Annotated in this window: 50 protein-coding genes and 1 tRNA gene (2 of these 51 running past the window's edge); 32 read left to right on the top strand and 19 right to left on the bottom strand. The window is 62.8% G+C overall.

The window, feature by feature from the left end:
• Positions 1 to 36, bottom strand: partial view of a PA2779 family protein gene (locus LLJ08_RS08790; RefSeq protein ID WP_003298355.1) — the start only. It extends 366 nt beyond the left edge of the window; only the first 36 of its 402 coding nucleotides appear in the window; the start codon lies at positions 34 to 36; the stop codon falls past the left edge of the window.
• A gap of 184 nt (positions 37 to 220) precedes the next feature.
• On the opposite strand from LLJ08_RS08790, the gene LLJ08_RS08785 reads away from it, so the two are divergent.
• Complete coding sequence (locus LLJ08_RS08785; RefSeq protein ID WP_228208708.1) at positions 221 to 538, top strand: I78 family peptidase inhibitor; 318 nt, start codon at positions 221 to 223, stop codon at positions 536 to 538.
• Between the two features lie 74 nt (positions 539 to 612).
• Here the strand turns inward: LLJ08_RS08785 and LLJ08_RS08780 are convergent, their stop codons facing one another.
• Positions 613 to 1,644, bottom strand: a complete 1,032-nt coding sequence (locus LLJ08_RS08780; RefSeq protein ID WP_228208707.1) for an acyltransferase family protein — start codon at positions 1,642 to 1,644, stop codon at positions 613 to 615.
• Between the two features lie 231 nt (positions 1,645 to 1,875).
• Between LLJ08_RS08780 and mobA the strand changes: the two genes are divergently transcribed.
• The 3 genes from mobA (at position 1,876) to LLJ08_RS08765 (ending at position 2,979) form a co-directional block, all read left to right on the top strand.
• The gene (gene mobA, locus LLJ08_RS08775) at positions 1,876 to 2,481 is read left to right on the top strand and encodes a molybdenum cofactor guanylyltransferase MobA (protein WP_228208706.1); all 606 of its coding nucleotides are present in this window, start codon (positions 1,876 to 1,878) and stop codon (positions 2,479 to 2,481) included.
• A 45-nt stretch (positions 2,482 to 2,526) separates the two neighbouring features.
• A complete protein-coding gene (locus tag LLJ08_RS08770) occupies positions 2,527 to 2,748 on the top strand; it encodes a YgdI/YgdR family lipoprotein (protein WP_003298350.1) in 222 nt (73 codons plus the stop codon).
• Positions 2,749 to 2,902: 154 nt separating this feature from the next.
• Positions 2,903 to 2,979: transfer RNA gene (locus LLJ08_RS08765), tRNA-Pro, on the top strand.
• A gap of 83 nt (positions 2,980 to 3,062) precedes the next feature.
• Here LLJ08_RS08765 and LLJ08_RS08760 read toward each other — a convergent pair.
• Positions 3,063 to 3,308, bottom strand: a complete 246-nt coding sequence (locus LLJ08_RS08760; RefSeq protein ID WP_104097365.1) for a glutaredoxin family protein — start codon at positions 3,306 to 3,308, stop codon at positions 3,063 to 3,065.
• A 422-nt stretch (positions 3,309 to 3,730) separates the two neighbouring features.
• On the opposite strand from LLJ08_RS08760, the gene LLJ08_RS08755 reads away from it, so the two are divergent.
• From LLJ08_RS08755 to LLJ08_RS08730, 6 genes are all read left to right on the top strand, one after another.
• Positions 3,731 to 5,005 (top strand): OprD family porin, encoded by a 1,275-nt coding sequence (locus LLJ08_RS08755; protein ID WP_090523278.1) that lies wholly within the window; start codon positions 3,731 to 3,733, stop codon positions 5,003 to 5,005.
• Positions 5,006 to 5,210: 205 nt separating this feature from the next.
• A complete protein-coding gene (locus tag LLJ08_RS08750; protein ID WP_228208705.1) occupies positions 5,211 to 5,612 on the top strand; it encodes an ElaB/YgaM/YqjD family protein in 402 nt (133 codons plus the stop codon).
• 14 nt (positions 5,613 to 5,626) lie between these two features.
• On the top strand, positions 5,627 to 6,007 hold the full coding sequence (locus LLJ08_RS08745; protein ID WP_228208704.1) for a phage holin family protein: 381 nt from the start codon (positions 5,627 to 5,629) through the stop codon (positions 6,005 to 6,007).
• Positions 6,004 to 6,324: a hypothetical protein gene (locus tag LLJ08_RS08740; protein ID WP_228208703.1), complete on the top strand. Its 321-nt coding sequence runs from the start codon at positions 6,004 to 6,006 to the stop codon at positions 6,322 to 6,324. The genes LLJ08_RS08745 and LLJ08_RS08740 overlap by 4 nt, the downstream gene beginning before the upstream one ends.
• Before the next feature lie 165 nt (positions 6,325 to 6,489).
• Positions 6,490 to 7,821, top strand: coding sequence for a deoxyguanosinetriphosphate triphosphohydrolase (locus LLJ08_RS08735; protein WP_228208702.1), 1,332 nt, complete (start codon positions 6,490 to 6,492; stop codon positions 7,819 to 7,821).
• A 5-nt stretch (positions 7,822 to 7,826) separates the two neighbouring features.
• The gene (locus tag LLJ08_RS08730; RefSeq protein WP_228208701.1) at positions 7,827 to 8,921 is read left to right on the top strand and encodes an FUSC family protein; all 1,095 of its coding nucleotides are present in this window, start codon (positions 7,827 to 7,829) and stop codon (positions 8,919 to 8,921) included.
• Here the strand turns inward: LLJ08_RS08730 and LLJ08_RS08725 are convergent.
• On the bottom strand, positions 8,905 to 9,249 hold the full coding sequence (locus LLJ08_RS08725) for a YggL family protein (protein ID WP_014820690.1): 345 nt from the start codon (positions 9,247 to 9,249) through the stop codon (positions 8,905 to 8,907). The genes LLJ08_RS08730 and LLJ08_RS08725 overlap by 17 nt on opposite strands.
• A gap of 276 nt (positions 9,250 to 9,525) precedes the next feature.
• On the opposite strand from LLJ08_RS08725, the gene dacB reads away from it, so the two are divergent.
• Positions 9,526 to 10,983 (top strand): D-alanyl-D-alanine carboxypeptidase/D-alanyl-D-alanine endopeptidase, encoded by a 1,458-nt coding sequence (gene dacB / locus LLJ08_RS08720; protein WP_228208700.1) that lies wholly within the window; start codon positions 9,526 to 9,528, stop codon positions 10,981 to 10,983.
• A 45-nt stretch (positions 10,984 to 11,028) separates the two neighbouring features.
• Here the strand turns inward: dacB and rlmKL are convergent, their stop codons facing one another.
• Positions 11,029 to 13,209 carry a bifunctional 23S rRNA (guanine(2069)-N(7))-methyltransferase RlmK/23S rRNA (guanine(2445)-N(2))-methyltransferase RlmL gene (gene rlmKL / locus LLJ08_RS08715; protein WP_228208699.1) on the bottom strand — a complete coding sequence of 727 codons (2,181 nt, stop codon included), beginning with the start codon at positions 13,207 to 13,209 and terminating at the stop codon, positions 11,029 to 11,031.
• Between the two features lie 359 nt (positions 13,210 to 13,568).
• On the opposite strand from rlmKL, the gene rmf reads away from it, so the two are divergent.
• Positions 13,569 to 13,784, top strand: coding sequence for a ribosome modulation factor (gene rmf / locus LLJ08_RS08710; protein WP_003280740.1), 216 nt, complete (start codon positions 13,569 to 13,571; stop codon positions 13,782 to 13,784).
• 94 nt (positions 13,785 to 13,878) lie between these two features.
• Here rmf and LLJ08_RS08705 read toward each other — a convergent pair whose 3' ends face one another.
• A complete protein-coding gene (locus LLJ08_RS08705; protein ID WP_023445182.1) occupies positions 13,879 to 14,910 on the bottom strand; it encodes a quinone-dependent dihydroorotate dehydrogenase in 1,032 nt (343 codons plus the stop codon).
• 111 nt (positions 14,911 to 15,021) lie between these two features.
• The gene (locus LLJ08_RS08700) at positions 15,022 to 15,243 is read right to left on the bottom strand and encodes a DUF2835 domain-containing protein (RefSeq protein ID WP_003298332.1); all 222 of its coding nucleotides are present in this window, start codon (positions 15,241 to 15,243) and stop codon (positions 15,022 to 15,024) included.
• Positions 15,244 to 15,401: 158 nt separating this feature from the next.
• On the opposite strand from LLJ08_RS08700, the gene LLJ08_RS08695 reads away from it, so the two are divergent.
• Complete coding sequence (locus LLJ08_RS08695; RefSeq protein WP_041754446.1) at positions 15,402 to 16,316, top strand: DUF6685 family protein; 915 nt, start codon at positions 15,402 to 15,404, stop codon at positions 16,314 to 16,316.
• A gap of 151 nt (positions 16,317 to 16,467) precedes the next feature.
• Here the strand turns inward: LLJ08_RS08695 and LLJ08_RS08690 are convergent, their stop codons facing one another.
• Positions 16,468 to 21,318, bottom strand: a complete 4,851-nt coding sequence (locus tag LLJ08_RS08690; protein ID WP_228208697.1) for an NAD-glutamate dehydrogenase — start codon at positions 21,316 to 21,318, stop codon at positions 16,468 to 16,470.
• A gap of 210 nt (positions 21,319 to 21,528) precedes the next feature.
• On the opposite strand from LLJ08_RS08690, the gene LLJ08_RS08685 reads away from it, so the two are divergent.
• From LLJ08_RS08685 to LLJ08_RS08635, 11 genes are all read left to right on the top strand, one after another.
• On the top strand, positions 21,529 to 22,488 hold the full coding sequence (locus LLJ08_RS08685) for an AAA family ATPase (RefSeq protein ID WP_003298329.1): 960 nt from the start codon (positions 21,529 to 21,531) through the stop codon (positions 22,486 to 22,488).
• The gene (locus LLJ08_RS08680) at positions 22,488 to 23,450 is read left to right on the top strand and encodes a DUF58 domain-containing protein (RefSeq protein ID WP_042925063.1); all 963 of its coding nucleotides are present in this window, start codon (positions 22,488 to 22,490) and stop codon (positions 23,448 to 23,450) included. The genes LLJ08_RS08685 and LLJ08_RS08680 overlap by 1 nt, the downstream gene beginning before the upstream one ends.
• Entirely contained in the window at positions 23,447 to 23,941 is a 495-nt protein-coding gene (locus LLJ08_RS08675) for a DUF4381 domain-containing protein (protein ID WP_041014325.1), read from the top strand. Before LLJ08_RS08680 ends, LLJ08_RS08675 begins: the two co-directional genes overlap by 4 nt.
• Complete coding sequence (locus LLJ08_RS08670) at positions 23,934 to 24,953, top strand: vWA domain-containing protein (protein WP_041014326.1); 1,020 nt, start codon at positions 23,934 to 23,936, stop codon at positions 24,951 to 24,953. Before LLJ08_RS08675 ends, LLJ08_RS08670 begins: the two co-directional genes overlap by 8 nt.
• Positions 24,950 to 26,674, top strand: coding sequence for a VWA domain-containing protein (locus LLJ08_RS08665; RefSeq protein ID WP_046619606.1), 1,725 nt, complete (start codon positions 24,950 to 24,952; stop codon positions 26,672 to 26,674). Before LLJ08_RS08670 ends, LLJ08_RS08665 begins: the two co-directional genes overlap by 4 nt.
• Positions 26,671 to 28,299, top strand: coding sequence for a BatD family protein (locus LLJ08_RS08660; protein ID WP_228208696.1), 1,629 nt, complete (start codon positions 26,671 to 26,673; stop codon positions 28,297 to 28,299). Before LLJ08_RS08665 ends, LLJ08_RS08660 begins: the two co-directional genes overlap by 4 nt.
• Before the next feature lie 177 nt (positions 28,300 to 28,476).
• Positions 28,477 to 29,697, top strand: coding sequence for a CmpA/NrtA family ABC transporter substrate-binding protein (locus LLJ08_RS08655; RefSeq protein ID WP_228208695.1), 1,221 nt, complete (start codon positions 28,477 to 28,479; stop codon positions 29,695 to 29,697).
• 14 nt (positions 29,698 to 29,711) lie between these two features.
• A complete protein-coding gene (locus LLJ08_RS08650) occupies positions 29,712 to 30,290 on the top strand; it encodes an ANTAR domain-containing response regulator (RefSeq protein ID WP_023445173.1) in 579 nt (192 codons plus the stop codon).
• A gap of 300 nt (positions 30,291 to 30,590) precedes the next feature.
• Positions 30,591 to 30,869 carry a hypothetical protein gene (locus LLJ08_RS08645; RefSeq protein WP_228208694.1) on the top strand — a complete coding sequence of 93 codons (279 nt, stop codon included), beginning with the start codon at positions 30,591 to 30,593 and terminating at the stop codon, positions 30,867 to 30,869.
• A gap of 98 nt (positions 30,870 to 30,967) precedes the next feature.
• On the top strand, positions 30,968 to 31,318 hold the full coding sequence (locus tag LLJ08_RS08640) for a hypothetical protein (protein WP_228208693.1): 351 nt from the start codon (positions 30,968 to 30,970) through the stop codon (positions 31,316 to 31,318).
• Positions 31,319 to 31,544: 226 nt separating this feature from the next.
• Positions 31,545 to 31,988 carry a thioesterase family protein gene (locus LLJ08_RS08635; RefSeq protein ID WP_014820704.1) on the top strand — a complete coding sequence of 148 codons (444 nt, stop codon included), beginning with the start codon at positions 31,545 to 31,547 and terminating at the stop codon, positions 31,986 to 31,988.
• On the opposite strand, the gene LLJ08_RS08630 is transcribed toward LLJ08_RS08635, so the two are convergent.
• The gene (locus LLJ08_RS08630; protein ID WP_228208692.1) at positions 31,972 to 32,922 is read right to left on the bottom strand and encodes a 1-phosphofructokinase family hexose kinase; all 951 of its coding nucleotides are present in this window, start codon (positions 32,920 to 32,922) and stop codon (positions 31,972 to 31,974) included. The two genes, LLJ08_RS08635 and LLJ08_RS08630, sit on opposite strands and share 17 nt — an antisense overlap.
• Before the next feature lie 358 nt (positions 32,923 to 33,280).
• On the opposite strand from LLJ08_RS08630, the gene LLJ08_RS08625 reads away from it, so the two are divergent.
• Together LLJ08_RS08625 and LLJ08_RS08620 are read left to right on the top strand one after the other, a co-directional pair.
• Positions 33,281 to 34,492: a nitrate/nitrite transporter gene (locus LLJ08_RS08625; protein ID WP_125896457.1), complete on the top strand. Its 1,212-nt coding sequence runs from the start codon at positions 33,281 to 33,283 to the stop codon at positions 34,490 to 34,492.
• Positions 34,493 to 34,559: 67 nt separating this feature from the next.
• Complete coding sequence (locus LLJ08_RS08620; protein WP_228208691.1) at positions 34,560 to 36,233, top strand: bifunctional protein-serine/threonine kinase/phosphatase; 1,674 nt, start codon at positions 34,560 to 34,562, stop codon at positions 36,231 to 36,233.
• A 3-nt stretch (positions 36,234 to 36,236) separates the two neighbouring features.
• Here the strand turns inward: LLJ08_RS08620 and LLJ08_RS08615 are convergent, their stop codons facing one another.
• A complete protein-coding gene (locus LLJ08_RS08615) occupies positions 36,237 to 36,545 on the bottom strand; it encodes a hypothetical protein (protein WP_042925043.1) in 309 nt (102 codons plus the stop codon).
• A gap of 491 nt (positions 36,546 to 37,036) precedes the next feature.
• Here LLJ08_RS08615 and nirB point away from each other — a divergent pair, with 491 nt between their 5' ends.
• The 4 genes from nirB to cobA are packed head-to-tail and all read left to right on the top strand — an operon-like array spanning position 37,037 to position 43,353.
• Entirely contained in the window at positions 37,037 to 39,487 is a 2,451-nt protein-coding gene (gene nirB / locus LLJ08_RS08610) for a nitrite reductase large subunit NirB (protein ID WP_228208690.1), read from the top strand.
• Between the two features lie 24 nt (positions 39,488 to 39,511).
• Positions 39,512 to 39,841 carry a nitrite reductase small subunit NirD gene (gene nirD / locus LLJ08_RS08605; RefSeq protein WP_125024521.1) on the top strand — a complete coding sequence of 110 codons (330 nt, stop codon included), beginning with the start codon at positions 39,512 to 39,514 and terminating at the stop codon, positions 39,839 to 39,841.
• 43 nt (positions 39,842 to 39,884) lie between these two features.
• On the top strand, positions 39,885 to 42,590 hold the full coding sequence (locus tag LLJ08_RS08600) for a nitrate reductase (protein ID WP_228208689.1): 2,706 nt from the start codon (positions 39,885 to 39,887) through the stop codon (positions 42,588 to 42,590).
• Between the two features lie 25 nt (positions 42,591 to 42,615).
• A complete protein-coding gene (cobA, locus tag LLJ08_RS08595; protein ID WP_228208688.1) occupies positions 42,616 to 43,353 on the top strand; it encodes a uroporphyrinogen-III C-methyltransferase in 738 nt (245 codons plus the stop codon).
• A gap of 81 nt (positions 43,354 to 43,434) precedes the next feature.
• Here the strand turns inward: cobA and LLJ08_RS08590 are convergent, their stop codons facing one another.
• The 8 genes from LLJ08_RS08590 to LLJ08_RS08555 form a co-directional block, all read right to left on the bottom strand.
• A complete protein-coding gene (locus LLJ08_RS08590; protein ID WP_101274970.1) occupies positions 43,435 to 45,789 on the bottom strand; it encodes an efflux RND transporter permease subunit in 2,355 nt (784 codons plus the stop codon).
• 16 nt (positions 45,790 to 45,805) lie between these two features.
• Positions 45,806 to 46,804: a WD40/YVTN/BNR-like repeat-containing protein gene (locus tag LLJ08_RS08585; RefSeq protein ID WP_228208687.1), complete on the bottom strand. Its 999-nt coding sequence runs from the start codon at positions 46,802 to 46,804 to the stop codon at positions 45,806 to 45,808.
• 411 nt (positions 46,805 to 47,215) lie between these two features.
• A complete protein-coding gene (gene pepN, locus LLJ08_RS08580; RefSeq protein WP_228208686.1) occupies positions 47,216 to 49,876 on the bottom strand; it encodes an aminopeptidase N in 2,661 nt (886 codons plus the stop codon).
• A gap of 220 nt (positions 49,877 to 50,096) precedes the next feature.
• Positions 50,097 to 50,930, bottom strand: a complete 834-nt coding sequence (locus tag LLJ08_RS08575; protein WP_228208685.1) for a DUF2797 domain-containing protein — start codon at positions 50,928 to 50,930, stop codon at positions 50,097 to 50,099.
• Positions 50,930 to 51,208 (bottom strand): YeaC family protein, encoded by a 279-nt coding sequence (locus LLJ08_RS08570; RefSeq protein WP_228208684.1) that lies wholly within the window; start codon positions 51,206 to 51,208, stop codon positions 50,930 to 50,932. Before LLJ08_RS08570 ends, LLJ08_RS08575 begins: the two co-directional genes overlap by 1 nt.
• A 61-nt stretch (positions 51,209 to 51,269) precedes the next feature.
• Positions 51,270 to 52,139, bottom strand: coding sequence for a rhomboid family intramembrane serine protease (locus LLJ08_RS08565; RefSeq protein WP_228208683.1), 870 nt, complete (start codon positions 52,137 to 52,139; stop codon positions 51,270 to 51,272).
• On the bottom strand, positions 52,136 to 53,107 hold the full coding sequence (locus LLJ08_RS08560; RefSeq protein WP_228208682.1) for a metallophosphoesterase: 972 nt from the start codon (positions 53,105 to 53,107) through the stop codon (positions 52,136 to 52,138). The genes LLJ08_RS08565 and LLJ08_RS08560 overlap by 4 nt, the downstream gene beginning before the upstream one ends.
• Complete coding sequence (locus LLJ08_RS08555) at positions 53,107 to 53,994, bottom strand: NAD(+) kinase (protein ID WP_003280695.1); 888 nt, start codon at positions 53,992 to 53,994, stop codon at positions 53,107 to 53,109. Before LLJ08_RS08555 ends, LLJ08_RS08560 begins: the two co-directional genes overlap by 1 nt.
• 212 nt (positions 53,995 to 54,206) lie before the next feature.
• Here LLJ08_RS08555 and LLJ08_RS08550 point away from each other — a divergent pair, with 212 nt between their 5' ends.
• Together LLJ08_RS08550 and chrA are read left to right on the top strand one after the other, a co-directional pair.
• Positions 54,207 to 55,172 (top strand): DUF1853 family protein, encoded by a 966-nt coding sequence (locus LLJ08_RS08550; RefSeq protein ID WP_228208681.1) that lies wholly within the window; start codon positions 54,207 to 54,209, stop codon positions 55,170 to 55,172.
• A gap of 63 nt (positions 55,173 to 55,235) precedes the next feature.
• Positions 55,236 to 56,456, top strand: coding sequence for a chromate efflux transporter (gene chrA, locus LLJ08_RS08545; RefSeq protein ID WP_228208680.1), 1,221 nt, complete (start codon positions 55,236 to 55,238; stop codon positions 56,454 to 56,456).
• A gap of 22 nt (positions 56,457 to 56,478) precedes the next feature.
• Here the strand turns inward: chrA and LLJ08_RS08540 are convergent, their stop codons facing one another.
• A protein-coding gene (locus LLJ08_RS08540) for a sulfite exporter TauE/SafE family protein (RefSeq protein ID WP_041014345.1) crosses the window boundary here: on the bottom strand, positions 56,479 to 56,844 show its end. 387 nt of this gene lie beyond the right edge of the window; 366 of the gene's 753 nt are visible here — the last part of the coding sequence; its start codon lies beyond the right edge, outside the window; the stop codon is at positions 56,479 to 56,481.

The following is a 56,844-nucleotide window of genomic DNA, read 5'->3' as shown; positions in this document are numbered from 1 at the left end:
CGTAGCGACACGCTTGAGTAGGGGGGAATTGAACATAGCGGAACTCCTTATTTTTCTTACAGCCAGGGGATTGCAAAGCGCCATCAGCCATTAAGACGAGTCAACGCCGCTTCGGTTCCCATCCACAGCTGTTTTTTCCAACTGGCATGGAGGCCTATCGGCATGCCCATATCTTTGATAGTAGTTGCGCTCCGACAAACCAGACGAAAAAGGAGACGCTGTGCAGCGCATCAAACGAGCTCTACCAATTGCCATAGCCTCGGCCGCATTTGTACTGACAGGCTGTCAAACGACTTCTACAGCACCGTCAAACAGCAGCCCGACTGAGTTAGTCGGACAGTGCAACGCCGATGCCGTGGCAAGCTTGACCGGCCAAACCGTCACGCCAGAAATACTTGAACGAGCAAGGGAGCAATCCGGGGCAATCACCGCGCGGGTCCTGCGGCCAGACGATATCGTCACGCTGGAATACAACTCGCAGAGACTGAATATCTATACCGACAAGGATATGACCATAGAGCGCATCGGCTGCGGCTAATACCGCATGCGCGATGCCGCTCAGCAAGCATGGCCTGCTGAGCGGCATCTGCGTCGGTGCATGACAAGGCAGCGCTAGTGGGCAACAGCCTTGCGCATATGGAACTGAGATGCCGAAATCTGCTTGGGCGGGGTGAGCAAGAAGTACAGTTTGTAGCGATTGATCACGACCTGCGCCAACAACGGAGCCGCCGTACCGATCAGCGTTCCGATAATCAGATGCGCTGTGATTGAATCAATACCGAGGAATTTGCTGAGTACTACCCGCACCCCGCTACCGGCCAGAATATGCATCAGGTAGATCGTCATCGACGAAGCGCCGATGAACAGAAACCAATCCACGCGAAACTGACCTAGCCACATAGACAACGCGATCATGAAAAAGATGGATATGGTTGCAAGCGCGAGTACCGCCATGCCGCCATCGGCATAGTTCAGACCGTAGGTCACATGAAACAGGTACTGCCCCAGGATGAACAGCGCACCGAAAAATAATGTCAGCTGTGTATAACGCGCAAGGAAGAACGCCTTGACCTCGTTGAACCAGACGCCCAGTGTGAAGAAGACGGTGTTGCCCAGGATAAAGCGGGTCATGTTGTTTACCGTCAGATCCTGCTGGAAGACATACAGCAAGCCAAACAGGACCACGAATGGCAAGAAATAGCGCCGATCTGCCCGCGCATAAAGAAACGCACAAACCACGAACACCAGAAACAGAGCGTACAGGAACCAGAACTGCGCTCGCGGCATCCAGAGCAACGAGAGCACCTCAACCAAGGTGACCTGACCGTTCGTGTAATTCGACAGGACGACTTCGAACAGACCTTGTAGTAAAGACCAGACAATAAAGGGATAGACGATTGTGTCGACCTTGTTGATGATCAACCCGCCCCGGCCCCGCTTCTGCAACGAATCGAAGAAGAATAAACCCGACAGGAAGAAGAACAGCGGCATGTGAAAGCTGTAAATGATGCTGTCGACCAGCACGAATCGCGCCTCATCCATCGGCAACCCGGCATTGAACACGCCTCGCGCGACATGCCCGTAGACAACAAGAATGATCCCGATCGCCTTGGCATAATCAACCCAAACGTTTCTCTCCTGCATTTGATTGTTCTCCTTGTATTCAGCCAATGAGCAGGCGGCACCCTCTTCCAGAGAAAGTGGATGGAGGAGATAGACAACAGGATTTTTCGTTGGTTTAGCTAAAGCACTCCTGGGTCGCCGAAGCGCGACACAGATTCCAATAACCCGAGCGCCTGGCCTCCACACCTCCCGTACGCACGCTGCCCGACCGCCAGCCCGAGCGCTATATGCAATCTTTTCTGGAGCGATGATATGCCCGACCCGCTACTGCCTTCCTGCTCCATCCTGCTTCTGGCGGGTGGCCGTGGGCAACGTATGGGAGGACAGGACAAAGGACTGGTCGAATGGCAGGGACGCCCATTGATTGCATGGTTGCATGAGACCGTTCAGCCATTGACAGACGACCTCCTGCTGTCCTGCAACCGCAATCGAGCCCGCTACTCGGCCTATGCCGATCAATTGATTAGCGATGAAGAGCAGGGATTCCCCGGGCCCCTTGCAGGAATACGCAGCGGTCTTGCAGCTGCTCGCAACGCCTGGATGCTCGTACTGCCGTGCGACACCCCGTTGATTGATCGCCCCTTGCTGCAGTCGCTCTACCAGACCGCGCTCGAAGAGCCAGACAGGCCAGTCATGCTGAGCTGCGAAGGCCAGTGGGAGCCCCTGTTCAGCATAATTCCCACCGGCCGAAGGTCCGAAGTTGACGCTTGCTGGCAATCTGGAGAACGCAGCCCTTTGCGTGCACTTCTTCATCTTGGCGCCCGTGCGCTTGAGGTACACCGGGGCGACCCCCGTCTCGCCAACCTGAATACACCGGAGCTGCTCAAGATCACTGGCTCGAGGGGAACTTCGTCCTAGTGGGTTTCGTCCCATGGGTATCGAACCCGCAGAAGGAACAGCGTCATGCAACCACGCATCATCCCCGCCCTGCTACTCGCGCTGGGCTTTACCGTCCTTGCCGGCTGCGCGAACCCCAGCGTGATCACGCTCAACGATGGTCGTGAAATTCAAACTCTGGACCATCCCGATTTCGATGACGAGTCGGGCTTCTACGAATATGAGCAAATCGATGGCAAGCCAGGCAAAGTGAACAAGGATCAGGTTCGCACCGTACGAGAACTCTGAGCCAGGTCGACCTTCGCACAAGATAGATCCTAGGTTATCTGCCGCGAAGGTCGATTGTTCCGCTAGCAGCTCGCAAAAGGCTGGTCGCCCCCCAAAAAAACCCCTCCTAACACCTTGTGCAGCAAAACTTTTTCTGTAGAATGCGCGCCATCTTCGGAGCGTAGCGCAGCTTGGTAGCGCGTCTCGTTCGGGACGAGAAGGTCGCTGGTTCGAATCCAGTCGCTCCGACCATATCCCGCTGTTCAGCTAGCTGCTTAGCTGAACAAAAAACCGGCAAACATGCCGGTTTTTTTATGCCTGTAATTTGTTCAACATCACGTCGAACCCTGAAGAAAACTCACCACCTGCTCTGCCTCGAACGGCCAGTTCAATTCGGAACCGGTATCGACGCGACGAAGCACCGGGATTCGCAAACCGTAATCTTCGACCCAATCAGGGCGCTCAGCGATATCGATCAACTCGACCAGCAGCCCATATTCGACCAAAGGCATGAGCACTTCCTCGGCCTGCTCGCATAGATGGCAGCCCAAGGTCCCGAACAGTTGGCATTCCGGTAACATCTGACGTTCTCGCAATGTTATGTGCTCGAATTCTAGCAAGCGTTATTCGGCGCGCCATTGATAAATGACTTCGGTCGGCAGACGCACCAGCAACAAAAATGTGAATTCAGCCTCACTCATCAGGCGATTATGCGATGGCCATTCGACTCAGCCCGAGCAAAACGCTAGGATGCTGCCACCCGCGGCGACGCAGATTGCCCGGCACACCCTTTAGTCTTTAACCGCCAGGCCGTTGTCTTGTGCAACTTTACGGGTCGTACGCGAATATCGCGCACTTGCACGATATGCCTGCGACCGTCTAGCACGTTGACTTGCGGGACTTGGCGACTAAAGTCTAAAGGTTGAAAAACCTCTGTAATGTTTTATTGCATGGCGCCGTAAAGAGCGACTTCAGAGCATCATCCAACGAGGAGAAATAAGAAATGCTCAAGACCCCCATCGCCCGGGGCGTGGCCCTCGCCACTCTGGGAGCAACACTGGCTATCCCAACAATGGCCCAAGCCGCCTTCATCGAAGACACCAAGGCTGGTCTGGAACTGCGTAACTTCTATTTCAACCGTGATTTCCGCGAGAATCTCAATACTGAGAACAGCAAAGCGGAAGCATGGGCTCAGGGCTTTCTGCTTCGTGTCGAATCCGGCTATACCGAAGGTACCGTAGGCTTCGGTGTTGACGCCCTCGGCCTAGTGGGAGTCAAGCTCGACTCTGGCGGCGGACGTACTGGCACTGGCCTGCTGCCGTTAGACTCCGGTAAGCCAGCAGATGACTATTCTTCGCTCGGCTTGGCCGCTAAGGCCAAAGTATCCGAGACCGTCCTGAAGGTCGGTACCTTGCAGCCGAAGAACATGGCAATCTCGTCGAGCGACTCTCGTCTGTTGCCGCAAACATTCCAAGGCGCACAGATCGTTTCCAAAGAGATCCAGGGCCTGACGCTGGATGGCGGCTATCTGAACCGCGCCAACCATCGCGACTCTTCCAACAACGAAGCACTGGCTTACGGCGGCAAGGCTGCGGCTGTAGGCGAAACCGGTATCGACGCCAGCGATGTGGATGATTTCATCTTCGCAGGTGGTAGCTACAAGCTGACCGACGATCTCACCGCTTCTTACTATTACAGTAATCTGGAAGAGGTCTACAAGCAGCACTCGACCAACCTGGTGCATGTACTTCCGCTGGGCGACAAGCAATCTCTCAAGACCGATTTGCGCTATGCTCGCTCTTCTGAAGACGGCTCCTCGAACGTCGATAACCGCGCATTGGGCGCGATGCTCACCTACTCACTTAGCGGCCACAGCTTTGGCCTTGGCTATCAGAAGATGAGCGGCGACACTGGCTTTGCATATGTCGGCGAATTTACAGATCCGTATCTCGTCAACTATGTCCAGATCAATGATTTCGCTATCGCTGACATGAAATCTTGGCAGGCACGTTACGATTTCAACTTCGCGTCTGTAGGCATTCCTGGCCTTACCTTCATGACTCGCTATGTAACCGGCGACAACGTCGAGCGTGGCGCAGGTCAGTCCGAAGGCAAGATCTGGGAACGCGACATGGACATCGGCTACACCTTCCAGGAAGGTGCGCTGAAGAACCTGAACGTGAAATGGCGTAACGCAACTGCCCGGGGCAATATTGCTCGCGGCAACAACGTTGACGAAAACCGCCTGATCGTTAGCTACACCATCCCGCTGATGTAAATAGCGGCTACTGCACTCGTTGCTGTAGACAGGAAAACCCGCTTCGGCGGGTTTTCTTTTTTTGGTTCCTTGCCGTAATTGCCAGAACCAAGCGATTGAAAGCTGTCTACACGGTTTAACGAAGCGGGGAACCTTTAACGAGGCGCAATGCTCGAAACTTGAGGCAACGGGGCCTTTTTCCCCGAAGAATCAAGAGGAGCTGCGCATGTCTACCGAGTCCACTTTCGGCACCAGCGATAACACCCCGATTCCTGAAGGTCCCGCTGGGAGCACCCGCCCCCTGATCGATACATCCGCCCATCGCCGCAACCTGCAAGCTGCGCAGAACGCACTGATTGGAGAGTTTCATACTCTGATCGGCGACACTGAGCGTCTGCTCAAGCACACTCAGGAAACCGCAGGCGGCCAAACCGAAGAGCTGCGCAGCAAGATCAACGCAAACATTGCCAAGGCTCGTGAAATGCTCAAGGAGCGGGAAGGCTCGATGCGCGAGCAGAGTCAGGCTGCTATCCAGTGCACCGAGGAATATATACACACCCATCCCTGGCAATCGATCGGCATCGCTGCCGGGGTCGGCTTTCTGCTCGGTCTGATTTCACGCCGCTGATGGGAGAGCCAGCAATGGAAGCGAAGCCCGGCACCGAAGCCCCCAAACCATCGCTTAAGAAGCTGGGCGGCGCATTCGTCGGCCTGCTCCAGGGGCACTTGGAACTTGTAGGCATAGAGGTCCAGGAAGAGAAAGCCCGAACCTTTCGGCTATTCCTCCTGGCCGGTGTCAGCCTGATTCTCGGCTTACTGATTCTGGTAGGGCTTTCCGCAGCGATCGTTATCGCCTTTTGGGAGACTCACCCCATCGCGGCGATTCTCACGCTATGCGCAATCTATGCGGTGGTGATGATCATCTGCGTAACCCGCGCCGCTTCGCTCGCCAAACAATGTGCCGCACCGTTCCAGGCCACGCTTGAAGAACTGGAGCGCAACCGGGAGCGATTACTGCCATGAGCCAACCGTTGAGCACATCGAATGATCTGAGCATGCGCAAGGATCTGGTGCGACTGCGCATGGAAATGCACCGTCAACAGATGCTCTACCACGCGCAGCCCCTTTCACATCCACTGCAGCAGATGAAGAGCTTCGTAAGTTCGCGTCGAACATCCAGCGAACACAGTTCAGGCAAGGGACCGATGATGATCGCCGCGACAGTCGTACTCGCGCTGTTCGGACGCAGGATGGGAAAAGTGGGAAAGCTGGCTCGCGTGGCGCTGACGCTGTATCCGCTAATCAAGGGTCAGCAAAAGCTGCGGGAAAAGCTGCACTAGCCCAGCTGCCTACCCTGTCTGAACAACACTGTACCCTCGGCCAACCGCGGGTAGGTCGCCACGCCTTCTGAACTGGTTATCCTTCTAATACGCCAGCACCGATCAGCGATTCGGCAGTTGTGGTAGCTTTGCACCAGCCCGCTAATGGCAATACGGAGATGGTCCTTGGACTGGCACACACTGCTTACCCGCGAACGACTCGGAAAATCCGCCCACAGTAGCGACGAGTTGGGCCGCAGCCCTTTTCACAAGGATCATGATCGGATCATTTTTTCGGGCGCCTTTCGCCGGCTCGGGCGCAAGACTCAGGTTCATCCAGTTTCCAGCAACGATCACATCCATACCCGCCTCACCCACTCGCTGGAGGTGAGCTGCGTAGGCCGCTCACTCGGTATGCGTGTCGGTGAAGTGTTGCGCGATGACCTACCCGAATGGTGCAGCCCGGCCGACCTTGGCATGATCGTCCAGTCAGCCTGCTTGGCCCACGACATTGGCAATCCGCCCTTTGGCCACTCCGGCGAGGATGCTATCCGCTGCTGGTTCCAGCAGGCCGCAGGGCGCGGATGGCTCGACGATATGAGCGACGCGCAACGCGCGGACTTTCTCAACTTCGAAGGCAACGCACAGGGATTTCGGGTGCTTACGCAACTCGAATACCACCAGTTCGACGGTGGAACGCGACTGACCTACGCCACCCTCGGCACGTATCTCAAGTACCCCTGGACTTCACGCCATGCAGAGGCGCTGGGGTACAAGAAGCACAAGTTCGGGTGCTATCAGAATGAGCAGCCGCTGCTCGAGCAGATCGCACAGAAGCTGAACCTACCCAACGTCGCTGAGCAACGCTGGGCTCGTCATCCTCTGGTTTATCTCATGGAGGCAGCAGACGATATCTGTTACGGCCTGATCGACCTGGAAGACGGCCTCGAGATGGAGCTGCTGGAATATTCGGAAGTCGAAGCGCTGTTACTGGCTCTGGTGGGCGATGACATTCCCGAAACCTATCGTCAGCTGGGCCCGAGGGATTCAAGGCGGCGCAAACTGGCCATTTTGCGCGGCAAGGCGATCGAGCACCTGACCAATGCCGCCGCTGATGCCTTTGTCGAGCAGCAGAGCAACCTGCTTCGTGGTGAGTTGCACGGAGACCTGGTCGAGCATATGCATGGTCCGGCCAAAGAGTGCGTATTGCAGGCAAAGGCGATGGCGCGGGAGAAGATTTTTCAGGACAAGCGCAAAACCCTGCACGAGATTGGCGCCTACACCACGCTGGAAATACTGCTCAATGCATTTTGCGGCGCAGCATTGGAACAACATCGCGGCGGCACCCCCTCGTTCAAGAATCAGCGGATCCTCGACCTGCTCGGACGCAGCGCGCCCTCGCCCGAGCTACCGCTCTATCAGTCGTTCCTGCGCATGATCGACTTCATCGCAGGCATGACCGATAGCTACGCCACGGAGATGGCCGGCGAGATGACCGGCCGCTCCAGCCCGGTTTGACCCACATGAAGCGCCTGCTGCGGCAAAGCATCCACTGGCAACCCGTGCGCCCCGCCTGGGGCGCTGCCATGGTGGCCGGCTTTGGTTGCGCCTTGCCGTTGCTGCTGGGGCTTTTCAGCGGCCATCCCGGCTTCCTCTGGGCAACGGTCGGCGCCTTTCAGGCGGCCAAGGCCAACCCACTTCATCGCTTCGGCATGCTGCGCATGCTGTTACTCATCGCGCTGGGCGCCGGGAGTGCCGGACTGGGCTTCTGGTCGGCGACTCATCCACTGATCAGTCTCGGCCTGTTCGCCTTCTACGGCCTGCTGCTGGCCTGGCTGCAGCGCTACGGCAGCGAAGCAGGAAAGCTCGGTATCGGTTTGGCGATCTGCCTCTGCCTCGGCCAAGGGCAGCACGGCATTGGCGATTTCAACAACCCGTACGCCATAGCCTTTCTTTTCGCGCTCGGCGGGCTCTGGGTGACCTTGCTCGCCTTCGGCCTGCGGGGGATGCATGGGCTGCGCATGTGGCCATATATGCCGCGGCTGATGAGCATCCTTCGGGTGCTGCGCAGGCACGCTCGCCGAACGCCGATCCGGCAATGGCGTGTGCACGCCCTGACCTACATCCTGGCCGGAGCATTGGGTGGGGTAATTGTGAATATGGCTGAGCTGCCAAGAGGCTACTGGTTGACGCTGGCGGTATTCACCACGCTGCAGATGGATCTGGAGCGGAGTCTGGTGCGGGCGCTACAGGCCAGCCTGGGAATATTGGCGGCTGCGGCCATACTAATTTACATTGGCCACGGCCTGGCCGACCCGCCACTGATGGTGATGATCCTGCTGCCGCTTATCGTGCTGGGCAGAGCGTTTCAGGCGAATCACTATGGGCTATTCGTCCTGCAGACCACGCTGCTGTTCCTGCTGCTGGCAGAGACGCTGGCCCAGGACTGGAACCTGCCGCAGATACGGCTCATCAACGCTGCCATTGGCGTAGGTGTGGCGCTATTCATCGCAACACTGATGCACGTGTTGCAGATGCTGCTGGCCAAGCGTTCGCGCAGGAAGGCCCAGCGGGCAGCATCGCAACGATCAGACGAAGAGACTACTTCTCAGCCCTGATCGGGTTTTCCGGATACCACACGTCCATCAGCGGGCTGACACTGTACTCAGCCAGCTCGCTGCGGCCTTTCAACCAGGCGTCGACCTTTGCACGCTGCTCTTCGCTGACCGAGCCACGGCGGCCAAGGCAGACAAAACCGTAGTCTTCACCACCGATATAGCCGAGTTCGTTGGCTTCCATCGCTTCGCTGATAAACGCTTCGAGGAAGTCGTCCACAGCCTTGCTTTCGATACCTTCGCGGTAGGTGAGATTGACCTCGAAGCCGAGCTCCTGGAACTCATCGACACAGAGTTTCTTACGCAGGCGACGCGAACGATTGGTAGCCATTTGGGGGCGATCCTTTTTCTACTTGATGACGGCGCGCACTCTAACAGCAACCCCGCGCCAAGGCGATGACCGACAGCAGCGGTTGAGCTCATCGCAGCCTGGTGCGCATCTGTCTTTGCAGTAACCTGTGTACCGCAGCTACGCTTATCGGATAGAGGCACGACGCCTCTACAGCACGGGCATAATGGCCCGCACTCGTTCCCTAAGAGCAGTGGGAAACACATGCCAAATCAAACCGCCAGCAGCCCCCTGTGTTTGCCCAGAGGCGCTCGTACGATGAGCTCCATCCTCCGCGGCATAACCTTAGCCTTCTTCGCCCTGCCCTTGACCCTGCCAGCCCAGGCCGCCGGGGTGAACCAGACACTGCCACCGCGCGTCGAACAGGCACTGAAAGCCAACAAGATCAGCAGCGACGCACTGTCCGTAGTCATGCTGCCACTGACCGGTGACGCCGCGCCGACGTTCGTCAACGCCGACGTATCGGTCAACCCCGCCTCGACCATGAAGCTGGTTACCACCTACGCCGCCCTCGAACTGCTCGGCCCCAACCACCAGTGGAAGACCGAGTTCTATGCCGACGGCCCGCTGGTGGACGGCACCCTCAACGGCAATCTCTACCTCAAGGGCGGCGGCGACCCGAAACTGAACATGGAGAAGCTCTGGCTGCTGCTGCGAGATTTGCGTGCCAACGGAGTCACCAAGGTCACTGGCGACCTGGTGCTCGATCGCAGCCATTTCGTCCAGCCCGACCTGCCCGTCTTCGATGACGACGGCAATGACAAGAACAAGCCCTTTCTGGTTGGTCCCGACTCACTACTGGTCAACCTCAAGGCGCTGCGCTTCATCGTCCGCAACGATGGCGGAAAGGTGAATATCGCAGTCGAGCCGCCGATCGCCAGCATTCGAATAGACAACCGGGTCAAAGCGCTGCCCGCAGGCAAATGCCCGGGCTGGCCGGACGTGCTCTACAACCCAGTTGCGGATGGGGATGGCGTGACCGTCGTGGTCACCGGCAAACTCGCCGACGGCTGCAGCGCACAGAGCTACCTTTCACTGCTCGATCACCAGCGCTATGCCGCCGGCGCGGTGCGTGCTATCTGGGCCGAGCTCGGCGGCAGCATTCTCGGCATCGACCGTGTGGCCCAGGTGCCTGACAAAGCAAGACTGTTGGCGAGGGCCTATTCGCCGGATCTCACCGAGATCATTCGAGACATCAACAAGTACAGCAACAACACCATGGCCAAGCAGCTGTTTCTGAGCCTCGGCGCCGAATTCCGTAACGAAGCGGATGCCGATGACGCCAAAGCGGCACAGCGGGTCATCCGCCAGTGGCTGGCCAAGAAGGGGCTCATCTCGCCGCATCTGGTGATCGAGAACGGCTCCGGGCTTTCCCGCGCCGAACGCGTCAGCGCACGCGAGCTGGGGAGCTTGCTGCAGGCCGCCTGGCGCAGCCCTTACTCGGCCGAGTTCATTTCGTCGATGCCATTGGCCGCCGTGGACGGCACCATGCGCAAGCGCCTGCGCAATACACCTGTCGCCGGCAAGGCGCACCTCAAGACGGGAACCCTGAACACCGTGCGCGCCATCGCAGGTTACAGCCGTGACGGCGACGGCAATGTCTGGGCAGTCGTGGCGATCCTGAACCATCCCCGCCCATGGGGCGCAGCCTCGATTCTCGATCAGGTGCTGGTCAGCCTCTACGGTCAGCGCAACCAGAACACCGCACAACGCTGATGGTGACTCAGGCAGGCCGAACGGCCCGCCTATATCACCGGATGATCACCGCGCCTGAAATTTCCAGGCGCGGTGGATCCGGGGGTTACGACGGAAATCCTCGTCCAGCGTTGCGCTGCTGATTTCCTCTACGGCATAGCGGTCGCTCAGGCTGGCATCCAGCACGAATTTGCGGAAGTTGTTGGAGAAATACAGCGCTCCGCCCGTCGCCAATCGAGCCATCGCCAGATCGAGCAGCGCCTGGTGGTCCCGCTGTACGTCGAACACGCCTTCCATGCGCTTGGAATTGGAGAACGTCGGTGGGTCGATGAAGATCAGGTCGTACTCACCACGGTCCTCTTCCAGCCAGGCCATCACGTCGCCCTGTTCCAGGCGCTGGCGATCCGAAAGGCCATTCAACGAGAGATTGCGACGCGCCCAGTCCAGATAGGTTTTCGACAGGTCGACGCTGGTGGTGCTGCGCGCACCGCCCTTGGCTGCATGAACCGTGGCGGTTGCGGTATAGCAGAACAGGTTGAGGAAACGCTTGCCGGCCGCTTCACGCTGAATGCGCAGGCGCAATGGGCGATGATCGAGGAACAGGCCGGTATCCAGATAATCGGTGAGATTCACCAGCAGCTTGACGCCGCCCTCGGTCACTTCGAGAAACTCGCCCTGACTGGCCTGACGCTCATACTGGCGCGTTCCCGTCTGGCGCTCGCGGCGCTTTACCACCACCTTCTCGCGTGGAATGCCCAGTGCTTGCGGTATGGCAGCCAATGCATCGAGCAGGCGCACCTGGGCCTTCTCCGGATCGATGGAGCGCGGCGGCGCATACTCCTGCACGTGCACCCAGTCACCGTACAGATCGATCGCCAGGGCGTACTCAGGCATGTCCGCGTCGTATAGCCGGTAGCATTCGATACCCTCACGACGCGCCCATTTGCCGAGCTGACGCAGATTCTTCTGTAGGCGATTGGCGAACATCTGCCCGCCTTCGCTGAGGCGTGCCTGCTCGACCGGCGCCTGCTGCTGTGAATGTTCCTCATGGCCGGCGCCGCGCTGACCTGTCACGAACTGATCCAGCTCGACCTTGATCAGCAGCAGCTTGCACGGCAGCGCACCGTTCCAGAACGCGTACTGCTTGTGACTGCGGATGCCCATGCGCTTGCCGAGATCCGGCGCGGCGGTGAATACCGCGGCTTCCCAGCCCAGGCAGGCCTGGCGCAGGCGTTCGCCGAGGTTCTGGTAGAGATAGAGAAGGCTCGCCTCGTCGCCGAGGCGCTCACCATAGGGCGGATTGCAGATCACCAAGCCCTTCTGATTCTGGTCCGGGCGCGGCTCGAAGTCGCCGACATCACCCTGGTAGACCTTGATCCAGCCGGCCAGCCCAGCGCGTTCGATGTTGTTGCGTCCCGGCTGGATCAGCCGCGGATCGGCCTCATAGCCGCGAATCCATAAGGGCGGCTTGGCCAAGCCAACCTCTGCCCGTGCCTGAGCTTCGGCATGCAGTCGCGACCACAGCGCGGGTATGTGCCCCAGCCAGGCACTGAAACCCCAACGCTCGCGCTTGAGGTTCGGCGCGATGTCCGCCGCCATCATCGCCCCTTCGACAAGAAAGGTGCCGACGCCGCACATGGGATCTGTCAACGCGCCACCAGCAGCGGCGATACGTGGCCAGCCGGCACGCATCAGGATCGCGGCAGCAAGGTTTTCCTTGAGCGGCGCTGCACCCTGCTGCAGTCGATAGCCACGCTGGTGCAGGCTGTGCCCGGAGAGGTCGAGCGAAAGCACCGCTTGCCCCTTGTCGAGGCGCAGATGCACGCGCAGATCAGGATCGAGCTTGTCGATGCTGGGTCTCTCGCCAGATGCGGTTCGCAGCCGATCCACAATGGCGTCCTTGACCTTGAGCGCACCGAAATGGGTGTTGTCGATGCCCGAGCCACGACCACTGAACTCCACTGCCAGGCTGCCGGCAGGCTGCAGATGGTCAGCCCAGTCGACGGCGTGAACCCCTTGGTAAAGCGTCTCGGCGTCTACAGTGGGAAAACGGCTGATCACCAGCAGCACGCGATTGGCCAGGCGCGACCATAGGCAGAGCCGGTAGGCCACCTCCAGCGTACCGAAGCCGCGAATCGCGGATGTCTGCTCGCGACCCTCCTCCAGTCCAAGCGCGGTGGCTTCCTCGAGCAGCAGGCCTTCGAGTCCCTTGGGACAGGTCAGGATCAGTTCATGGCGGTCGGTCATGGAGTTTCCACAAAAGGTGCTTCGGACCGTCGCGACCCTTTCGTCGGAACAGGCCCAGCAAAGAAAATTAGAAAGAGGTTACAAACATCATGGTTGCAATCATGCAGAAGTGGCCAAGCAGTGCACTTCGCATCCCTTGCCCTTTCAGGCTTATGGGTAGAACCATAGATTCGTTACCTACTTATGACAAAACGATCATTCCAGCGTCTTCAGCATTGCGTTAGAACTCACCTCAGGCCGACATCGCAATGGTGCCGGCGAAGCGCGCCACGCCGGCAGCGCGCTTCATTGGCAGTCAATCTGCCCGGTCTCGCCATGAGGCCACAGGAACACCAGTCAACCACTGAGGGCAATACCCAATGAGAAGACTCAAGCGTGATCCGATGGAACGAGCATTTCTACGCGGTTATCAGCACGGCATACATGGCAAATCTCGCGACCTCTGTCCTTTTTCCCATCCCAATGTTCGCCAAGCCTGGATTAACGGCTGGCGGGAGGGTCGCGGCGACAACTGGGATGGTCTGACCGGCACGGCCGGTCTGCATAGACTCAACGAACTTCACGCGGTCGGCTAATTCACCGATCCACCCGACTTGATATAGCGCGCCCCACCCGGGCGGCGGGCGAGAAGCCCAGGGGCTCCCAACAGGAGCCCCTTCCGGGCAATCATCAATGCGCTTTTGAACGCAGCGCCGCGATGGCATCCACCGCCTCGCGGATCAATGCCGGTCCCTTGTAGATGAAACCTGAATACAACTGAACCAGGCTGGCACCCGCCTCGATCTTCTCTGCCGCGTGCCTGCCCTCGGTGATGCCGCCCACGGCAATGATCGGCAGCCGTCCGCCTAGCGTCTGTGCCAGCACCCTGACCGTGTGCGTGCTCTTCTCCCGAACGGGCGCACCAGACAGGCCACCAGCTTCGTCAGCATGAGCCAAGCCGGCAACGCCTTCTCGGCCAAGGGTAGTGTTGGTGGCGATGATCGCGTCCATCCCGGCCTGGAATACCGCCTCGCCCACCAGAGCGGTTTCTTCGTCGGTCATGTCCGGAGCGATCTTGATCGCAAGCGGCACGCGCTTGCCATGCATGATCTCCAGATCCTCACGGCGCAGTCGCAACGCATCGAGCAAATGCTTGAGCGAGTCGCCGAACTGCAGGCTGCGCAAGCCAGGCGTGTTCGGCGAACTGACATTGACGGTGACGTAGCTTGCATGGTGATAGACCTTGTCCAGGCAGAGCAGGTAGTCCTCCTCGGCGCGCTCGACAGGGGTATCGAAATTCTTGCCGATGTTGATACCGAGGACGCCCTTGAACCTGGCGGCCTCTACCCGAGCCAGCAGCGCATCTACACCATGGTTATTGAAACCCATGCGATTGATGATCGCCTCGGCCTCGGGCAGGCGGAATATCCGTGGCTTGGGGTTGCCTGGCTGCGGGCGCGGCGTCACGGTTCCCACTTCGATGAAACCGAAGCCCAGCTGCGACATTCCGCGAATGGCTTCGCCGTTCTTGTCCAGCCCTGCTGCCAGGCCGACCGGATTGGGGAAATCGAGCCCCATCACCTGAACAGGAAGACTTGCTGGCGCTTTGCCGAGCATTGCATTGAGCCCGAGACGGCCACCGGCGCCAATCAGCTCGAGGGAAAGTTCATGGGAAGTTTCCGGAGATAACTTGAACAATAGCTGGCGGGCCAGGTTATACATACGCAGCCTAAGGTCTCGGTAAATGTGGACGCGGAGTATAGCAGCCCGAGAGGGCTTCAGCCGCTGCCGCCAGTGAGGAAATAGGCCGGTCGAGCGCACCGACCGACGGGTTCATTGCAGACGCCGCAAACGCAGCAATTGTCCCTGCTCAGCGAATTCGAGCTCGAAGGAACCATATATCCCTTCGTGGGTCAGAAACGGGCGCAGATGATGCGCCGGCAAGCTGACTCGCGTGCCGTCGCGACTTCGAATCAGGACTCGATTCGCGTGGCCCTGGTAGACCGCCTTCATTCGTTCGGCGGAAAGCGCGATATCCAGTACCAGATTTGGCATGGAGGCTCCTCAGTGATCTATTCAGCGATATTGCCACATCGACAAGCGATCTTTGCCCAAGGCTGTGACGCAGGCCAGCGCTACGGGTGGCGCAAAGCCCGTGCGCAAATGACACAGGTCTGCCACACTTCGGCCGTAGCCCTGAGAGCTCAAGCATCATGATGAGCCTGCCCGAGCCAATGCCTTCACTGACTTCTCAAATCGCACGACTTGCGCAACGCCTCGGGCTGCGCTCCAAGGCTTCGCTTCCCATTCAGGATCGCGCCAGCAGCCTGCAGCTGCCCTTTTCCCGCCTACCCGAGCCTGAGCCCAGCATTTTCTGGAACGATGGCCCCTGCCTGCAACGCTTGCTGGAGCTGCCACGTGGTGCGCTCTCCGGTCCGGTGCAGGAAGACAAGGCCCGTGCGCATGCTGCGCTGACCCGTTTGATCAGCAAGGATTGCACCCGGTCACGGCTCGACCTGCGGCAGATCGACGGCTTCGGCGGGCAGCGCAAAAATGAACCGAGTTACCCGACCTTCGAAGCCTTTTCCAGCACGGCGGGTTGTCGGCAGGTACGAATCATCAGCTACAAGGATTTTCTTCGAGCACTCGGTACCGCCTTGCCCGGCTTCGACAAGGGGGCAGCGATCGATGTTCGCCAGGCCAGCTGGCTCGGGGAGCGGCTTTATTGGGCCGGCGAACACCATCTGGAAGCCTTTGCCTGCGCCGTGGCCTACGCGCGCTTGCGCGGCCTGGAAGTCATGCTGCCGGCGGAGGTCACCGATTACCGCCTCGACCGCTCCGGTGTTCACGCGCTGGACGCTGACTACCACGCCGTGACGATGCCTGCTCAGGCCTGGAGCGATCGTGAATTCATGGCCATGCTGCTCGACAGCCAGGTTCCCTATGCCCGCTTGACACTACTGCGCGATGCCAGCAATTCCGAGTTGCTGTTGCTGGAGAAGCGTGACCCCACAGCCAATGCCATTGGCGAGGGGCTGAAGCTGGCAGGCGCACCTGACCTGATCCGCTACCTGCGCGATCTGCCGCAGATCACTCGATTCAAGGTCGGACTGCCTGCGCAGGACTGAGCGTTTACCGCCACGGACTCCCTGCGCAGCAAACACCCATCCGCAAAAAAAAACGCACCGCCCGAGGGCAGTGCGTTTTTCAGTTGCGCCGCATTAATGGCGCGGCCTCTCCCGCGGACGGATCGTCCACGGAGGAAGCCGCAAGACCTCGTCAGCCATGCCCTACCGACTGCGCCAGCCCCTGCAGCTCGCGGCTGGCGACTGCATAGATGGCGTAGTCGGTGCCGCTGGCGCCGCGCAGCTCGGCCAGCATCGAGCGCCAGCGCTCCATTAACACTGGTCGTTGAGACAACCAGGCGTCGACCCGCTCGCTGATCGCCTCCGGACCGTTCTCCATCTGCAGCACCGATACCGTAATGCTGCGCTGCTGTGAGTCGAGGTCGTCGCGGAAGCTTTCACGCGCCAGGGCCTGCCAGTTGTTGGCAACCGGCAGGTTGGTGAGCAGATGCAGATACCAGGGAAGCTCCAGCGCACCACCGACGGCGAAGTAGGTTGCCGCCACCTGCGCAGGCACCTGGCCAGTTTCGTCAGCGGCCTCCAGAATCGGCAACAGCGTGTACAGATGGCTGGTACCGGCCACCATGCGCGCCAGCAGCTCCGGCACCCCGGCTTCGGTGTAACGCTTATAGCGCTCCTGCCAGCGGTCACGCGTCGAGCCTTGCAGCAGTTCATCGAGCTTCAGCCCCAGGGCCGCTACGCGTGGACCAAAATGAGCGACGTCGCGTGCGGCATCCAGCTCGCTACGACGATTGCGCAGGAACCAGCGCGTCGCGCGGCGGCCCAGGCGCATCAGCTCATCCATCAAGGCCAACTGCAGCTCCGCCGGTACCTTGTGATCCAGCGCCTCGATCTGCCGGAACCAGTGAGGCAGATGGAAGATGTCGCGCACGATCACGTAGGCTCCGGCGACATTCGCCGCACTCATGCCCGTCGCCTCGTTCAGGCGCTGAACGAAAGTGATGCCCATGTTGTTAACCAGATCGTTGGCAATCTGGGTAGCAACGATTTCGCGCTTGAGGCGATGTTGCAGCATGGCATCGTGGAAACGCTCGCTCAGTTGCTGCGGGAAGGCACTTTCCATTTCGCGGGCGAGGTAGTCGTCGTCCGGCACGCGCGAATCCAGCAGCGCTTTCTTCAGTTCGATCTTGCTGTAGGAAATCAGAACCGACAGCTCCGGCCGGGTCAGCCCCTTGCCGATGCTGGCGCGCTCGGTCAGGGCGTCATCGCTGGGCAGGAACTCGAGCGCGCGGTCGAGCTGCCCCGCCGCCTCCAGCGCATTGATCAACCGAACATACTCGGCGGCCCGCTCCCGCGAGCGATGCTGCGCCTGGGACAGCGCCTGGGTCTGCTTGTAGTTGTTCTGCAGCACCAGCTCGGCCACCGCGTCGGTCATTTCGAACAGCAGTTGATCGCGCTGCTTGGCGGTCATGTCACCGGCGCTGACCACCTCATTGAGCAGGATCTTGATGTTCACTTCATGATCCGAGCAATCGACGCCGCCGGCATTGTCGATGAAGTCGGTATTGCTCGATCCGCCATGCAGCGCGTACTCGACGCGTCCCAGCTGGGTCATGCCGAGGTTGCCGCCCTCGCCCACCACTTTGGCGCGCAGATCGGCACCATTGACCCGCACCGCATCGTTGGCCTTGTCGCCGACTTCGGCGTGGCTTTCGCCGCCGCTCTTCACATAGGTACCGATACCGCCATTCCATAGCAGGTCCACCGGTGCCTTGAGCAGCGCGTGGATCAACTCGGCTGGAGTCAGCTGATCCGCCTCGATGGCGAAGCGCTCTTTCATCTGTGGCGTGATCGCGACTCGCTTGGCCGAACGCGGGAAGATGCCACCGCCTTCCGAGATCAGCGACACGTCGTAATCGGTCCATGACGAGCGCGGCAGGTCGAACAGGCGCTTGCGCTCGATGAAACTGCGCGCAGGATCGGGATTGGGGTCGATGAAAATATGCAGATGGTTGAACGCGGCCACCAGCTGCAGGGTTTCGGACATCAGCAGACCGTTGCCGAACACATCGCCAGCCATGTCGCCGATACCGATGACGCTGATCACGTCGGTCTGCACGTTGATGCCGCGCTCACGGAAGTGCCGCTGCACCGAAACCCAGGCGCCGCGCGCGGTGATGCCCATCTTCTTGTGGTCGTAGCCTGCCGAGCCGCCCGAGGCAAAGGCGTCGCCGAGCCAGAAGTCGTATTCGGCGGCGATGCCGTTGGCGATGTCCGAAAAGCTCGCGGTGCCCTTGTCCGCAGCGACCACCAGATAGGGATCGTCACCGTCATAGCGCAGTACATTGGCGGGAGGAACGACCTGACCTTCATGCAGGTTATCGGTGATGTCGAGCAGGCCACTGATGAAAATGCGATAGCAGGCGATCGCTTCGGCCTGAATATCATCCCGCGTGCCACTGGTAGGCAGACGACGCGGCACGAAACCGCCTTTCGCGCCGCCGGGAACGATCACCGCATTCTTCACCTGCTGCGCCTTGACCAGGCCGAGCACTTCGGTGCGGTAGTCCTCTTCACGGTCGGACCAGCGCAACCCGCCACGCGCCACCTTGCCGCCGCGCAGGTGCACGCCCTCGACCCGTGGCGAATAGACGAAGATCTCGTACATCGGTGCCGGGCGCGGCATCTCCGGAATCGAGCGCGGATCGAGCTTGAAGCTGAAATACGACTTGGGTTTGCCGTTGGCATCCGGCTGATAGAAGTTGGTTCGCAGGGTGGCCTGAATCAGCGCCAGATAGCGCCGCAGAATCCGGTCCTCGTTGAGTACCGCCACCTCATCAAGCGCTGTGAGAATCGCCTGTTCCAGCCGTTGCTGCTTGTCTGCCAGATCCTCGTCACCGAGCTTGCGCGCCAGGTAGAAGCGCATCTTGAACAGCCGCACCAGCTCGCGGGCGATATCCGTGTGGTTGAGCAGCGCGCTGGCAATATAGCCAAGGTCGAAGCCCATGCGAATCTGCTTGAGATAGCGCGCATAGGCGCGCAGCAGCGCCACTTCCCGCCAGGCCAACCCGGCGGTCAGCACCAGACGGTTGAATCCATCGTTCTCGGCAAAGCCGCCGTAGATATGGATGAACGCATCCTGCAGCGCCTCGTTGATCTCCAGCAGGTCGATTTCCAGACCTTCGGCATAAGTGAAGGCGAAGTCGTGTATCCAGTACTCGCGGCCGCTGCGGTCACGCAACCGGAACGGAAACTCGCCGAGCACCCGCAGCCCCAGGTTCTCCATGATCGGCAGGATGTCCGACAGCGGCAGCGGTGTATTCAGGTGGTAGAGCTTGCAGTGCAGGCGGTTCTCTTCAGCCGTGATCGGCTGATAGAAGCTCATCACCAGCGGGCGTTCCTCGCTGAGGTCGAGCACATGCTGCATGTCGACGGTGGCCGATTGCGGCGAGAAGCGCTCGCGGTAGCCGGCCGGGAAACCTTTCGGAAACTCGCTGAGCAGATGGGTGCCCCTGGCCTCGCCGAAGCGCTCGACCACCAGGCTCTGGTAATCGTCCCGCCAGGTACGGCAGGCCTGCAGCACTTCCTGCTCCAGACGCACCGTATCCACCTGCAGCGCGCGGCTGGGGTCCAGACGCAGGATGAACTGCACGCGCGTCAGCACCGATTCGGAGAAATAGGTGGAGAACTCGCAGTCGCTGGCTTCGAGCCGCTCCTGCAGCACCTGCTGGATTTTCAGCCGTGTCTCGGTGGAGTAACTGTCACGCGGTACGTACACCAGGCAGTAGCAGAAACGCCGATAGGGGTCGAAACGCAGGAACAGCCGCAGCCGATTGCGTTCCTGGATCTGCACGATGGCGATGGCGTTTTCGAACAGCTCGTCGATCGGCGCCTGGAACAGCTCGTCACGCGGCAGCACCTCGAGAACCTGCACCAGCTCCTTGGCCAGATGCGCAGAGCTGCCGAAATTGGCGCGCTGCACGACCGTCTCGACCTTGCTGCGGATGAACGGGATGCGTCGCACGCTCTGGGTGTAGACCGACGAGGTGAACAGGCCGAGGAAGCGGCATTCGCGAACCACCCGCCCCTCGTCATCGAATTCACGCACCGAGACGAAGTCAGGGTAAGCCGGACGGTGCACGCGACTGGGCATGGCCGCCTTGGCGAACGACAGCAGCAGCGGCTCACGCAGGTAGCTGACCGATTGGCCGGTGAGCGATTGCTCCTCCTCGGAAAGCCCGGTGCGCATGCTGCGCGACAGACCCAGCAGCGAGCTTTCGTCATAGACGATGCGCCCGCCCTCGGCCTGTTCCTGCACGGAGAACTCTTCGTAGCCGAGGAAGGTGAAATGGTCGTCCGCCAGCCAGCGCATGAAGTCGCGGATCTCGTCCAGCTCGTCGCCGTCGATGCTCAGGTTGACCCGCTCCAGACGCCCTTGCAGCTCGACCGCCTTGCCCTTCATCGCCGCAAAGTCACCCACCACCTGACGCACATCAGCCAGCACACCCAGCAGTGACTGCTCGAGCTCGCGCAGGGCCGTCGGACTGGCGCAGCGATCGATCTCGACGAAGATCAACGATTCGGCGTGGCTGTCAGCGGCGCGCTCGTCCTTGGGCAGCAGCCCCAACAAGCTGCCGTCGGCCCCGCGACGCACCTGCAGCACGCTGGTTTGCAGGGTATGGATGCTGTAGCCGCGGCGCGTCAGCTCCATGCGCACCGAATCGACCAGGAACGGCATGTCCGGATGCAGCACCTCGACCACGCTGTGGGTCGATTGCCAGCCGTGCTTCTCGAAGTCGGGGTTGAATACCTGCACCTCGGGTTTGGCGGGATCGAAGCGCTCCAGCAGGCGCCAGCTGGCCAGTGTCGAGCCGACCAGATCGCTCATGCGCCGTTCGGTGAGTTCGGGCAGCGCGACGATGCCGAAGAACTGTTCGGCGAACAGGCTCAGTTGCGGCAGGATTTTCGGGTCTACGTGTTGCGCTAACGCTGTCTGCAATTGCTGCTGAAAGTCGGCCTTGCTGGCCGCTGAAAAGAACGCCATGTATGGCTCCGCTTGGCTTGCTGGGGAAAGAGACGTCGGTAGTGACTGACGGCACAGGTCGAAGGTTCAAGGTTAGTCTAGTCGAGGGTTAATGCAGTAAAGTGGCGCTTCTCCTGCAGTCGCCTGCGACTGTCTGTAGCAGCCAATAGCAGCCGGCGTCTCTGCCCGCCGCGCCAGCCGATTTGCCGCCCACCTGGAAGACTCGAAACGATGGATCACCGTGAATCGATAATCGCGCTGCGACAGTTCCTGTCCACCCAGATCCTGGGGCAGGAACGGCTGATCGAACGCCTGCTGATCGCCCTGCTCGCCGACGGCCACATGCTCGTCGAAGGGGCGCCGGGCCTGGCCAAGACCCGGGCCATCAAGGAGCTCGCCGAAGGCCTGGAGGCGGAGTTCCATCGAATCCAGTTCACCCCCGACCTACTGCCCGCCGACATCACCGGTACCGAAATCTATCGGCCGGAGACCGGCAGCTTCGTCTTCCAGCAGGGGCCTATCTTCCACAACCTGGTGCTCGCGGACGAAATCAATCGCGCGCCGGCCAAGGTGCAATCGGCGCTGCTCGAAGCCATGGCCGAGCGCCAGGTCAGCGTCGGCCGCAGCACCTATGACCTGCCGCCGCTGTTTCTGGTGATGGCGACACAGAACCCGATCGAGCAGGAAGGCACCTACCCCCTGCCCGAAGCACAGCTCGACCGCTTCCTGCTGCACGTGAAGATCGGCTTCCCCGACGCCTCGGTGGAACGACGCATCCTGCAGCAGGCCCGTGGCGAGGCGATCAATGGCGAGGCGGCGCCGGAACATCGGGTCAGCCAGCAGGCGATCTTCGCCGCGCGCAAGGACATCCTCGGCCTGTACATGGCCGATGCGGTGGAGGAATACCTGGTGCAGCTGGTCATGGCCACGCGTACCCCGGCCAAGTTCGATGCCGAACTGGCCGAATGGATAGCCTATGGTGCGAGTCCGCGCGGTTCGATCTCGCTGGATCGCTGCGCCCGTGCCCATGCCTGGCTGGCCGGACGCGATTTCGTCAGCCCCGAGGACATACAGGCGATGCTTTTCGATGTACTGCGTCACCGCCTGATTCTCTCCTTCGAGGCAGAAGCCGCCGGCATTGATCAGGACCGGGTCATCCAGCGCATTCTCGACGTGGTAGCGGTGGCCTGATGCAACCGCAGGCTTCCGCCGCCGGGCAGCCAACCGAGCAGGGCTCCGGTATCCGTGTGAGCCTGGCCGAACTCATCGATATGCGTCATCGCGTCCGTGAAGTGCCGCTGTTTTCTACACCGCATCGCCGCAGTCCGCTGGTAGGTCTGCACCATTCCAAGCTGCGCGGGCGCGGCGTGGATTTCGACCAGGTTCGTATCTATCAGCCCGGTGACGACGTGCGCACCATCGACTGGCGCGTCACCGCACGCACCCAGGAGCCGCACACCAAGCTGTTCCATGAAGAACGCGAGCGGCCGATCTATATCGTGGTCGAGCAGAGCCCGCGACTGTTCTTCGGCAGCGGCCGACTGTTCAAGTCGGTGCTGGCGGCGCAGGCGGCGAGCCTGATCGGCTGGGCGGCGCTCAGCCACAATGATCGGGTTGGCGGGCTGGTGTTCGGCGATGAGCGTCAGGAAATCAAGCCACGGCGCAGCAAGCAGAGCCTGCTGCAGCTGCTGGATCGCGTCACCCGCGCCAACAATCGCCTGCAGCCAGACAACCCGATCGACCCCGACGCTTTCAGCATGGCCCTGCGCCGGGCACGGGAAGTGCTGCGTCCGGGCAGTCTGTCGGTGATTCTCTGCGACGAGCGCACCCTCACCGATGCCGCCGAGCAGCAGCTCAGCCTGCTCGCGCGCCATGTCGACCTGCTGTTGCTGCCGCTGTTCGATCCACTGGATCACGCCCTGCCCGCGGCCGGCCTGCTGCGCTTCAGCGAAGGCAATGCGCGGCTTGAACTGGATACCCAGGATGCGGATCTGCGTCAGCGCTACCGCGAGCAGGGCGAGGCGCGCAGCGCCCGCTGGCAGCGTCTGGCCGATCGCCTGCGGGTGCCGCTGATGCCGCTGGACACCCAGCACGATCTGGTCGAGCAGTTGCGCGAGCACCTGAGCGTCCGCCATCCGAGCGCACGGCGATGAATCCGCTCGATCAACTCGCTCCGCTGATCAGCCCCGACCCGATCAGCTGGTGGCCTCCAGCGCCGGGCTGGTGGCTGCTCGGCCTGGTGCTGCTGATGGCGCTTGGCTTGCTCTGGCGACTTCGTCACCGGCTGCTCAGGCGCAAGCCCCATGTGCAGCCGGAGCCACCGCTGGAGCCGCAGCGTCAGGAGGCGCTCATCGAGCTTTCGCGCTTGAGCAAACCCTACGGCGGGCAACCGGCCAGCCAGTGGCTGCAACAACTCAATGGGCTGCTCAAGCGGCTCTGTCGCATTCGTTATCCCAACGACCACCCGCACACACTCAGTGGGCGTGCGTGGCTGGCCTTTCTCGACAACCGCTGCCCGGCCGCCGGGCTGACCCGCTGGATGATTCTTGTCGAAGGTGCCTACCGGGCCGAGTGCCGCCTCGACGACAAGGCAATCGACGGGCTCGAACAGGCCGTCGACATCTGGATCCGCAAGCATGTTTGAACTGGCCTGGCCCTGGGTCTTCCTGCTGCTACCGCTGCCCTGGCTGCTGCGCGCACTGCTGCCGCCTGCCGATAGCGGCGAAGCCGCGCTGAAGGTCAGCTTCCTCGACGAACTGCAGCAGCTGTCCGGCCGGCGCGCGCGTGTCGCCCTGCCTGCCTGGCGCCAGCAACTGCCCTACCTGACCATCTGGCTGTTGCTGCTGTTCGCCGCAGCACGCCCCCAGTGGCTGGGTGAACCACTGCCGCTGCCCACCAGCGGCCGCGATCTGCTGCTGGCAGTGGACGTCTCCGGCTCGATGGATTACCCCGACATGCAGTGGCAGGACGAGGAGCTGACGCGGCTGGAACTGGTCAAGGTGCTGCTCGGCGACTTCATCGAGGAGCGTCGTGGCGATCGCGTCGGCCTGATTCTCTTCGGCAGCAAGGCCTATCTGCAGGCGCCACTGACCTTTGATCGCCACACCGTGCGAGTCTGGCTGGACGAAGCCCGGGTTGGCATCGCCGGCAGCAACACTGCGATAGGGGACGCCATCGGCCTGGCGGTTAAACGCCTCAGGGAGCGACCGGCGAACAGTCGTGTGCTGGTACTGATCACCGACGGTGCCAACAACGGTGGCGAAATCGAGCCGCTGCTGGCGGCCTCGCTGGCCGCCGAAGAAGGCGTGCGGGTCCACACCATCGGCATCGGCGCCGTGCCGGAAGAAGGTGGCGTGCTCAGCCGCTTCGGTTTCAACCCTGGCCTGGACCTCGACGAGCCGACTCTGCGCGCCATTTCCGAGCAAACCGGCGGTGAGTATTTCCGCGCCTCGTCGAGCGCAGAGCTGAAGGCGATCGGCGACACGCTGGATCGTCTCGAGCCGGCAGCGCAGCAACCAGCCCAGGCCCGTGTGGCCGAGGCCCTGTACATCTGGCCGCTGTCGGCGGCTTTGCTGATCAGCCTGCTGATGGTCGCGGCCAGCCTGTGGAGCGCACAGTTGCAGCGCCTGGCCTGGCGACGGGAGCAGCGCCGATGAGCGAGCTGCTACCCCATCTGTTACGGCCATACTGGCTACTCATCCTGCCCCTGCTGATCTGGCTGCTGTGGCGGCTCTGGCATCGGCAGCTACAGGTCGGTCGCTGGCAGCGTCTGCTGCCGGAAGCCTTTCATGCCGCCCTGCTGACCCGTGGCCGACTGCGCCACAGCCGCCTGCCCTGGCTGGTGCTGGGCCTGGCCTGGCTGCTGGCGGTCATCGCATTGCTCGGGCCCAGCTGGCAGCGCTTCGAACAGCCGAGCATCAAGCGCAGCGATCCCCTGGTGGTGCTGCTGGAACTCACGCCATCGATGCTCGCCAGCGACGCACCACCCACTCGCCTGGAACAGGCCAAGCGCAAGCTGCTGGATCTGCTCGAGCGCCGGCAGGACGTACAGACCGCCGTCGTGGTATTCGCCGGCAGCGCCCACACCGTGGTGCCGCTATCCGATGACCTGGCGACCACCCGCAACCTGCTCGACGCCCTACACCCGACGCTGATGCCCGAGCAGGGCCAGCGCGCGGACCTTGCCGTCGCCAAAGGCCTCGCCCTGCTCGAACAGGCTGGCCTGGGGCGCGGGCGCTTGCTGCTGATCGGCAGCAGCCTGGACGAGCACGAACGCAGCGCCATCGTCACGCTGATGGAGGGCAGAAACGAGCAACTGCTGATACTCGGCGTCGGCACCGCACAAGGCGCGCCAATCGCCGGCAAGGACGGTAGCTTTGTCAAGGATGCCCAAGGCGCAATCCTCATCCCGCGCCTGGACAACGCCAGACTGCAACGCCTGGCCAACGAGCTGGGAGGGCGCTATCAGCGCGCGCAGCTGGGTGACGACGACCTGACGGCCCTCGGTCTGCTCGATCAAACTGGCACGTTGCGCCAGGACGATGAAATCACGCGGCTGGAAGCCTGGCTGGATCAGGGGCACTGGCTGCTGTTGCCACTGCTCTTGCTGGCCGCCCTCGCCGGTCGCCGCGGCTGGTTGTTCTGCCTACCGCTATTGCTGCTGCAGCCGCAGCCTGCCAATGCCTTCGAGCTACAGGATCTCTGGCTACGTCGCGATCAGCAGGGCCAACGCCTGCTGGACGCGGAGCAGCCGGCCGAGGCCGCCGAGCGCTTCACCGATCGCCGCTGGCAGGCCACCGCCCGCTATCAGGCCGGCGACTATGCCGGCGCGGCAGAACTGTTCGCCGAAGGCAACACGGCCGCCGATCACTATAACCGCGGCAATGCCCTGGCTCGCAGCGAAGCCTTCGAGGCCGCCATCGAAGCCTATGACCAGGCGCTGGACCTGCAGCCTGATCTACAGGCGGCGCAGCGCAACAAGGCGCTGATCGAAGAGCTGCTGCGCCGCCAGCAGGAACAGCCCGAGCCCGAGCAGGAACAGAATCAGCAGGACGAGCAAACCGAAGAACCACTGCCGCAACCCGAGCAGCCGCAATCACAGGAAGCGGGCTCTGCCCATTCCCCTTCGCCGGAGGATGCCCAAGGCGAGCCGTCCAGCGAAGCCAGCGGCGCCTCGCAGCCATCGACAACCGAAGCCACGCCCGAGACCGAAGAAATTGATGGCAGCGCGGCCCAGGCGCAACACGAGGCGCTCCCCGAGCAGGAACGGCAACAGGCGATGGAGCAATGGTTGCGGCAGATTCCGGACGATCCCGGCGAGCTGCTGCGAAGGAAATTCCTCTACGAACAACGCAAGCACCAGGAAACCAATCGATGATGCGCCTGATGGCTTTTCTTCTGCTCGGCCTCCTTGCTGGCCAGGCCGCAGCCGCCGGCCTGTTCGCCCGGGTTGACCGCACCCAGCTGAGCATTGACGAAACCCTGGAGCTGAGCCTGGAAAGCCAGGGCAGCACGGTATTCGGCAAGCCCGACCTGCAGCCGCTGGAGCCATTGTTCGAGGTGTTCGACACCCGTCAGGTCAACCAGCTTTCCAGCAGCAACGGCGAAGCCCATGCGATCACACGCTGGTTGATTACCCTGCGGCCGAAGCAGACCGGCTACGTGATCATCCCGCCGCTGCAACTGGGCGACTGGCGCAGCGAGCCGATCACATTGATGGTCCAGGAATCGCTGAAAAATACCGAAAGCGACCAGCTGGCGCCGATCTTCATCGATGCCAGCGTCGATCAGGAAAACGTTTACGTTCAGGCCCAGGTGATCCTTACCCTGCGCATCTATCATTCGGTTTCGCTGTACGACGACAGCACCCTCTCGCCGCTGCAGATGCCGGAAGCCCTGGTCGAACGGCTCGGTGAGCCACGCACCTACGAGAAAACCATCAACGGCATTCGCCACGGCGTCATCGAAGTGCGCTATGCGCTGTTCCCGCAGAAGTCCGGCGAGCTGACCATCCCTGCCCAACTGTTCAGCGCCACCACCGTGACCAATGGCAGCAACCCGCTGTTCGGCTCGCGTTCGGGCCGCTCGACGCAGGTCAGGTCACCAAGCATCCCGCTGACGGTCAAGCGCAAACCGGCGGACTACCCCGCCGCTGCGCCCTGGCTGCCGGCACGCAGCCTGACCCTGGTCGAAGCCTGGAGCCCGGAGCCCGATCAGGCACAGACCGGCGAATCGCTCACCCGCAGCCTGTTGCTCAAGGCCGAAGGCCTGACCAGCACCCAGTTGCCCGCCATCGGTTCTGCCCAGAGCCCCGACCTGCGCCGCTACCCGGATCAACCGATCCTGGCCAACGAAGTCAGTGGCGCGGGCCTGGTCGGTAGCCGCGAGCAGCGCGAGGCGCTGATTCCCACGCGCAGCGGCGCGTTGCAGTTACCCGCCGTGGAAGTGGTCTGGTGGAACACCGCGGAAGACCGGCTAGAACGCACCACGCTGGACGAACGGACCCTGAATGTCGCCGATAATCCGAATCTCGCGCCGACGCCCGCCGAGCAACCGGCCGCAACGCCACTACCTGCCGAGCAGCAGCTACTCTGGCCCTGGCAGCTGAGTACCCTGCTCTTCGCCCTGTCCACCCTCGCCGGCTTCGGATTGTGGCTACACGCGCGGCGGCAACCCGCAGTGCAGCGCGCACTGCAGCCTGGCCCGACCCCACGCAGCCTGCTCGACGACCTGCGCCGCGCCTGCCAGGCCAACGACTCGCAGGCCACTCGCCAGGCGCTGGATGCCTGGGCGCGGCAACAGCCGGAAACGCTGGCCGACATGGCTGCGCGCTTCGTGCCGCTGTCAGATGCGCTGGACGGACTCAACGGTGCGCTGTACAGCGAAGCCGGCCAGCGTTGGCAGGGAGAGGCGCTGTGGCAGGCGATTCAGACGCTCCCTCCAGCGACCAGTCCGAGTGTCGAGCAGGACCACAGCGCCCTGCCACCACTGTATCCACGCTGACCGGCAACGCTGCACCGCTTCACACCAGACGCGCCTGACCAATGCGGTGCACGGGCACCGCATGGCGCACCACTTTCTCGCTGGCATATCGCTTGCTTCAGGCTTGGCATAGACCACCCCTGATCCGTCGCGCACGGTTAACTGTGCCGCACGCTTCGCAATCGAAAGGCCCACAGCATGACCGAACCCTCCACGTCGCCCCGCCACGATGCACTGGCCTGGGTCGCCGGCAGCGATGCACCGGAAAAGAGCTCGCTCAACCTGGGCTTTCTGCCACTTACCGATGCCGCCTCGCTGATCGTCGCCGCCACCCAGGGCTTCGCCCAGCCCTTCGGCCTGACGCTCAACCTGCACCGCCAGAACTCCTGGTCAGGCCTGCGCGACAAGCTGATCGGCGGTGAGCTGGACGCAGCGCACGGCCTGTACGGACTGATATATGCCGTGCACCTGGGAATCGGCGGCAGCCGCGCGGTGGATATGGCGGTGCTCATGGGGCTTGCGCAGAACGGCCAGAGCATCAACCTGTCGACCCCGCTGAAGGCAGCCGGCGTGACCGATCCCGAGGCATTGCGCAACAGCGTGCGCCAAAGCGGTGCACGCCTGACTCTCGCGCATACCTTCCCCACCGGCACCCACGCGCTGTGGCTCTATTACTGGCTGGCCGCCAATGGTATCCACCCGCTGCAGGATGTGCGGACGCTGGTGCTGCCGCCATCGCAGATGGTGGCGTACCTGCAAGCCGGGCGTATCGACGGTTTCTGCGCCGGCGAGCCCTGGGGTGCGCAGGCGATCGCCGAGGGGGTTGGCTTTACCCTCGCAACCAGTCAGTCGATATGGCCGGATCATCCGGAAAAGGTGCTCGGCTGCACCCGCGCATTCGTCGAGCAGTACCCCAACACCGCGCGCGCACTGGTGATGGCGGTGCTCGAAGCGAGTCGCTTCATCGACCAGAGCCAGGAAAACCGCCGCAGCACCGCACAGCTGATTGCCGGGAGCGAGTATGTCAACGCGCCGCTGGCAGCCATCGAATCACGCTTTCTCGGCTCGTATCAGGATGGGCTGGGCAACGCCTGGAATGACCAACACCCGCTGCGCTTCTTTGCCGATGGCGCGGCGAACATGCCCTACCTGTCCGACGGCCTCTGGTTCATGACCCAGCTGCGGCGCTGGGGTTTATTGCGCCAGGACCCGGACTACCAGCTGGTCGCAAGCCAGGTGCAACAGATCGAGCTGTACCGACAGGCCGCCGGCGCGCTCGGCATCACCGTGCCGGAGTCGCCCATGCGCAGCGCCACGCTGATGGATGGCAGGACCTGGGACGGCAGCGATCCGGCAGCCTACGCCCGCAGCTTCCCACTGCACGCCATGGCCGATCAGGCCATGGTGGCTGCACTTTGAGCAGGAGATCAGGCATGTTGCGCATCCTGCTGATCGACGACACCCCACGCAAGATCGGGCGCCTGCGAAGCGCGCTGATCGAGGCCGGCTTCGAAGTCATCGATGAATCCGGCCTGACCATCGATCTGCCCGAGCGGGTCGAGACAATTCGCCCGGACGTGGTGCTGATCGACACCGACTCCCCGGGCCGCGATGTGCTGGAACAGGTGGTGCTGGTCAGCCGCGACCAACCACGACCCATCGTCATGTTCACCGACGACAGTGACCCGGACGCCATGCGTCAGGCCATCCGCGCCGGGGTCAGCGCCTATATCGTCGAGGGCATTCAGGCCCAGCGGCTCAAGCCGATCCTCGATGTGGCGATGGCGCGTTTCGAGACTGACCAGGCGATCCGTGCGCAATTGCAGGCCCGCGAGCAGCAACTCGCGGAGCGCAAACGCATCGAGCTGGCCAAGGGCATGCTGATGAAGATGCGCGACTGCAAGGAGGAAGAGGCCTACACCCTGATGCGCCGCCAGGCGATGAGTCGCCAGCAGAAGCTGATCCAGGTCGCCGAGCAGATCATCGCCATGAACGAGCTGCTTGGGCAGTGAGCTGCCCGCCCGCAGTGCAACCGCTCGACCAAACGCACCATCGGCGAGCGTGCTCTCGGTCCCTCGGTATGGACCGTGAGACAGCTGCAACGCCGCCATCCGCCACGACGCGGCGTTCAGCCGAAAGCCTGCAGCAAGCGGCAGGCTGGCAAGCAGCTTGCTAGATGGATTGGCCGAGCCAACGAAGGCGTCCGGCAAAGACGAAGGCGTCCCTGCACCGCATGTTTCGACATGCCGGTCCGGACGCCTTTTTTGTTGCCCGCGCGGCAGTGCCGCGCGCTCACTTCAGGGATTTGCAGAATGACCATCACCGCGACCTTGGCGATCGCCTGTGCACTGCTGATGCTGGGCCACTATCTGAACGGCATGGCCAGCGCACAACATTTCCGACGCGTAGCGCAGTTGCGCCTGCTGGCAGTTCAGGAAGATCTGGAGATTCTCCGCCTGCTGCAACAGCATCGCGGTCTGGGCGTACAGAGCGAACCCACTGCGGTAGCGCTGCGCTGCGCTGCGCGCTGGCGACAAGCCTCACGCAACGTCTGCAACAGCGCAGTGCCCTGCCCGATGCGTATTCGATAACCGAAGGCTGGCTGGTTCTGCGCAACAACCCTGCCGATTTCGACGGGCATTGCGCTCTGATCGAAACCCTTATCGATGAGCTTGAGAAGCGGGCGCCGATGTCGAGCAACGAACCCGCCGAAGCCGCTCGCGCCTGCCGCGAACTGGAAGACGTGGCACGCCTGCGCGGCCTCTGCGTCGTCGCCTCGAATCAGGGCGGCTGCACGCCGGCGTTGCAAAAGCGCCTGAAAGCACTCTGTCGGCGCATGGTTACAGACACCGATATGGAGCTGAAGCGGCTGGTCGGCAAGCTGGAGCGCAGCGTGATCCATGCAGCCCAACCGAGGCTGAGCCCGCCCGAGTGTTTTGCCCTGGTCACTCCCTTCATCGACGCGCGCCTGCAGTTGATCCGGCAGCGTCTGCAGCACAGTGGCGCACAGGCGCAGCGTGGCTTGCATCGGGCGGGCTGACGGATAGAGGTTGCGGGGCCGGTCTCCGCTGCATTGGCGGCCGGCAACGCATGGCTACGTGCAGGATCCGCTATACGCGGGTTTCCATTAGAAGCGCCTCGGCCGCAAATGAGCCTGCCCAATGCCAGCTCATTCGCGGTCAAGACTGCAGCCACGAGCGCGCATCTAACCCCGGCGAAGAACACAACGCTAGAATGCGCGCCTTCTACAGATTACCGAGCGACCCATGGCGCGTCTTACCCTGCATTTCCCGGAAGACCAGTACTGCTTTTCCACCCAGCTCACTGTACGAATCACCGACATCAACGCCGGCAACCATCTGGCCAACGATTCGATGATCTCGATGATTTCCGAGGCGCGGGCGCGCTTCCTGTTCGCCTACGGGGTAGCCGAGACCCGTCAGGATGGCGCCGGGATCATCGTGACCGACCTTGCCACGACCTACAAAGCCGAGGCCCATGCCCGTGATGCGCTGCTGTTCGAGGTCGGGGTGATGGATTTCAACAAGTACGGCGGCGATATCATCTTCCGCATCACCCGCCCTGCCGACGGCACACTGATCGCCATGGCCAAATCCGGTTTCGTCTTCTACGACTATGCCCAAAGCCGCGTCGTCGCCATGCCCGAGGCGTTCGCCGGCAAGTTTCCGCGGGTCAACCGGATCGAATAGGGGCGTCTGCCACAGATTGCAGCAACCGCTGGACATCCTCGCGATGACACAGCTCGGTGCCCGGACGCATTACCGTCGCGGCACCCGCGGCAATGCCCCGGCACACCGCATCCTGTAGCGAGCGCGCCTCGGCCAGCGCCAGCACCATGGCGCCGAGCATGCTGTCACCCGCACCCACTGCGCTGACCACCGGGACATCCGCCGAGGGCAGGCGCTGCAGCTCATCGCCACAAGCGTACAGCGCGCCCTGGGCTCCCAGCGACAACACGACCACTTCGGCGCAGCCCTGAGCGATCAGGCGGCGCAGCGCTGCCTCCTGTTCGGCTTCGCTGGAGATGGGGTAGCCCACAAGGCTGGACAGCTCGTCGAGGCTCGGCTTCATCAGGTATGCACCGCCCTGCCGGGCGGCGTGGCGTAATGGCTCGCCGGACAGATCGACGACCAGCCGCGCACCGATACCGCACGTCAATGCCAGCAGCTCGTCGTAGAAACCCAGGTCGACGCCAGGTGGAAAGCTGCCGCTCAGCACCACATAGGCCGGCGCTGGCTGCAGCGCTGCGAGGCTGTCGAGGCAACGCCGAAGTTCCTGCGCGGATAGCGTCGGACCGCGCAACACGAAACGGTACTGCAGGCCTGAGCCCAGCTCATCGACAGTGAAACTCTCGCGGGTATCGCCAGTAATGGACACCGGACGATGCACCAGACCCAGTTCGTCCAGCGAACGTTGCAGCAGATCGCCAAAGGGGCCGCCAGCCGGATAGATGGCCACCGCCCTGCCCCCCAGCGTCTTCACCACCCGCGCCACGTTGATCCCGCCGCCTCCCGGGTCGTGGCGCGGCAGCGAACACCGCAGCTTTTCGGTACTGATCACCCGCGGTGTGCTGACGGAAAGATCCATCGCCGGATTAAGAGTCAGGGTCGCAATCAGGGGCATCGCTCGCTCCTTGGCAAAAGCCGCTCAAGCCTACCAGCAAGCGCCCCCAGGTTTTTACCTGGCGCGCCGCCCTGATTTGGCGCGCGCTTGCGCGCTATCTGTGCGCTCCCGGCGCAGAGCCGCGCCGGGTCTATCGCCAGAGCCGGCCAAATCTGCGGCTTGCGCCGCCTGGCACGCTAGATGCTAGTTCCGCTTCAGGCAGGCCAACGGCGGTCTGCAATATCACGACAAAGGCGTCGCACCACACCTGCTCCGGCAGGCGTGCTGCGGCGCCTTTTTGTTTTCCGCCTCGACGAGGGGGCGGTCTGAGCAGCCCTAGCGGCCAACGCCGCGTCACGAACGCCCTGGAGCCGATCCAATGAGCACGAGTTTCTGGAAAGCCGGCCATGCGCCGACCCTGTTTGCCTCCTTCCTCTACTTCGACCTGAGCTTCATGGTCTGGTACGTCCTCGGCCCGCTGGGCGTGCAGATCGCCGCCGATCTCGGCCTGACCACCCAGCAACGCGCCTTCATGGTCGCCACGCCGATCCTCGCCGGCGCGGTACTGCGTCTGGCGCTGGGTATCCTCGCCGACCGCACCTCGCCGAAAACCGCCGGCCTGTTCGGCCAGAGCGTGGTCATCGTCGCGCTGTTCGTCGCCTGGCTACATGGCATCCACAGCTACGAGCAGGCTTTGCTGCTCGGCCTGTTCCTCGGCATGGCCGGCGCATCCTTTGCCGTCGCGCTGCCGCTGGCCTCACAGTGGTATCCGGCAGAGCACCAGGGCAAGGCGATGGGCATCGCCGGTGCCGGTAACTCCGGCACTGTGCTGGCGGCCCTGTTCGCGCCGGTCCTGGCGGCGATCTTCGGCTGGAACAACGTATTCGGCCTGGCGCTGATCCCGCTGGTGCTCACCCTCATCATCTTCGCCAGCGTGGCGAAGAATGCCCCCAACCGCCCGGCACCGAAGTCGCTGGCTGATTACATGAAGGCGCTGGGCGACCGCGACAGCTGGTGGTTCATGTTCTTCTACAGCGTGACCTTTGGCGGCTTTCTCGGCCTGGCCAGCACCCTGCCCGGCTATTTCCACGACCAGTACGCCTTCGACCCGGTCAAGGCCGGCTACTACACCGCTGCCTGCGTCTTCGCCGGCAGCCTGCTGCGCCCGCTCGGCGGTGCACTGGCCGACCGCATCGGCGGCATTCGCGCGCTGCTGGTGATGTACACCGTCGCGGCATTCTGCATCGCTGCGGTGGGCTTCAACCTGCCGAGTTCCACAGCAGCCCTTGCACTGTTCGTGGTCGCCATGCTCAGCCTCGGTGCCGGCAATGGAGCGGTGTTCCAGCTGGTGCCGCAGCGTTTCAACAAGGAAATCGGCGTGATGACCGGACTGGTCGGTATGGCCGGCGGTATCGGTGGCTTTCTGCTCACCGCCGGGCTCGGTGCAGTCAAGCAATCGACCGGTGACTACCAGCTCGGCCTCTGGCTGTTCGCCAGCCTCGGCGTGCTCGCCTGGTTCGGCCTCTATGGCGTCAAGCGTCGCTGGCGCACCACCTGGGGTTCGGCGGCGGTAACCGCGGCGCGGGTGTGATGCCCAAGCAGATCCTGCAGGGCGCGAATATTGCTCTGCTGCAGTACGCAGTCAGTCGAGAACGACCATGCCCCTTCGATTGAGCTATGGCGAGGCCAGCGCCGCCGGGCCGCGCCCGGAAAATCAGGATGCGATACGCATCGTCACTCCGGCGCCCGGGCTGGCAACCGGCAAGGGCTATCTGTTCGCGCTGGCCGATGGCGTCAGCCAATGCGCCGATGGCGGGCTGGCGGCCCGCGCGACCTTGCAGGCACTGGCCTTCGACTACTACGCGACGCCCGAAACCTGGGCCGTCGCGCAATCACTCGACCGCGTGCTGGTCGCGCACAATCGCTGGCTGCAGGCCAACGGTGGCAACCAGCCGCTGTTGACCACCCTCACCACACTGGTGCTGCGTGGTCGACGCTTCACCCTGGCCCACGTCGGCGATTGCCGCGCCTACCGCTGGAACGGCTCGCAGCTCGAGCGACTCAGCGAAGACCATGTCTGGGAACAGTCAGGCATGCGGCATGTGCTCAAGCGTGCGCTGGGGCTGGATCAGCACCTGGTGATGGACTACCTCGACGGCGAGCTGCAGGAAGGCGAACACTACCTGCTGCTCAGCGACGGAGTCTGGTCCTGCGTCCCCGAGCGCGACATCGCGCATATCCTGCACGATCAGCCTGACCTCGGCGCCGCAGCACGGGCGCTGGTCAATCTGGCGCACCAGAGCGGCAGTCAGGACAACGCCAGTGCCTTGCTGCTGCGCGTCGAAGCCCTGCCCGAAGCGGTGCTGGCCGACGCCCTCGCCCAGCTCGATCATTGGCCGTTGCCGCCGAAGCTGCGCCCCGGCCAGCTGTTCGAGGGCTGGCAGGTGAATGCACTACTGCACGAGTCGCGGCAGTCGCTGATCTACCGGGTGCAGGATGCTCAGGGCCAGGCCTGGCTGCTGAAGACACTGCCACCCAGCCGGCAGGACGAGGCAGACGCAGGACCGGCGTTGCTGCAGGAAGAATGGTTCATGCGCCGGGTTGCCGGGCGCAACTTCGCCGAACTGCATCCGCTACCAGAACGCCAACACCTCTATTACGTGCAGCGCGAGTACAGCGGGACGACCCTGGCGCAACGCTTCGAACGAGACGGCCCGCTGCCACTGGCCGATTTGCTGCAGGTCGCCTCCCGACTGATCCGCGCGGTGGGCATGCTGCATCGGCGCAACATCCTGCATCGTGACATCAAGCCGGAAAACCTGCTGCTGGGTGAGGACGGCGAGCTGCGTATCCTGGATTTCGGCCTGGCGTTCTGCCCCGGGCTGACTCGCGATCTACCCAATCACCTGCCCGGAACCCCGAGTTTCATTGCCCCGGAGGCATTCACAGGGGCCGAACCCAGCGCAGCGCAGGATCTCTATGCGACCGGCGTGACACTCTATTACCTGCTGACCGGGCACTACCCATACGGCGAGATCGAAGCCTTCCAGCATCCACGCTTCGGCAACCCGACACCGGCCAGCCGCTATCGCCCGGACGTGCCGACCTGGCTGGAGGAAAGTCTCGCCCGCGCGCTAGCGGTCGATCCACGACAGCGTTTCGAAACCGCCGAGCAATGGCTGCTTGAGCTGGACCAGGGCGAACAGCGCAGCGCCAGCCTTCGCCCGCGCCCGCTGCTCGAACGTGAGCCGCTCAAGGTATGGCGCGGCATTGCACTGCTTTCGCTGCTGCTCAACCTGCTGCTGGTCGTGCTGCTGATAAAAGGCGCGTGACGCTCAGCGACGGGTAATCAGCCCCTGGCGCGCCACCCGGGTCAGCTCGCGCACGCACTCTTCCAGGCGCTCGGCGGTCGGCGCCTGAATCACCGCCATATCGAAACTGTCGGTGGCAAAACGCGCCAGCGACTCGTCGGCCGTGGCGAACTGGATAAGCAGGGCGCGGGATTTGCGATGACGTCGCGGCCAACCTTCGAGGTAGCGCAACAGAGACGGCTGGTGAGTGCCGCCAAGGAGAATTTTCGGATTGCTGGGGTGCAGGCCGCTGGTGATCGGGGCCAGGCGCAACTGGGCGTGCTTTGCGTTCATCGATTTCAACTTCCGCCTCGAGGATTCCGCTGGGCAGCGGTGGGAGGCGACACCGGAACCAGCGCTTTAGCGGTATTTCAAAGCCATCGGCTCCAGGCGCCCCGCAAGTAGCTGACTAAATCGGCGCATGGGCGAAACTTTAGAAAGCTGGCCGCGGCCTGTCAACGGCGTTTTTGGAGTCGCTTCGATGGCGATTCGCACCATCAGGGCGCAAGCCGCTGCATATCAGTGCAACGATCAACCTCTGAGCCACGCGCCGGGAAGCTCCAACCCATTGAAAAATGGCGTATTGGAAAGTTGGCACAGCCTCTGCAATGTGAAATATCGAAGAATCATTACGACCTGACCCTCAACGTGGAGCGGCAGGTTTCCCGAGAGAGTGGGACACGGACAAAGGCGTCCTCACTGGGTAACCGGTGGGACGCCTTTTTTGTTGTTGAAAAATTTCGAGCAGGCCGGACGGCAGCTGTCGACTGGCACGGAGAACGGGCATGAAGAAACTCAAACTGGTAATGATCGGCAACGGCATGGCCGGCGTGCGGACCCTTGAGGAACTGCTCAAGCTCACCAACGAGCTCTACGACATCACGGTGTTCGGCGCCGAGCCGCATCCCAACTACAACCGCATCCTGCTCTCCCCGGTGCTGGCCGGCGAACAGCAGTTCGAAGAGATCGTGCTCAACGACCTGGACTGGTACGCCGAGAACGGCATCCACCTAATGCTCAACCGCAAGGTGGTGAAGATCGACCGCGTCAAACGCCGGGTCATCGCCGATGACGGCAGCGAGGCGGTATACGACCGCCTGCTCATCGCCACCGGTTCCAATCCGTTCATCCTGCCGATCCCCGGCAAGGACCTGCAGGGCGTAATCGGCTACCGCGACATTGCCGACACCCAGGTGATGATGGAAACCGCCAAGACCCACAAACACGCGGTGGTCATCGGCGGCGGCCTGCTCGGCCTGGAAGCGGCCAACGGCCTCAAGCTGCGCGGCATGGACGTCACCGTGGTGCATATCGGCGACTGGCTGATGGAGCGGCAACTGGACAAGACCGCCGGCACCCTGCTGCAGAGCGCGCTGGAAAGCCGTGGCCTGAAGTTTCTCCTGCCCAAGCACACCGCCGAACTGCTCGACAACGGCGACGGCCGGGTCTGCGCGGTCAAGTTCAAGGACGGTGAGGTGATCCCCGCCGACCTGGTGGTGATGGCCGCCGGCATCCGCCCCAACAGCGAACTGGCCGAACAGGCCGGTATCCCGTGCAACCGCGGCATCCTGGTCAACGACACCCTGCAGACCTACGACCCGCGCATCTACGCAGTCGGCGAATGCGCCAACCATCGCGGCACCGCCTATGGCCTGGTCGCACCGCTGTTCGAACAAGCCAAGGTCTGCGCCAATCACCTGGCCATGCTCGGCTTCTCCCGCTATCTGGGTTCGGTGACCTCCACCAAGCTCAAGGTCACCGGCATCGACCTGTTCTCGGCCGGCGATTTCATCGGCGGCGATGGCACCGAGACCATCACCCTCTCCGACCCCATCGGCGGCGTCTACAAGAAGCTGGTGATCAAGGACGACGTGCTGGTCGGCGCCTGCCTGTATGGCGACACCGCCGATGGCGGCTGGTACTTCCGCCAGGTACGCGAGGGCCAGAACGTGGGCCAGATCCGCGACCATCTGATGTTCGGCGAGGGAGCCATCGGCGATGCTGGCCACCAGGGCCAGAGCAAGGCCATGTCGATGCCGGACGACATGGAAGTGTGCGGCTGTAACGGTGTGTGCAAGGGCACCATCGTCAAGGCGATCCAGGAACACGGGCTGTTCTCGGTGGACGAGGTGAAAAAGCACACCAAGGCCGCCAGTTCCTGCGGCTCCTGTGCCGGGCTGGTCGAGCAGATTCTGATCAACACCGTGGGCGGCGCCGCCGACGTCAAGCCGAAGAGCGAAAAGGCCATCTGCGGCTGTAGCGACCTCAACCACGGCCAGGTGCGCAAGGCCATTCGCGAGCACCACCTGACCAGCATTCCGGCGGCCATGGCCTTCATGGAATGGCGCACGCCGAACGGCTGCGCCACTTGCCGCCCGGCGCTGAACTACTACCTGATCTCCACCTGGCCGGGCGAGGCCAAGGACGACCCGCAGTCGCGCTTCATCAACGAGCGCGCCCACGCCAACATCCAGAAGGACGGCACCTACTCGGTCATTCCACGCATGTGGGGCGGCGTCACCAATGCCGCCGAGCTGCGGCGCATCGCCGATGTGGCGGACAAGTATCAGGTGCCGATGGTCAAGGTCACCGGCGGCCAGCGCATCGACCTGCTGGGCATCCGCAAGGAAGACCTGCCGGGTGTCTGGACAGACCTGGACATGCCCTCCGGCCACGCCTACGGCAAATCCATCCGCACCGTGAAGACCTGCGTCGGCAGCGAGTTCTGCCGCTTCGGCACGCAGAACTCGACGCAGATGGGCATCGACCTGGAGCACGCGCTGTTCAACATGTGGTCGCCGCACAAGGTCAAGCTGGCCGTCTCCGGCTGCCCGCGCAACTGCGCCGAATCCGGCATCAAGGATGTCGGCATCATCGGTGTGGACTCCGGCTGGGAGCTGTACATCGGCGGCAACGGCGGCATCAAGACTGAGGCCGGCGAGTTCTTCGTCAAGGTGAAGAGCGCCGAGGAGGTCATGGAGTACAGCCTGGCGTTCCTCCAGCTCTACCGCGAGGAAGCCTTCTACCTCGAGCGCACCGTGCACTACATGCAGCGCGTCGGCATGGACCACATCAAGAAGGCCGTGCTGGACGACGCCGAGCGACGCAAGGCGCTGCACCAGCGGTTGCTGTTCTCGCTTTCCTTCGAGCAGGACCCGTGGCAGGAGCAGCTCTCCAAGCCGCAGCTGAAGAAGGAATTCGACCGCATCGCCGTCAAGCAGCTGGAAAACGCCTGAGAACCTGATCTGGAGAGACACCGCATGAACTGGCTCGATATCTGCGCACTGGATGAAATCAACCCGCTCGGCTCGCGCATCATCGCCGGCCCCAAGGGCGATATCGCGATCTTCCGCACCTCCGACGATCAGGTCTTCGCCCTCGACGACCGTTGCCCACACAAGGGCGGCCCGCTGTCGCAGGGGATCGTCTACGGCAAGCAGGTCGCCTGCCCGTTGCACAACTGGCAGATCGATCTGGCCAGCGGCGAGGCCTTGGCGCCGGATGTCGGCTGCGCCCATCGCCACGAGGCGCGCGTCGAGAATGGTCGCGTGCAGCTTTCGCTTAACCAGCGCAAGGATTGCGCGGCCTGAACACACCGCAGTTGACCAGCACCTTTTCCCAGGAGACGACGCCATGCGTATGACAACCGCCTCGACCTGCTGCTACTGCGGTGTCGGCTGTGGCGTGCTGATCGAGCACGACGGCGAGCGCATCCTCGATGTGGCCGGCGACCCCAGCCATCCGGCCAACTTCGGCAAGCTGTGCAGCAAGGGCTCGACCCTGCACCTGACCGGCGATCTCGATGCCCGCGCCCTCTATCCCGAGCTGCGTCTCGGCAAGGGCCTGGCCCGCAGCCGCACCGACTGGGACAGTGCCCTGGAGCATGCCGCTAACGTGTTCGCCGAGACCATCCGCGAACACGGGCCGGACAGCGTCGCCTTCTATGTCTCCGGCCAGCTGCTGACCGAGGACTACTACGCCTTCAACAAACTGGCCCGCGCCCTGGTGGGCACCAACAACCTGGATTCCAACTCGCGGCTGTGCATGTCCTCGGCGGTGGTCGGCTACAAGCGCAGCCTGGGCGCCGACGCCCCACCCTGCTCCTACGAGGACATCGAGCAGGCCGACTGCCTGCTGATCGCCGGCAGCAACATGGCCTATGCGCATCCGGTGCTGTTCCGCCGCCTGGAAGAAGCCAAGGCGAAGCGGCCGGAGATGACCATCATCGTCGTCGACCCGCGGCGCACCGACACCAGCGAGCTCGCCGACCTGCACCTGCCGATCCTGCCGGGCACCGATGTCGCGCTGTTCCACGGCCTGCTGCATATTCTCATGTGGGAAGGCTGGATCGACCGCCGCTTCATCGATGCCCATACCGAAGGCTTCGATGCGCTGAAAAGCCTGGTGCGCGACTACACCCCGGCAATGGTCGCCGACCTCTGCGGCATCTCTGTAGATGATCTGCAAACCTGTGCACGGCTGATTGGAAGCGCGCCTGCTTTCCTCTCCCTGTGGTGCATGGGGCTGAATCAATCCACCGCCGGCAGCGCCAAGAACAGTGCGTTGATCAACCTGCACCTGGCCACCGGACAGATCGGCAAGCCGGGCGCCGGCCCCTTCTCGCTCACCGGCCAACCGAACGCCATGGGCGGCCGTGAGACCGGCAGCCTGTCCAATCTGCTGCCCGGTCACCGCGACGCAACCAATGCCGAACACCGTGCCGAAGTCGCGGACTACTGGGGCGTCGAGCAGCTGCCAAAACAGCCTGGCCTGTCCGCCATCGAGCTGTTCGAGGCGGTGCGCGCCGGCAAGATCAAGGCGCTGTGGATCGCCTGCACCAACCCGGCTCAGTCGCTGCCGGACCAGCAGAAAGTCCATGAGGCCCTGGCCGCCTGCCCCTTCGTCGTGGTGCAGGAAGCCTTCTTCACCACCGAAACCTGCCGCCACGCCGACCTTCTGCTGCCGGCCGCGAGCTGGGGCGAGAAGGAAGGCACCGTGACCAACTCCGAGCGTCGTATCAGCCACGTGCGCCGCGCCGTGCCGGCCCCAGGCGAAGCCCGTGCGGACTGGGCGATCACCTGCGATTTCGCCCGGCGTCTGGAACGTCACCTGCGCCCCGGCCGCCCGAGCCTGTTCACTTTCGAGAATGCCGAAGCGCTGTTCGAGGAGTACAAGCCGCTCACCGCCGCCCGCGATCTGGACTACAGCGGCCTGAGCTACGCACTGATCGATACCCTCGGTCCGCAGCAATGGCCGTTTCCGCCAGGCAGCGAACAAGGCACCGCGCGGCTTTATGGTGACGGTGTGTTTCCCACTGCCAATGGCCGCGCCCGTTTCATCGCCGAGCACTACCAGGCGCCGAAGGAAAAGCGCGAGGCGCGCTATCCGCTGACGCTCAATACCGGCCGGCTGCGCGACCAGTGGCACGGCATGAGCCGCACTGGCACCGCGGCGCGGCTGTTCGGCCATGTCGAAGAAGCGTTGCTCGGAATGAACGCTGATGACATGCGCCGCCGGCGTCTGCTGGACGGCCAGCTGGTAAAGGTGAAGAGCCGTCGCGGCAGCCTGATCCTCCCGATACAGAAGGACGACAGCCTGCGTGCCGGCCAGACCTTCCTGCCGATGCACTGGGGCGATCGCTTTCTCAAGGGGCTGGGCAGCAACGTGCTGACCCTGGCCAGCGTCGATCCGCTGTCGAAACAGCCGGAACTCAAGCACGCCGGCATCGAAGTCGAACAGGTCGAATTGCCCTGGCAGTTCTTCGCGCTGGTTGAGGGCGATGTGCAGCGACGCTTCGAGGCGCTGCGGCCATTGTTCGAAACCTTCGACTACGCCAGTTTCAGCCTCGGCGGGCGCGAACGCTCGGCGCTGCTGATCCGCGCCGCCCGGAATGCGGCGCCAACGGCCGTCGAGCTGGATGCCATTGACCGCCTGCTCGGCCTCGATGAAGGCCCGGTGCTGGCCTATGACGATCCCCGCCGTGCAGTCGGCAAGCGCGTACGCATCGAGGAAGACCGTATCGTCGCGTTGCGCCTGGCCGGCGAGACCGCCGCCCGGCAGTGGCTGCGCGGACTCTGGGAACGCGGCAGCGCCGACGCCGAGTTGCGTCGCTGGCTGCTGGCTCCACTCAGCGCGCCACCTGGCGGCGCGACCATCAGCACCGACCGTACTCTGTGCAACTGCATGAACGTCAGCCAGAGCAAGGTCCGTGCAGGCATCGAGCGCGGTCTCGATCTGACCGGCCTCAAGCAGGAACTCGGCTGCGGCACCAGCTGTGGCTCCTGCGTACCCGAAATCAAGCGTCTGCTGGCCAGCCAGCCGGAACGCGCACTTCTCTGATACCAACCAAGACGAGGATTACCCCATGAGCGCAAAAGTCTGGCTGGTAGGCGCCGGCCCTGGCGACCCGGAATTGCTGACCCTCAAGGCCGTGCGGGCGCTGGGTGAAGCGCAGGTGGTGATGATCGATGACCTGGTCAACCCCGCCGTGCTCGAACACTGCCCGAACGCTCGCATCATCCCGGTGGGCAAGCGCGGCGGCTGCCGCTCCACACCGCAAGCCTTCATCCACCGTCTGATGCTGCGTTACGCCCGCCAGGGCAAGTGCGTGGTGCGCCTCAAGGGTGGCGATCCGTGCATCTTCGGCCGCGGTGGCGAAGAAGCCGAATGGCTGTCGGCACGCGGCATCGAGGTCGAGCTGGTCAACGGCATCACCGCCGGCCTGGCCGGCGCCACGCAATGCGGTATCTCGCTGACCCAGCGCGGCGTCGCCCGCGGCGTCACCCTGGTAACAGCGCACACGCTCGACGACAGCAGTCCGGAATGGCAGGCGCTGGCCAAAAGCGGCACCACGCTGGTGGTGTACATGGGTGTGAGCAAGCTGGAGCAGGTGCAGGCCGGGCTGTTGGAGGGCGGACTTTCCGCCGGTACACCAGTGGCGATGATCGAGAACGCTTCACTGCCGCAGCAACGCGAATGCCGTTCGAGCCTCGCTGGCATGTGCTGCGATGCCTTGGCCTTCAAGCTGAAGAGCCCGGCGATCCTGGTGATCGGCGAAGTGGCCGCACAGGCTGCGTTCCAGGCGGTAAGCCAGAGCGCCTGACCGTAGCTGACCGCCGTACCAAAAACACCCGTAAAAAAAAACCGCGGCCCCAAGGCCGCGGTTTTCGCTACAGCGTGATCATCACGCTTTCTGACGCAGCTTCTCCGGTTTGATCAGGAAGCGAGCCAGGGCCGGCAGCAGCCAGATCGCGCCGACCATGTTCCAGAGGAACATGAAGGTCAGCATCAGACCCATGTCGGCCTGGAACTTGATCGCCGAGAACACCCAGGTCACCACACCAATCGCCAGGCAGACGCCGGTGAAGATCACCGCCTTGCCGGTGGACTTCAGGGTCTGGTAGTAGGCTTCCTGCAGGGTCATGCCCTGGCGCAGGAACGACTCCAGACGGCTGTAGATGTAGATGCCGTAGTCCACACCGATACCCACGCCCAGTGCGATCACGGGCAGCGTCGCCACCTTCACCCCGATGCCCATGAAGGCCATCAGCGCGTTACCGAGGATCGAAGTCAGCACCAGCGGCAGGATCACGCAGAGCGTGGCCGCCAGCGAACGGAAGGTCAGCAGGCACATGATGCTCACAGCCAGGTAGACGGCGATCAGCATGGTGGTTTCCGACGCCGCGATGACCTCATTGGTGGCCGCTTCGATACCGGCGTTACCTGCCGCCAGCACGAACTCCAGACCTTCGCGGTTGTTCTCCTCGGCAAACTCCTTCGCCGCGGCGACCACGTGTTCCAGCGTCTCGGCCTTATGGTCGTTGAGGAACACCAGTACCGGTGCCAGCGAGCAGTCGCTGTTGTACATACCTTCGGCACGGGCGATGGAGTTGTTCAGCACATGCTGGTTACGCGAAAGCGTTTCCCATTTCAGGCTGCCCTCGTTCATGCCCTTGATGCCCTGACGCGCCACCGACACCATCGACACCGCCGACTGCACGCCCTCGGTGTTCTGCATCTTCCACATCAGCTCGTCCATGGCGGCGAGCGTATCGTAGTGCGAACAGCCTTCCGGTGCGGTCTTGACCATCACTACCAGCACGTCGGAGCTGGTCGAGTAGTTGCGGATGACGAAGTCGTTGTCCAGGTTGTAGCGCGAATCCGGATGCAGCTCCGGCGCGCCTTGATCAAGGTCGCCGATCTTCAGGTTCTGGCCGTACCAGAGGCCACCCGCCAGCGCGACCACGGCGATAGTGATGGAGATCGGCGCCACCTTCGGGCTGGCAAAATTCGACAGCGCGCGCCAGAACGGATGATCGCGCGAGGCTTCTTCGCGGGCCTGCTTGATCGCCCGCTGACTGATGCCCATGTAGGAAATCGCAACCGGCAGCAGGATCAGGTTGGTCAGGATGATCACCGCCACGCCCAGCGAAGCACCGATGGCCAGCTCGCGGATCACGCCGATATCGATCAGCAGCAGGGTAACGAAGCCCACCGCGTCGGACAGCAACGCCACCATCCCCGGGATGAACAGCTGACGGAAAGCCATGCGCGCCGCCGTCACCGGATCTTCGGTATAGCCGGAGGCCATGGCGATGCCGTTGATCTTCTGTACGCCGTGGGAGATACCAATGGCAAACACCAGGAATGGCACCAGCATCGAGTACGGATCGAGGCCGAAGCCCAGGGTGTGCAGCAGGCCAAGCTGCCAGGTCACGGCGATCAGCGTGGTGATCAGTACCGCGATGGTGCTCTTCAGGCAGCGGGTAAACCACAGCAGCAGGGCAAAGGTGATGCCGATGGCTACGATGAAGAACAACGCAACACCGACCAGCCCGTCGATCAGGTCACCGACCTTCTTGGCGAAGCCGATGATATGCACCTTCACATTCGGGTTCTGCGCCTGGTACTTCTCGCGGATCTTTTCTTCCAGCTCGTGGGAGAACTTCTGGTAGTCCAGCTTGATCTGCCGGCTCTGGTCTTCCGGGTCCGGGTAGGACTCCAGCAGCGGCACATCGATGATGCTCGACTTGAAGTTGTTCGCCACCAGACGGCCGATCTGGCCAGACTTGAGGATGTTGTCGCGCAGGTCCTCAAGGCTTTCAGGTGAGCCGTCGTAGGTCTGCGGGATCACCTCACCACCGGCGAAGCCTTCCTCGGTGACCTCGGTCCAGCGCACGCTGGGGCTCCACAGCGACTTCATGTTGGAGCGGTCGACGCCATGGATATAGAAGATTTCGTCATGGATCTGCCGCAGCGTCTCCATGTACTCCTTGGCGAAGATGTCGCCCTCCACGGCCTCCACCGATATCCGCACGGTGTTGCCGAGGTTGGCCAGATCATTCTGGTGCTCGAGCATCTTCTGGATATACGGATGCCCCAGCGGAATCATCTTCTCGAAGCTGGTCTGCGGCCGAACCTGAGCCGCCTGATAGAAGAGAAACGCGCTGATCAGCAGGCAGAGTACGACGACTGCCGGCCGGTTGTTGAAGATCAGGCGCTCGAGGAACGACGCCGGCTTCTGTTGGTGCTTGGTCATGCAGACTCTCCCGGCTTTATTGTTGTGTGGCCAGATCCGCGCCCGATGGCGAGGCGATGCGAACACCACCCTGCCCTACCAGGATCAGGTTGCCTTGGGAATCGGAGGTGACACCCGACAGCGAACGGCGGTCGGGGCGATTGAACAGCTTGAAGCTACGGCCCTGATCGTCGCTGGTGAGTACCGCGCCGCCGTGACCGACCACCACGATGCGCCCATCGCGCAGCAGGTTGCCGTCGGCCAGCCCGGACTCCAGTACATTGCCGTTGCCGTTGACGAGCTCGATGCCTTCCCAGTTGTCGCCGAAATCGACGGAACGGAACAGGTGGCCGCGCAGACCGAAGGCAACCACAACCCCCGGCTCCGAACCACTGACCACCCCGAAGAACGAACCCTGATACGGCGACTCGGCGCGCTCCCAGGTTTCGCCGAGATCGGAGGAGCGGAACATGCCGCCCAGTTCGCCGACGACGAACAGGCCCGAGCCCTGGATATGGGCGATGGCGTTCAGGTGATAACCGTCCTCGTTGTCGAGGCGCTCACTGATGTCCTCCCAGCTCTGACCGCCATCGATGGTTTCGAGCAGCGCACCGTAGGCGCCCACCGCGATGCCGTGCTGGGTGTCTTCGAACCAGACGTCCAGCAAGGGAGCCTCGCGCTCGCGATCCTCGTACTGCGCCGTCCAGCTCTCACCGCCGTCGGCTGTAGCCAGGATCAACGCGTCATGGCCAACCGCCCAGCCGTGCTTGTCGTCGACGAAGTCGATGGCCGTCAGCAGCTGACGCGTCGGGACCTTGGCCTGCATCCAGCTGGCGCCACCATCGTCGGAATAGAGAATGTGGCCTCGATCGCCCGCCGCAACGAGGCGTTCGCCTGCCTGGGTGATATCGAGCAGAAGATTGGATACCGCCTTGGCCGACTCGATCGAGTAGCGGGCCTGGCCATCGGTAGCGGCCTGGGCGGGTGCCGATGCTGCGAGCAGCAGGAGTGAGAAGGCGCCGCACAGCGAAAGCATGCCGGCAACCGATGAGTGAAGACGCGACGCCCTCGCCTGGCATGGAACCACGGCGCGGCCGGATAGTGTGCGCCGCAGAACGGGCTCACTCATACATACCCCCTTTATTCTTATTAGGTAAGGCCTGTAATGCAGGCTCGGCCATCCTAGCCAGCTTCCACAGACAGGCACAATTGGCCGGACGTTATGAATTGTTAACTCTCACGCAATGATTGACGCGTGATCACTCAGGCTGATTGGGCCAGTGGCCAGTATGTGCCGACCGCCCCTTTCGATCCCGCAGTGACGATCCGACGCGAGGCGCCAAAGGATGGTCACGATACGCAGGATGGTTGTTTGCCATGGATAGTGCCTGGGAACGGGCTCTCGTAAAAGAAAGGCCGATCGCATTGCACGATCGGCCTTGTCGAGTCAGGCGAGGCTCTTGCTCACCACTTCGTAGACATCGCTGGACAGCTCGCCGGAAGCAAGAATGCGCTCCAGCTCGCCCTTCATCAGCGCCTGCCGGGCGCTGTCGTACTTGCGCCAGCGGGTCAGCGGTGCCAGCAGCCGCGAGGCGATCTGCGGGTTCAGCGCGTTGAGGGTGATCACCTGGTCGGCGAGGAAGCGGTAGCCGGCGCCATCGGCGCGGTGGAAGTTGACCAGGTTCTGGTTGGCGAAGGCGCCGATCAACGCACGCACCTTGTTCGGATTCTTCAGGGTGAATGCCGGGTGCTGCATCAGCGTCTGCACCCGTTCCAGCCCGCCGGGCAACGGGTTGCCGGCCTGAACACTGAACCACTGATCCATTACCAGCGGGTTGTCCTTGAAGTGCTCGGCGAAGGCCTGCAGTGCCTTGTCGCGCTCAGCCTCGAACGGCGAGTTGACCAGCACGGCCAGTGCGGTCAAGCGCTCGGTCATGTTGTCGGCCTGCTCGAACTGTTCCAGGCAGGCTTCCACGACTTCGGCTTTTTCGCTCAGCATCAGATACGACAATGCGATGTTCTGCAGGGCGCGACGGGCGAAATGTTCGGCCGAGGCGACATAGGGCGTGCTGCGCGAGGTTTCGCGATTGGCCTGGTAGCGCTGCCACAGCGGCTCGAACAACGCGTCGGCGATGCGCTTGCGGGCGAACTCGCGTGCCGTATGGATGGCATCCACGTCCGCCACTTCGCTGATTTCGGTCAGATAGGCCTCGCCCGGCAACGAAAGCATCTCGGCAACCATGGCTGCATCGAGCGTCTCGTTTTGCAACAGGCTGCGTAGCGCCTCGACCAGGCGCTCATCCATCACCAACGCTTCCCCACGCTGATGCTGACCGATCAGCTCCTGCAGCACCTGCACCGACAGCTGCTGACCCGCTTCCCAGCGATTAAAGCCGTCGGAATCGTGCTGCATCAGAAACATCAGCTGGTCGCGGTCGTACGGGTAATCCAGCTTTACCGGCGCGGAGAAGCCGCGCAGCAGCGATGGCTGCGGACGCTCGGCGACGTCGACGAAGGTGAAGCTCTGTTCGGCTTCGGTCACCGCCAGCACGCGACTGGTGCCCGCAGCTTGCGGCTCGCCTTCCAGGCGCAGCGGCATGTCCGAACCATCGGCGGCGAGCAGGCCCAGCGCCACCGGGATCACGAACGGCTCCTTGGTCGGCTGGCCCGGTGTCGGCGGACAGCTCTGGCGGAAGGTCAGGCGGTAGGTCTTCGCTGCCTCGTCGTATTGCTCGCTGACGGCCAGGCGCGGTGTACCGGACTGGCTGTACCAGCGCTTGAACTGGGTCAGGTCCGCACCGTTGGCGTCCTCCATCGCCTTGACGAAATCGTCGACCGTCACGGCCTGGCCGTCATGCCGCTCGAAATAGAGGTCGCTGCCCTTGCGGAAGCCCTCGTCGCCCAGCAGCGTCTGGATCATGCGCACCACTTCGGCGCCCTTCTCGTAGACGGTCAGGGTGTAGAAGTTGGAAATCTCGATGAAGGATTCCGGGCGCACCGAATGCGCCATCGGGCCGGCGTCCTCGGCGAACTGGTGGGTGCGCAGGTAGGCGACGTCCTCGATGCGCTTGACGGTCGGCGAGTTCATGTCGGCGCTGAACTGCGAATCGCGGAAGACGGTGAAGCCTTCCTTGAGCGACAGCTGGAACCAGTCGCGGCAGGTCACGCGATTGCCCGACCAGTTGTGGAAATATTCGTGGGCGACGATGGCCTCGACGCGCTGGTGCGCGGCATCGGTAGCGGTTTCGGCGCGGGCCAGCACTGCGCTGGAGTTGAAGATGTTGAGGCCCTTGTTCTCCATGGCGCCCATGTTGAAGTCGTTCACCGCGACGATCATGAAGATGTCCAGGTCGTACTCGCGACCGTAGGCCTCTTCATCCCACTTCATCGACTTCTTCAGGCTGTCCATGGCGTGCTGGCACTTGTCGACGTTCTCCGGCTCGACATAGATGCGCAGCGCCACGTCGCGCCCGCTCATGGTGGTGAAGCTGTCTTCGATCGCCCAGAGGTCACCTGCAACCAGGGCGAACAGGTAGGCCGGCTTCTTGAACGGGTCTTCCCAGGTCGCCCAGTGGCGGCCGTCGTCCTCGCTGCCGCTGGCAATCGGGTTACCGTTGGAGAGCAGCACCGGATAGGCCTTTTGTTCGGCGCTCACGGTGGTGGTGAACTTGCTCATCACGTCCGGGCGGTCGAGGTAATAAGTGATCTTGCGGAAGCCCTCGGCCTCGCACTGGGTGCAGAACATGCTGCCGGACTTGTACAGCCCTTCCAGCGCGGTGTTGGTTTCTGGATGGATCACCACCGAAGTGTCGATGACAAAGCTTTCGCTGTCCGGCTGTAGGGTCAGACAGTCTTCGCTGATCTGGTAGTCGCCCAGGCCAAGCTCGCGGTCGTTCAGCGCGATGGCCTGCAGCTCGAGCTCCTGGCCGTGCAGCTCCAGCGGCGGCAGCTTGCCAGCCGGGCGCTCGGGATTGCGGCGCATCACCAGCTGGGCGTGCACCAGGGTGCGGTCCTCGTACAGTTCGAAGGTCAGGTGGGTTTCATCGATCAGGTATTCAGGCGCCTGGTAATCCTTCAGATGAATGACTTTCGGTTGTTCGGTACGCATGGAAACCTCGTCGACTGAGCTTCAAGCGGGTAGCTTCAAGCAGGAATTTGGCGATGGACTGCCAGCCCGGAAACCGGGCTGCGGATGAGTTCGAGCTTAGCGTCTGTCGCGACGGACTTGTAGGGTGGAAACGGAGAAGCCTTTTCCACAGGGTTGTTCCAGGCCGCTCATCCTTGAGCCCGCCGGCCGTAAGCGGTGGATAAGCGAAGCGTTATCCACCCTACGCGGTAGCGCTGGCGGCGACCTGATAAGCGGTGAACTTGCGAATGTTGATCACGCCGGTATCGAGAATCAGGTACTGGCCCTTGATGCCCCTGAGCGTACCTTCGACTACGGGCGTCTTCTCCAGATCGAGACTGACAACCTTGGTCGGATAGGCGTCGACCGGATAGCGAACCTCCAGCACCTCGGCGTCCGCCACCGGCTGGATCGCCTGCAGCCCGTAGCGCTGTTGCAACTCGCGCAACCCATCGGCACAGGCATCGAAGATCTGCTCGCGCATTTCGATCAGGTCGATGGGTTCGGCATCGCCCTTGAGCAGCGCGCGCCAATTGGTGCGATCCGCCACCTGGCTGCGCAGCAGGTCTTCGACCATTCCGGACTGCTGGCGCGTGGCGACGCGCATGATCGGCAGCGCCTGGCTGGCGCCCTGATCGAGCCAGCGCGTCGGCAGCTGCGTGGCACGGGTGATCCCGACCTTGATGCCCGACGAGTTGGCCAGGTAGACCACATGGTCGGTCATGCAGAAGTCCATGCCCCACTGCGGGTCGCGGCAGGTGCCGAAATCGTGGTGGCACTTTTCCGGGCTCATGATGCAGACATCACACTGCGGCAGCTTCTTGAAGCACGGGTAGCAATACCCCTGGCTGAAGCTCTTGTTGGTCTTGCGACCGCAATGGGTGCAGTTGATGGCGCCGAGGTATTCCAGACGCAGGGTCTTGCCGATCAGCGGATTGACCGGCACCAGCTCGTCGTTCAGACGGAAGGAATACTGCGCCGGTGCGCCGAGCTGGATCGACATCTTGCTCAGCGCACCGCGTCCCAATTCGAGCATCAGTGGCGGGTTCCCGAAGCGGGAGCGAACAGGCTGGTATCGATGGCCGGCTCAGCCTTCTTGCTCTTGGAAGCACATTCCTGACCGCCCATGAAGCCGGTGCGCTGTTCTTCCGGGAGGTTCTTAAGTTCCCAGGCGATCACCGCCTGCATGCAGGTTTCCTTCTGCTCTGGGGTCAGCTTGCGGCCGTCAGCCCATTTGCCGAGTTCAAGCGCCTGCTTGAGGTTCAGGTAGATTTCGGGGGTGATGTTTTCGGCGGTTTGGATAAAGGTCGACATGGCCAGCTCCGAGGGAAACGAGCGACCATTCTACCGGGCAGCCGTGCTTTAGGGAAAAGCCTCAGCGCTGGCGCCGACGGCGCGCCAGGGTGCCGCCAATCACGCCGGTCACGCAGCCGGCGACCAACCCGCCGACATGAGCGGCATTGGCGATGGCCAGCGCGCCGAAACTGAGCACCTCGATGACGCCGGTGAGGCAGATCACCAGCCACACCAGCATCAGCACGACCACCCCGGGTGGCAACCGGTAGGCCTCGTTGGGCGCAAGCTTCTGATAGAGCCAGCAGTGCCCGAGCAGCCCGTACAGCACGCCGGAGAGCCCACCGAAAATGCCCGGCCCGCCGAACAGGTACTGGGCGAAGTTGGACACCAGACCGAACAGCAGCGTCAGAGCCAGCAGCATCCAGGCGCGCTGAAGGGCTTCGATGCGCCGCCCCAGCTCCCAGAACCACATGCTGTTCATCGCCAGATGCAGAATGCCGAAATGCACGAAGATCGGCGTGATCAGTCGCCACCACTGCCCGGCGGCGAGTGTCTGCTCCAGCGAGGCGAAGTAGGCGTATTCACCATCGACCCGGAAGTCGACGAAGTTCAGCCAGCGGATCGTTGCGAAATTCTCACCAAGCAGGGTGATGGCCGCGACGACCAGCGTGATGACCAATATTGCTGCGGTCAGCGGGCTGGCGCGCAGGGCGGCGACGAAACCGCCGCGGCGACGCGGCTGTTCGATGACGACGCTGTCATCGCCATGGGGATGCCGTGAGTACAGGTCACGAACCTGCTCGACGACCTCAACCGGCACGCGCAGCACCTGTTGATCGCCCTCCTCCGACACCCGGCACGGCACCCGCAGACGGCGCAGCAAGGCGATGAAACCGCTAAGGTCTTCCGACAGCGGCAGGCGCAGCGCTTCGCTCACCTCGACACTCATGTTCGGAACACCGCGCAGACATCGACCCAGGCGAACTTCGCCGGGTCCAGCCGGACTTCCTGATCCAGTCGATAGGCCACCAGTTTGCCGTTCTTCACCGCGCTGTAGTCCAGGCAGGCCAGATTGTCGCGCAGCGGCCCCGGCTGGCCGCGACGCCAATAGTGGCCAACGAACAGCAGCGGCTCGTCCGGACCGTAGAGGAACAGGCGATTCTTCTGTTGCGCAGACAGTGGCATGCGCGCCGCATGATCCGGCAGGCCATCGGGCTGGAACACCACGTCACCGTAGGTCTGCGGGTTCTCTTCCCAGAATTTGGTACGAAAGAAGGTCCGCACGAAGCCTTCCTCGCTGGTCAGCGTCATGCCCTCGGGCAGCGGCATATCGGTGCCGCGCAGCAGCCGATCCAGCGCCTGGCAGATGAACGTACCCGGCAGGCCGGCTTCGCGCAGGATTGCCGGATTGAGGCAGGCGTCGTTGAGAAACGGACGCAGGCGTGCGATCACCCAGCTGTCCCAGCAGGCATGCACCACGCGGAAGCGTTCGTTCTCGAGAAACAGTGGCAGGCTATAGAACCATTCGCGAAAGGCTTTCCACTCCTCGGGATAGGGTTCGAACTGCTGGAAGGTTTCCTGCAACAGCCGGGCGAAACGCGGCGAATGCTCACGCACGAATTCCCGGCCGCTGCCCGGTGGTGCCGGCATGTACCAGCCCAGCGCATTGAACTCGTGGTTACCCATGATGCAGTAGGCTTGCCCACGATCAACCATGTCGTAGACCAGATGCAGCGCCTCGCGGATATGCGGGCCGCGGTCGATGATGTCGCCGAGGAAGATCACCTGTCGCCGCGAATGGCGCCAGACCCCGCCCTGCAAGCGGTAGCCCAGCTGATCCAGCAGCCGCGCCAGTGCACGACCGCAGCCATGCACATCACCGATAAGGTCGTAGCCGCGTTCGGGATCAAGCTGCATCAATCGCCCCCGCCGAGGCGACTGCCCCAGCCCAGCTTGGTCCGGCAAACTTCGTAGTAGTTGTGGTCCAGCGGATGGATCAGGTGCAGCTTCTGCGGCTTCTTGCGCACCGTCACGGTATCGCCCGGAGCACAGGTGAAGTGGTTCTGGCCGTCGCAGGACACCTGCGGATATATCTGCATGTTCGGCGACACCACGATCTTCAGCTCGCTGTTGCCATCGACCACGATCGGACGGCTCGACAGCGTGTGCGGGTACATGGGAACGACGACGATGGCGTCCAATCGCGGATGCATGATCGGCCCGCCCGCCGACAGCGAATAGGCAGTGGAGCCGGTGGGGGTCGCCACGATCAGGCCGTCGGCCTTCTGGCTGCAGACGAACTGGCCGTCGATGTACAGCTCGAATTCGATCATGCGCGTGGATTTTCCCGGATGCAGCACCACATCGTTGAGCGCGTCGCCCTCGCCGATCGGCTCATCGAAGCGTCGCGCCTGGGCCTCCAGCAGAAAGCGATTTTCCAGGGTGTACTGGCCGTTGAGCACTTCGGCGACTTTCTCTTCCAGCTCATCCGGACGGATGTCGGTGAGAAAGCCGAGGCTGCCACGGTTGATGCCGAGTACCGGCACCCGGTGCTTGGCCATCGCCCGGGCGGCGCCCAGCAGGCTGCCGTCGCCGCCGACCACGATCACCAGGTCGCAGGATTCGCCCAGCCGCTGCCGCGACGAGGTCTGCATGCCGTGTCCCGGCAGCACCTCGGCGATGTTCTCTTCAAGAATCACATGCAGATGGCGTTCGACGAGGAATCGCTTCAGCCGGCGGATGGTATCCAGCACCTGGGAGCTACCCAGGCGGCCGATGATGCCGATATTGCGGAATTGCTCCATTGACGTTCCCTGGTGTGGCTGGGCGGATGGTTGCGGGCAGTCGCAGCGCTCGAAAATAACACGCAGCACGCAGGCGACGACGCCGATACGAATCGGCCATTCGCCTGAATTCCAGCACAGGCGTTAGAGCCCCTGCTCGCCGCGGTGTTCAGCGGCAGCGGATTATCAGCGAAACGCCGGACCATCAGCAAACCGACAGCTATGCTGCATTCATGAGCCTGTGCAGTCTTTCCGCCCTCCCCAACCGCCTCCAGCATCCGCAGGTGCGCGATCTCGCCTGGACGATCCTCTCGCCGCCGCTGCTGAGCGAGGCACCGCAGTGTCAGCGTCACCCGCTGTCCGCGAGCTGCTGGAACAGCGAGCCGGAGCGGCTGGCCAACTGGTTGCGGCAACAGGATGCCGAGCCATCGATTCTCGAAGCCTGGCTGTCGCTGCACCGCATTCGACGACTGGGCCTGTACTACGAGCGGCTGTGGCAATACGCGCTGTCCCACGCACCCGATATCCAGCTGCTCGCCGCCAATCTGCCGATCCGGCAGAACGGCAGCACCCTCGGCGAGCTGGACCTGCTGTTCTGCGATGACCAGGGCGTGCATCACCTGGAGCTGGCCGTGAAGTTCTACCTGGGGCTCGGGCAGGGCGATGGCAGCCGGCACGCGCATTGGCTTGGTCCCGGCAGTCACGATCGACTCGATCTGAAACTCGACCATATGTGCCAGCGACAGCTGCCGCTGTGTACCCAGCCAGCAACGCTGGCGGTGCTCGCTGAACTTACCGGCCGCCCGGTGCAAAGCAGCTTTTGGCTCAGCGGGTACCTGTTCCGCCCCTGGCCGCAGAGCTGCACGCCGCCACTCGGCGCCAACCCGCACCACCTGCAGGGCAGATGGCTGCGCCAGGCCGACTGGCCGCGCTTCCAGTCCGAGACGCCCGACGCCGTCTGGCAACCCATCGCTCGCTCGGCCTGGCTCGCGCCAGCACGTGTCACGCCGGCCGAACTGTGGACTGCAAACCGGTTCGCCGACTGGCAGGCCGCCAATCCGGCACAGGCGCGGGCGCAGCTTCTGGCGCGGCTCGAACCGGATGCATCGGGCGTCTGGCTGGAGCAGGAACGGCTGTTTCTGGTTGCCGATGATTGGCCCTGCAACGGCGCCGCAGCGCGTCCGCTGTCATCCACCTGACACCTTGAACAGCTAGACTGCCTGCCCGACTCGACCCTACAGATCGATAGCCGACAGACCCGCATGCCCACCGACGCGCAGCATCATTCGACATCCTCCCGACTCGACGCCTGGACCATTTTTCTGGTGTTCCTGCGCCTGGGCCTCACCTCCTTTGGCGGTCCCATCGCGCATCTCGGCTATTTCCGCGAGGAGTTCGTCCAGCGTCGCCGCTGGCTGGACGAGCGCAGCTATGCCGATCTGGTCGCGCTCTGCCAGTTTCTTCCAGGCCCGGCCAGCAGCCAGGTAGGCCTGGCGATCGGTTTGCTGCGCGGCGGTTACCGTGGCTCGCTGGCGGCCTGGGCAGGCTTCACCCTGCCATCGGCGATCGCGCTGACGCTGTTCGCGCTGGGAATCGCCACATGGAGCGACGCGCTGCCTGCTGGCATCCTTCAGGGTCTGAAGATCGTCGCCGTGGCCGTGGTTGCCCAGGCCGTCTGGGGCATGGCACGAACGCTGTGCACCGACGCGCCGCGAATCGCCATTGCGCTGGCGGCGGCGAGCACCGTGCTGCTGCTCCCGTTCATCTGGAGTCAGGTTGCGGTCATCGCCACGGCGGGTCTGATCGGGGTGGTTTTCTTTCGCCCTGCCACCACAGAAGCACATGTCGCATTGCCCGTTGCGGTGAAGCGTCGGGCCGCGCTCACAGCACTGGCGCTGTTCTTTGCGCTGCTCATGCTGTTGCCGCTACTCGCCAGCGGCACGGACAACCCGTTGCTGACGTTGCTCGATGCGTTCTACCGCGCTGGCGCGCTGGTGTTCGGTGGCGGCCATGTGGTGCTGCCGCTGCTGCAGGCCGAAGTGGTGCAGCCAGGCTGGGTAGACCGCGATACGTTCCTCGCTGGCTACGGCGCGGCCCAGGCGGTACCCGGACCACTGTTCACCTTTGCCGCGTTTCTCGGCGCCTCGATGAATGAGTCGCCCAGCGGCTTGCTGGGAGCGGCGGTGTGCCTGGTTGCGGTATTCGTGCCGTCGTTTCTGCTGGTCATCGGCGTGCTGCCGTTCTGGGAGCGCCTGCGCAGCAACCGGCGCACGCAGGCAGCCCTGGCGGCGGTCAACGCGGCGGTGGTCGGGTTGCTGCTGGCTGCGCTGTACGATCCGGTATGGACCAGCGGCATCAAGGCGCCAGAGCATTTCGTCCTTGCCCTGCTCGCCCTCGCCGCACTGATGTACTGGAAACTACCGCCCTGGCTGGTGGTGATCGGTGGCGCTGTGGGTGGTGGCCTGATCGGCCTGACCGGCTAAACGACTGGCGAAATCGCGCCGATCAGCTTTCCATCGCCAGCAACACGGCGCTTGCCACCAGGAAAACGCTGAACAGCAGTCGCAGCAGACGTTCCGGCAAGGCATGCGCCAACCGCACGCCCAAGCTGATGCTGAGCAATCCGCCTACCGCCAGCGGCAGGCCCAGCGACCAGTTGACCTGATGATGCAGCGCATAGGTCACCAGAGTGACGCCGGTGCTCGGCGCGGCCAGTGCCAGCGACAGGCCCTGAGCGACCACCTGCGAGGTGCCGAATACGCTGGTCAGAATCGGCGTGGCGATAACCGCTCCACCGACACCGAACAAACCTCCCATTGCTCCGGCACCCGCACCGAGCAGGCCCAGCCATGGCCAGGGATGACGCAGCTG

This window comes from Stutzerimonas chloritidismutans (genome assembly GCF_020783375.1).
Classification (GTDB): Bacteria; Pseudomonadota; Gammaproteobacteria; order Pseudomonadales; family Pseudomonadaceae; genus Stutzerimonas; species Stutzerimonas kunmingensis.
The sequence above is the reverse complement of the archived record's forward strand: the minus strand, read 5'-3'. Positions and strand labels throughout refer to the sequence as shown.

Coding starts and splice junctions, on each gene's coding strand:
- LLJ08_RS08780 (WP_228208707.1), bottom strand. CDS start 1,644: ATGCAGGAGAGAAACGTTTGGGTTGATTATGCCAAGGCGATCGGGATC.
- mobA (WP_228208706.1), top strand. CDS start 1,876: ATGCCCGACCCGCTACTGCCTTCCTGCTCCATCCTGCTTCTGGCGGGT.
- LLJ08_RS08770 (WP_003298350.1), top strand. CDS start 2,527: ATGCAACCACGCATCATCCCCGCCCTGCTACTCGCGCTGGGCTTTACC.
- LLJ08_RS08760 (WP_104097365.1), bottom strand. CDS start 3,308: ATGTTACCGGAATGCCAACTGTTCGGGACCTTGGGCTGCCATCTATGC.
- LLJ08_RS08755 (WP_090523278.1), top strand. CDS start 3,731: ATGCTCAAGACCCCCATCGCCCGGGGCGTGGCCCTCGCCACTCTGGGA.
- LLJ08_RS08750 (WP_228208705.1), top strand. CDS start 5,211: ATGTCTACCGAGTCCACTTTCGGCACCAGCGATAACACCCCGATTCCT.
- LLJ08_RS08745 (WP_228208704.1), top strand. CDS start 5,627: ATGGAAGCGAAGCCCGGCACCGAAGCCCCCAAACCATCGCTTAAGAAG.
- LLJ08_RS08740 (WP_228208703.1), top strand. CDS start 6,004: ATGAGCCAACCGTTGAGCACATCGAATGATCTGAGCATGCGCAAGGAT.
- LLJ08_RS08730 (WP_228208701.1), top strand. CDS start 7,827: ATGAAGCGCCTGCTGCGGCAAAGCATCCACTGGCAACCCGTGCGCCCC.
- LLJ08_RS08725 (WP_014820690.1), bottom strand. CDS start 9,249: ATGGCTACCAATCGTTCGCGTCGCCTGCGTAAGAAACTCTGTGTCGAT.
- dacB (WP_228208700.1), top strand. CDS start 9,526: ATGAGCTCCATCCTCCGCGGCATAACCTTAGCCTTCTTCGCCCTGCCC.
- rlmKL (WP_228208699.1), bottom strand. CDS start 13,209: ATGACCGACCGCCATGAACTGATCCTGACCTGTCCCAAGGGACTCGAA.
- rmf (WP_003280740.1), top strand. CDS start 13,569: ATGAGAAGACTCAAGCGTGATCCGATGGAACGAGCATTTCTACGCGGT.
- LLJ08_RS08705 (WP_023445182.1), bottom strand. CDS start 14,910: ATGTATAACCTGGCCCGCCAGCTATTGTTCAAGTTATCTCCGGAAACT.
- LLJ08_RS08700 (WP_003298332.1), bottom strand. CDS start 15,243: ATGCCAAATCTGGTACTGGATATCGCGCTTTCCGCCGAACGAATGAAG.
- LLJ08_RS08695 (WP_041754446.1), top strand. CDS start 15,402: ATGATGAGCCTGCCCGAGCCAATGCCTTCACTGACTTCTCAAATCGCA.
- LLJ08_RS08690 (WP_228208697.1), bottom strand. CDS start 21,318: ATGGCGTTCTTTTCAGCGGCCAGCAAGGCCGACTTTCAGCAGCAATTG.
- LLJ08_RS08685 (WP_003298329.1), top strand. CDS start 21,529: ATGGATCACCGTGAATCGATAATCGCGCTGCGACAGTTCCTGTCCACC.
- LLJ08_RS08680 (WP_042925063.1), top strand. CDS start 22,488: ATGCAACCGCAGGCTTCCGCCGCCGGGCAGCCAACCGAGCAGGGCTCC.
- LLJ08_RS08675 (WP_041014325.1), top strand. CDS start 23,447: ATGAATCCGCTCGATCAACTCGCTCCGCTGATCAGCCCCGACCCGATC.
- LLJ08_RS08670 (WP_041014326.1), top strand. CDS start 23,934: ATGTTTGAACTGGCCTGGCCCTGGGTCTTCCTGCTGCTACCGCTGCCC.
- LLJ08_RS08665 (WP_046619606.1), top strand. CDS start 24,950: ATGAGCGAGCTGCTACCCCATCTGTTACGGCCATACTGGCTACTCATC.
- LLJ08_RS08660 (WP_228208696.1), top strand. CDS start 26,671: ATGATGCGCCTGATGGCTTTTCTTCTGCTCGGCCTCCTTGCTGGCCAG.
- LLJ08_RS08655 (WP_228208695.1), top strand. CDS start 28,477: ATGACCGAACCCTCCACGTCGCCCCGCCACGATGCACTGGCCTGGGTC.
- LLJ08_RS08650 (WP_023445173.1), top strand. CDS start 29,712: ATGTTGCGCATCCTGCTGATCGACGACACCCCACGCAAGATCGGGCGC.
- LLJ08_RS08645 (WP_228208694.1), top strand. CDS start 30,591: ATGACCATCACCGCGACCTTGGCGATCGCCTGTGCACTGCTGATGCTG.
- LLJ08_RS08640 (WP_228208693.1), top strand. CDS start 30,968: ATGTCGAGCAACGAACCCGCCGAAGCCGCTCGCGCCTGCCGCGAACTG.
- LLJ08_RS08635 (WP_014820704.1), top strand. CDS start 31,545: ATGGCGCGTCTTACCCTGCATTTCCCGGAAGACCAGTACTGCTTTTCC.
- LLJ08_RS08630 (WP_228208692.1), bottom strand. CDS start 32,922: ATGCCCCTGATTGCGACCCTGACTCTTAATCCGGCGATGGATCTTTCC.
- LLJ08_RS08625 (WP_125896457.1), top strand. CDS start 33,281: ATGAGCACGAGTTTCTGGAAAGCCGGCCATGCGCCGACCCTGTTTGCC.
- LLJ08_RS08620 (WP_228208691.1), top strand. CDS start 34,560: ATGCCCCTTCGATTGAGCTATGGCGAGGCCAGCGCCGCCGGGCCGCGC.
- LLJ08_RS08615 (WP_042925043.1), bottom strand. CDS start 36,545: ATGAACGCAAAGCACGCCCAGTTGCGCCTGGCCCCGATCACCAGCGGC.
- nirB (WP_228208690.1), top strand. CDS start 37,037: ATGAAGAAACTCAAACTGGTAATGATCGGCAACGGCATGGCCGGCGTG.
- nirD (WP_125024521.1), top strand. CDS start 39,512: ATGAACTGGCTCGATATCTGCGCACTGGATGAAATCAACCCGCTCGGC.
- LLJ08_RS08600 (WP_228208689.1), top strand. CDS start 39,885: ATGCGTATGACAACCGCCTCGACCTGCTGCTACTGCGGTGTCGGCTGT.
- cobA (WP_228208688.1), top strand. CDS start 42,616: ATGAGCGCAAAAGTCTGGCTGGTAGGCGCCGGCCCTGGCGACCCGGAA.
- LLJ08_RS08590 (WP_101274970.1), bottom strand. CDS start 45,789: ATGACCAAGCACCAACAGAAGCCGGCGTCGTTCCTCGAGCGCCTGATC.
- LLJ08_RS08585 (WP_228208687.1), bottom strand. CDS start 46,804: ATGCTTTCGCTGTGCGGCGCCTTCTCACTCCTGCTGCTCGCAGCATCG.
- pepN (WP_228208686.1), bottom strand. CDS start 49,876: ATGCGTACCGAACAACCGAAAGTCATTCATCTGAAGGATTACCAGGCG.
- LLJ08_RS08575 (WP_228208685.1), bottom strand. CDS start 50,930: ATGCTCGAATTGGGACGCGGTGCGCTGAGCAAGATGTCGATCCAGCTC.
- LLJ08_RS08570 (WP_228208684.1), bottom strand. CDS start 51,208: ATGTCGACCTTTATCCAAACCGCCGAAAACATCACCCCCGAAATCTAC.
- LLJ08_RS08565 (WP_228208683.1), bottom strand. CDS start 52,139: ATGAGTGTCGAGGTGAGCGAAGCGCTGCGCCTGCCGCTGTCGGAAGAC.
- LLJ08_RS08560 (WP_228208682.1), bottom strand. CDS start 53,107: ATGCAGCTTGATCCCGAACGCGGCTACGACCTTATCGGTGATGTGCAT.
- LLJ08_RS08555 (WP_003280695.1), bottom strand. CDS start 53,994: ATGGAGCAATTCCGCAATATCGGCATCATCGGCCGCCTGGGTAGCTCC.
- LLJ08_RS08550 (WP_228208681.1), top strand. CDS start 54,207: ATGAGCCTGTGCAGTCTTTCCGCCCTCCCCAACCGCCTCCAGCATCCG.
- chrA (WP_228208680.1), top strand. CDS start 55,236: ATGCCCACCGACGCGCAGCATCATTCGACATCCTCCCGACTCGACGCC.